54 protein-coding genes, 1 pseudogene and 1 riboswitch (2 of these 56 cut by a window edge) are annotated in these 55,838 nt (G+C 69.2%); of the genes and pseudogenes, 28 read left to right on the top strand and 27 right to left on the bottom strand.

Annotated elements, in window-relative coordinates; all coding sequences use genetic code 11:
• On the top strand, window positions 1–450 hold the 3' portion of the coding sequence (locus ACLJRL_RS21945) for an ABC transporter permease (RefSeq protein WP_410658111.1). 393 nt of this gene lie to the left of the window's left edge; 450 of the gene's 843 nt are visible here — the last part of the coding sequence; the start codon falls outside the window, past its left edge; it ends in the stop codon at window positions 448–450.
• Window positions 451–487: 37 nt separating this feature from the next.
• Here ACLJRL_RS21945 and ACLJRL_RS21940 read toward each other — a convergent pair whose 3' ends face one another.
• Window positions 488–1,924: a S8 family peptidase gene (locus ACLJRL_RS21940; protein ID WP_410658110.1), complete on the bottom strand. Its 1,437-nt coding sequence runs from the start codon at window positions 1,922–1,924 to the stop codon at window positions 488–490.
• Window positions 1,925–2,454: 530 nt separating this feature from the next.
• Between ACLJRL_RS21940 and ACLJRL_RS21935 the strand changes: the two genes are divergently transcribed.
• The 5 genes from ACLJRL_RS21935 to proB all read left to right on the top strand — a co-directional run bounded on the left by ACLJRL_RS21935 (window position 2,455) and on the right by proB (window position 9,071).
• Window positions 2,455–5,616 (top strand): translation initiation factor IF-2 N-terminal domain-containing protein, encoded by a 3,162-nt coding sequence (locus ACLJRL_RS21935; protein WP_410658109.1) that lies wholly within the window; start codon window positions 2,455–2,457, stop codon window positions 5,614–5,616.
• 169 nt (window positions 5,617–5,785) lie between these two features.
• Complete coding sequence (gene rplU, locus ACLJRL_RS21930; RefSeq protein WP_005158538.1) at window positions 5,786–6,100, top strand: 50S ribosomal protein L21; 315 nt, start codon at window positions 5,786–5,788, stop codon at window positions 6,098–6,100.
• A gap of 27 nt (window positions 6,101–6,127) precedes the next feature.
• Window positions 6,128–6,385: a 50S ribosomal protein L27 gene (gene rpmA, locus ACLJRL_RS21925; protein WP_103348781.1), complete on the top strand. Its 258-nt coding sequence runs from the start codon at window positions 6,128–6,130 to the stop codon at window positions 6,383–6,385.
• Window positions 6,386–6,510: 125 nt separating this feature from the next.
• Window positions 6,511–7,965 (top strand): GTPase ObgE, encoded by a 1,455-nt coding sequence (gene obgE, locus ACLJRL_RS21920; protein WP_410658108.1) that lies wholly within the window; start codon window positions 6,511–6,513, stop codon window positions 7,963–7,965.
• Entirely contained in the window at window positions 7,962–9,071 is a 1,110-nt protein-coding gene (gene proB, locus ACLJRL_RS21915; protein ID WP_410658107.1) for a glutamate 5-kinase, read from the top strand. Before obgE ends, proB begins: the two co-directional genes overlap by 4 nt.
• A 131-nt stretch (window positions 9,072–9,202) precedes the next feature.
• On the opposite strand, the gene ACLJRL_RS21910 is transcribed toward proB, so the two are convergent.
• Window positions 9,203–9,844, bottom strand: coding sequence for a TetR/AcrR family transcriptional regulator (locus ACLJRL_RS21910; RefSeq protein WP_410658106.1), 642 nt, complete (start codon window positions 9,842–9,844; stop codon window positions 9,203–9,205).
• A gap of 89 nt (window positions 9,845–9,933) precedes the next feature.
• On the opposite strand from ACLJRL_RS21910, the gene ACLJRL_RS21905 reads away from it, so the two are divergent.
• Window positions 9,934–11,208, top strand: a complete 1,275-nt coding sequence (locus ACLJRL_RS21905; protein ID WP_410658105.1) for an FAD-dependent oxidoreductase — start codon at window positions 9,934–9,936, stop codon at window positions 11,206–11,208.
• A 51-nt stretch (window positions 11,209–11,259) separates the two neighbouring features.
• On the opposite strand, the gene ACLJRL_RS21900 is transcribed toward ACLJRL_RS21905, so the two are convergent.
• Together ACLJRL_RS21900 and ACLJRL_RS21895 are read right to left on the bottom strand one after the other, a co-directional pair.
• Window positions 11,260–12,546 (bottom strand): MFS transporter, encoded by a 1,287-nt coding sequence (locus ACLJRL_RS21900; RefSeq protein WP_410658104.1) that lies wholly within the window; start codon window positions 12,544–12,546, stop codon window positions 11,260–11,262.
• Window positions 12,547–12,640: 94 nt separating this feature from the next.
• Window positions 12,641–14,746 (bottom strand): RecQ family ATP-dependent DNA helicase, encoded by a 2,106-nt coding sequence (locus ACLJRL_RS21895; RefSeq protein WP_410658103.1) that lies wholly within the window; start codon window positions 14,744–14,746, stop codon window positions 12,641–12,643.
• Window positions 14,747–14,907: 161 nt separating this feature from the next.
• On the opposite strand from ACLJRL_RS21895, the gene nadD reads away from it, so the two are divergent.
• The 7 genes from nadD (at window position 14,908) to ACLJRL_RS21860 (ending at window position 21,435) form a co-directional block, all read left to right on the top strand.
• Window positions 14,908–15,507 (top strand): nicotinate-nucleotide adenylyltransferase, encoded by a 600-nt coding sequence (gene nadD / locus ACLJRL_RS21890; RefSeq protein ID WP_410658102.1) that lies wholly within the window; start codon window positions 14,908–14,910, stop codon window positions 15,505–15,507.
• A 55-nt stretch (window positions 15,508–15,562) separates the two neighbouring features.
• Window positions 15,563–15,967 (top strand): ribosome silencing factor, encoded by a 405-nt coding sequence (rsfS, locus tag ACLJRL_RS21885; protein WP_410658101.1) that lies wholly within the window; start codon window positions 15,563–15,565, stop codon window positions 15,965–15,967.
• Window positions 15,964–16,578: a histidine phosphatase family protein gene (locus ACLJRL_RS21880; RefSeq protein WP_410658100.1), complete on the top strand. Its 615-nt coding sequence runs from the start codon at window positions 15,964–15,966 to the stop codon at window positions 16,576–16,578. Before rsfS ends, ACLJRL_RS21880 begins: the two co-directional genes overlap by 4 nt.
• 3 nt (window positions 16,579–16,581) lie before the next feature.
• A complete protein-coding gene (gene octT / locus ACLJRL_RS21875; RefSeq protein ID WP_410658099.1) occupies window positions 16,582–17,307 on the top strand; it encodes a diglucosylglycerate octanoyltransferase in 726 nt (241 codons plus the stop codon).
• Between the two features lie 10 nt (window positions 17,308–17,317).
• Window positions 17,318–18,163, top strand: a complete 846-nt coding sequence (locus ACLJRL_RS21870) for a DegV family protein (RefSeq protein ID WP_410658098.1) — start codon at window positions 17,318–17,320, stop codon at window positions 18,161–18,163.
• A 147-nt stretch (window positions 18,164–18,310) separates the two neighbouring features.
• Window positions 18,311–19,033, top strand: a complete 723-nt coding sequence (locus tag ACLJRL_RS21865; RefSeq protein ID WP_410658097.1) for a helix-hairpin-helix domain-containing protein — start codon at window positions 18,311–18,313, stop codon at window positions 19,031–19,033.
• Entirely contained in the window at window positions 19,030–21,435 is a 2,406-nt protein-coding gene (locus tag ACLJRL_RS21860) for a ComEC/Rec2 family competence protein (protein ID WP_410658096.1), read from the top strand. The genes ACLJRL_RS21865 and ACLJRL_RS21860 overlap by 4 nt, the downstream gene beginning before the upstream one ends.
• 16 nt (window positions 21,436–21,451) lie before the next feature.
• Here the strand turns inward: ACLJRL_RS21860 and thrC are convergent, their stop codons facing one another.
• Window positions 21,452–22,717, bottom strand: a complete 1,266-nt coding sequence (thrC, locus tag ACLJRL_RS21855; protein ID WP_410658095.1) for a threonine synthase — start codon at window positions 22,715–22,717, stop codon at window positions 21,452–21,454.
• A gap of 11 nt (window positions 22,718–22,728) precedes the next feature.
• Window positions 22,729–22,861, bottom strand: a riboswitch (SAM riboswitch).
• Between the two features lie 135 nt (window positions 22,862–22,996).
• Between thrC and holA the strand changes: the two genes are divergently transcribed.
• Complete coding sequence (gene holA, locus ACLJRL_RS21850; protein ID WP_410658094.1) at window positions 22,997–23,980, top strand: DNA polymerase III subunit delta; 984 nt, start codon at window positions 22,997–22,999, stop codon at window positions 23,978–23,980.
• A gap of 240 nt (window positions 23,981–24,220) precedes the next feature.
• Here holA and rpsT read toward each other — a convergent pair whose 3' ends face one another.
• A complete protein-coding gene (gene rpsT / locus ACLJRL_RS21845; protein ID WP_410658093.1) occupies window positions 24,221–24,481 on the bottom strand; it encodes a 30S ribosomal protein S20 in 261 nt (86 codons plus the stop codon).
• 355 nt (window positions 24,482–24,836) lie between these two features.
• On the opposite strand from rpsT, the pseudogene ACLJRL_RS21840 reads away from it, so the two are divergent.
• Together ACLJRL_RS21840 and ACLJRL_RS21835 are read left to right on the top strand one after the other, a co-directional pair.
• A pseudogene (locus ACLJRL_RS21840) lies at window positions 24,837–25,714 on the top strand (DMT family transporter).
• 23 nt (window positions 25,715–25,737) lie between these two features.
• Window positions 25,738–26,112 carry a VOC family protein gene (locus ACLJRL_RS21835; protein WP_410658092.1) on the top strand — a complete coding sequence of 125 codons (375 nt, stop codon included), beginning with the start codon at window positions 25,738–25,740 and terminating at the stop codon, window positions 26,110–26,112.
• Here the strand turns inward: ACLJRL_RS21835 and ACLJRL_RS21830 are convergent.
• A complete protein-coding gene (locus tag ACLJRL_RS21830) occupies window positions 26,109–26,696 on the bottom strand; it encodes a class I SAM-dependent methyltransferase (RefSeq protein ID WP_410658091.1) in 588 nt (195 codons plus the stop codon). The genes ACLJRL_RS21835 and ACLJRL_RS21830 overlap by 4 nt on opposite strands.
• A 113-nt stretch (window positions 26,697–26,809) precedes the next feature.
• On the opposite strand from ACLJRL_RS21830, the gene lepA reads away from it, so the two are divergent.
• Window positions 26,810–28,651 carry a translation elongation factor 4 gene (gene lepA, locus ACLJRL_RS21825; protein WP_410658090.1) on the top strand — a complete coding sequence of 614 codons (1,842 nt, stop codon included), beginning with the start codon at window positions 26,810–26,812 and terminating at the stop codon, window positions 28,649–28,651.
• A gap of 129 nt (window positions 28,652–28,780) precedes the next feature.
• Window positions 28,781–29,341: a Uma2 family endonuclease gene (locus ACLJRL_RS21820; protein ID WP_410658089.1), complete on the top strand. Its 561-nt coding sequence runs from the start codon at window positions 28,781–28,783 to the stop codon at window positions 29,339–29,341.
• On the opposite strand, the gene ACLJRL_RS21815 is transcribed toward ACLJRL_RS21820, so the two are convergent.
• Both ACLJRL_RS21815 and ACLJRL_RS21810 read right to left on the bottom strand, forming a co-directional pair.
• Window positions 29,338–29,784, bottom strand: coding sequence for a pyridoxamine 5'-phosphate oxidase (locus ACLJRL_RS21815; RefSeq protein WP_410658088.1), 447 nt, complete (start codon window positions 29,782–29,784; stop codon window positions 29,338–29,340). The two genes, ACLJRL_RS21820 and ACLJRL_RS21815, sit on opposite strands and share 4 nt — an antisense overlap.
• A 60-nt stretch (window positions 29,785–29,844) precedes the next feature.
• The gene (locus tag ACLJRL_RS21810) at window positions 29,845–31,608 is read right to left on the bottom strand and encodes a family 20 glycosylhydrolase (RefSeq protein WP_410658087.1); all 1,764 of its coding nucleotides are present in this window, start codon (window positions 31,606–31,608) and stop codon (window positions 29,845–29,847) included.
• Window positions 31,609–31,763: 155 nt separating this feature from the next.
• On the opposite strand from ACLJRL_RS21810, the gene ACLJRL_RS21805 reads away from it, so the two are divergent.
• Complete coding sequence (locus ACLJRL_RS21805) at window positions 31,764–32,813, top strand: NAD(P)H-dependent flavin oxidoreductase (RefSeq protein WP_410658086.1); 1,050 nt, start codon at window positions 31,764–31,766, stop codon at window positions 32,811–32,813.
• On the opposite strand, the gene ACLJRL_RS21800 is transcribed toward ACLJRL_RS21805, so the two are convergent.
• The 3 genes from ACLJRL_RS21800 to ACLJRL_RS21790 form a co-directional block, all read right to left on the bottom strand.
• Window positions 32,788–34,263: an amino acid permease gene (locus ACLJRL_RS21800; protein WP_410658085.1), complete on the bottom strand. Its 1,476-nt coding sequence runs from the start codon at window positions 34,261–34,263 to the stop codon at window positions 32,788–32,790. The genes ACLJRL_RS21805 and ACLJRL_RS21800 overlap by 26 nt on opposite strands.
• 79 nt (window positions 34,264–34,342) lie before the next feature.
• Window positions 34,343–35,386 carry an alpha/beta fold hydrolase gene (locus ACLJRL_RS21795; RefSeq protein WP_410658084.1) on the bottom strand — a complete coding sequence of 348 codons (1,044 nt, stop codon included), beginning with the start codon at window positions 35,384–35,386 and terminating at the stop codon, window positions 34,343–34,345.
• 183 nt (window positions 35,387–35,569) lie between these two features.
• Window positions 35,570–36,535, bottom strand: coding sequence for a zinc-binding dehydrogenase (locus ACLJRL_RS21790; protein ID WP_410658083.1), 966 nt, complete (start codon window positions 36,533–36,535; stop codon window positions 35,570–35,572).
• A gap of 60 nt (window positions 36,536–36,595) precedes the next feature.
• Between ACLJRL_RS21790 and ACLJRL_RS21785 the strand changes: the two genes are divergently transcribed.
• Genes ACLJRL_RS21785 through ACLJRL_RS21775 form a run of 3 tightly spaced genes read left to right on the top strand, consistent with a single transcriptional unit; the run spans window position 36,596 to window position 37,664 of the window.
• Window positions 36,596–36,799 carry a hypothetical protein gene (locus ACLJRL_RS21785; RefSeq protein ID WP_410658082.1) on the top strand — a complete coding sequence of 68 codons (204 nt, stop codon included), beginning with the start codon at window positions 36,596–36,598 and terminating at the stop codon, window positions 36,797–36,799.
• Window positions 36,800–36,810: 11 nt separating this feature from the next.
• Window positions 36,811–37,296, top strand: coding sequence for a ribonuclease domain-containing protein (locus ACLJRL_RS21780; protein ID WP_410658081.1), 486 nt, complete (start codon window positions 36,811–36,813; stop codon window positions 37,294–37,296).
• Entirely contained in the window at window positions 37,293–37,664 is a 372-nt protein-coding gene (locus tag ACLJRL_RS21775) for a barstar family protein (protein ID WP_410658080.1), read from the top strand. The genes ACLJRL_RS21780 and ACLJRL_RS21775 overlap by 4 nt, the downstream gene beginning before the upstream one ends.
• Here the strand turns inward: ACLJRL_RS21775 and ACLJRL_RS21770 are convergent.
• From ACLJRL_RS21770 to ACLJRL_RS21720, 11 genes are all read right to left on the bottom strand, one after another.
• Window positions 37,661–38,434: an enoyl-CoA hydratase family protein gene (locus tag ACLJRL_RS21770; RefSeq protein ID WP_410658079.1), complete on the bottom strand. Its 774-nt coding sequence runs from the start codon at window positions 38,432–38,434 to the stop codon at window positions 37,661–37,663. The genes ACLJRL_RS21775 and ACLJRL_RS21770 overlap by 4 nt on opposite strands.
• Window positions 38,435–38,475: 41 nt before the next feature.
• Window positions 38,476–38,988 (bottom strand): DUF3291 domain-containing protein, encoded by a 513-nt coding sequence (locus ACLJRL_RS21765; RefSeq protein WP_410658078.1) that lies wholly within the window; start codon window positions 38,986–38,988, stop codon window positions 38,476–38,478.
• 85 nt (window positions 38,989–39,073) lie between these two features.
• Window positions 39,074–39,697, bottom strand: coding sequence for a cyclase (locus ACLJRL_RS21760; protein WP_410658077.1), 624 nt, complete (start codon window positions 39,695–39,697; stop codon window positions 39,074–39,076).
• Window positions 39,698–39,892: 195 nt separating this feature from the next.
• Window positions 39,893–40,642 (bottom strand): sirohydrochlorin chelatase, encoded by a 750-nt coding sequence (locus tag ACLJRL_RS21755; RefSeq protein ID WP_410658076.1) that lies wholly within the window; start codon window positions 40,640–40,642, stop codon window positions 39,893–39,895.
• Window positions 40,639–41,901: a sulfate adenylyltransferase subunit 1 gene (locus tag ACLJRL_RS21750; protein ID WP_410658075.1), complete on the bottom strand. Its 1,263-nt coding sequence runs from the start codon at window positions 41,899–41,901 to the stop codon at window positions 40,639–40,641. The genes ACLJRL_RS21755 and ACLJRL_RS21750 overlap by 4 nt, the downstream gene beginning before the upstream one ends.
• Entirely contained in the window at window positions 41,901–42,821 is a 921-nt protein-coding gene (cysD, locus tag ACLJRL_RS21745) for a sulfate adenylyltransferase subunit CysD (RefSeq protein ID WP_410658074.1), read from the bottom strand. The genes ACLJRL_RS21750 and cysD overlap by 1 nt, the downstream gene beginning before the upstream one ends.
• Before the next feature lie 11 nt (window positions 42,822–42,832).
• Window positions 42,833–43,528, bottom strand: a complete 696-nt coding sequence (locus ACLJRL_RS21740) for a phosphoadenylyl-sulfate reductase (RefSeq protein ID WP_410658073.1) — start codon at window positions 43,526–43,528, stop codon at window positions 42,833–42,835.
• Complete coding sequence (locus tag ACLJRL_RS21735; protein WP_410658072.1) at window positions 43,525–43,677, bottom strand: Insertion element protein; 153 nt, start codon at window positions 43,675–43,677, stop codon at window positions 43,525–43,527. The genes ACLJRL_RS21740 and ACLJRL_RS21735 overlap by 4 nt, the downstream gene beginning before the upstream one ends.
• Complete coding sequence (locus ACLJRL_RS21730) at window positions 43,674–45,368, bottom strand: nitrite/sulfite reductase (RefSeq protein WP_410658071.1); 1,695 nt, start codon at window positions 45,366–45,368, stop codon at window positions 43,674–43,676. Before ACLJRL_RS21730 ends, ACLJRL_RS21735 begins: the two co-directional genes overlap by 4 nt.
• A 36-nt stretch (window positions 45,369–45,404) precedes the next feature.
• Entirely contained in the window at window positions 45,405–45,491 is an 87-nt protein-coding gene (locus tag ACLJRL_RS21725) for a putative leader peptide (RefSeq protein ID WP_360907593.1), read from the bottom strand.
• Window positions 45,492–45,643: 152 nt separating this feature from the next.
• Window positions 45,644–46,216, bottom strand: coding sequence for a TetR/AcrR family transcriptional regulator (locus ACLJRL_RS21720; RefSeq protein ID WP_410658070.1), 573 nt, complete (start codon window positions 46,214–46,216; stop codon window positions 45,644–45,646).
• 79 nt (window positions 46,217–46,295) lie between these two features.
• Here ACLJRL_RS21720 and ACLJRL_RS21715 point away from each other — a divergent pair, with 79 nt between their 5' ends.
• The 3 genes from ACLJRL_RS21715 (at window position 46,296) to hemW (ending at window position 48,443) form a co-directional block, all read left to right on the top strand.
• Entirely contained in the window at window positions 46,296–46,709 is a 414-nt protein-coding gene (locus tag ACLJRL_RS21715; protein WP_410658069.1) for a VOC family protein, read from the top strand.
• Between the two features lie 86 nt (window positions 46,710–46,795).
• Window positions 46,796–47,152: a hypothetical protein gene (locus ACLJRL_RS21710; RefSeq protein ID WP_410658068.1), complete on the top strand. Its 357-nt coding sequence runs from the start codon at window positions 46,796–46,798 to the stop codon at window positions 47,150–47,152.
• A gap of 76 nt (window positions 47,153–47,228) precedes the next feature.
• The gene (gene hemW, locus ACLJRL_RS21705; protein WP_410658067.1) at window positions 47,229–48,443 is read left to right on the top strand and encodes a radical SAM family heme chaperone HemW; all 1,215 of its coding nucleotides are present in this window, start codon (window positions 47,229–47,231) and stop codon (window positions 48,441–48,443) included.
• Here hemW and ACLJRL_RS21700 read toward each other — a convergent pair.
• Genes ACLJRL_RS21700 through ACLJRL_RS21685 form a run of 4 tightly spaced genes read right to left on the bottom strand, consistent with a single transcriptional unit; the run spans window position 48,436 to window position 54,463 of the window.
• Window positions 48,436–49,128 (bottom strand): hypothetical protein, encoded by a 693-nt coding sequence (locus tag ACLJRL_RS21700; RefSeq protein ID WP_410658066.1) that lies wholly within the window; start codon window positions 49,126–49,128, stop codon window positions 48,436–48,438. The two genes, hemW and ACLJRL_RS21700, sit on opposite strands and share 8 nt — an antisense overlap.
• A complete protein-coding gene (locus ACLJRL_RS21695; protein WP_410658065.1) occupies window positions 49,125–50,927 on the bottom strand; it encodes a carbamoyltransferase in 1,803 nt (600 codons plus the stop codon). Before ACLJRL_RS21695 ends, ACLJRL_RS21700 begins: the two co-directional genes overlap by 4 nt.
• A gap of 21 nt (window positions 50,928–50,948) precedes the next feature.
• Window positions 50,949–52,226: a hypothetical protein gene (locus ACLJRL_RS21690; RefSeq protein WP_410658064.1), complete on the bottom strand. Its 1,278-nt coding sequence runs from the start codon at window positions 52,224–52,226 to the stop codon at window positions 50,949–50,951.
• On the bottom strand, window positions 52,223–54,463 hold the full coding sequence (locus tag ACLJRL_RS21685; RefSeq protein ID WP_410658063.1) for a glycosyltransferase: 2,241 nt from the start codon (window positions 54,461–54,463) through the stop codon (window positions 52,223–52,225). Before ACLJRL_RS21685 ends, ACLJRL_RS21690 begins: the two co-directional genes overlap by 4 nt.
• A 323-nt stretch (window positions 54,464–54,786) precedes the next feature.
• Here ACLJRL_RS21685 and ACLJRL_RS21680 point away from each other — a divergent pair, with 323 nt between their 5' ends.
• Together ACLJRL_RS21680 and ACLJRL_RS21675 are read left to right on the top strand one after the other, a co-directional pair.
• Window positions 54,787–55,512, top strand: a complete 726-nt coding sequence (locus ACLJRL_RS21680; RefSeq protein WP_410658291.1) for a hypothetical protein — start codon at window positions 54,787–54,789, stop codon at window positions 55,510–55,512.
• Window positions 55,509–55,838, top strand: partial view of a GNAT family N-acetyltransferase gene (locus ACLJRL_RS21675; protein WP_410658062.1) — the 5' end (the start) only. Its footprint extends 708 nt past the window's final position; 330 of the gene's 1,038 nt are visible here — the first part of the coding sequence; the start codon lies at window positions 55,509–55,511; its stop codon lies off the right edge, out of view. The genes ACLJRL_RS21680 and ACLJRL_RS21675 overlap by 4 nt, the downstream gene beginning before the upstream one ends.

Here is a 55,838-nt window from a genome sequence, read left to right as displayed (position 1 = left end):
ATCGCGCTCGGCGAGGTCGGCTGGTCGGTGCTGCGCGGCGGGATCTACTCGGTGACCTTCCTCGGCGTGATGACCGCGATGGGGCTGCCGGAGTCCTGGTGGGCCGTGCTGATGATCCCGGCGGCGCTGCTGATCGCGATGGCCTTCTCGGCGATCGGCATCGTGCTGGTGACCTTCCTGCGGTCGGTGTCCCAGTTCGACTACATCAACCTCGTCCTGATGCCGCTGTTCCTGTTCTCCACGACCTTCTACCCGCTCTCGGTGTACCCGGAGGCGATCCAGTGGATCGTGAAGATCTTCCCGCTCTACCACGGGATCGAGCTGATGCGCGGGCTCTCGGTCGGCGTGCTGTCGTGGGGCATGCTCGGGAACGTGGCGTACCTGCTGGCACTGGCCGCGGTCGGGATCTACGCGTCGTCACGGCGCTTCGGCAAACTGCTCTTGCGCTGACCACCCCGCGTTTAGTCCTCTAAATGCGTTCGCAGCGCTACCGGGCGGGGTTCGAAGCCGCCCTGGGCGCCACCGCGGCCAGCGCGTCCACCAGCCCGTGCCCATGGAAACCGTTGAATCCCGCGTACCCCGTGCAGTACGCGTCCTGCGTGCCGTCACCGGTCAGGTCGTAGTCGGCCGGGCAGGCGATCGGCGTCGCCTGCGCGCCCAGCGTCCGCCGGAGCTGCCGGGGGCCGTAGCCGGGGTGTTCCGAAGCGAGCAGAGCCGCTACACCGGCGACGTGCGGCGCCGCCATCGATGTCCCGCACAACGGCGCGTACCCGCCGGGAACGGTCGAAAGCACGCATTGGCCCTCTTCGCCGCCGGGCGCTGTAACGTCGATCACACCCAGGCCGTACGAGCTGTAACCCGCCTTGCGCCGCTCCTCGGTCACCGACGACACGGCGACGACGTCGGGCAGGCCGGCGGGCAGCGCCTGGCAACCTTCGGCCTGGGCACGGACGCCGGAACGTGGCGACGGCACCAGCCCGACGGCCTCGTTGGTGGCCGCCGCGACGTTGAGCGTGCCGGACGAGGTCGCGTACTCGACCGCGCGGGCCATGACCTCGTTCACCACGCCCCGCGCGTCGTCGTGGGCGCAGGAGAGCGACCACGGATCGACGAAGTAGCTGCTGTTCGTCACGGCCATGTCCTGGTCGGCGGCCCACATCAGCCCGCACACCGCGGCCTCGGGGTCGGCGTACCCGCGGTCGTCGATCACCTTCACCGAGGCGATCCGCACGCCGGGCGCGACGCCGGTGACGCCCTTGCCGTCGTCGGCCGCGGCGATCACGCCCGCGACGTGGGTGCCGTGCACCGAGGTCGTCGCGGCCCACTTCCGGTCGGGCGCGCCGGTCAGGCAGCCCGCGGACCTGGCCGGGTCGAGAGCGGCCGTGAGTTCGGGGTGCGTCCCGTCGACGCCGGAGTCCAGGACGCCGACCACGACGTCGTCGCTGCCCTGCTCGATCCGGTGGGCCTTGTCGGCGCCGATCGCGCGCATGTCCCACTGCTCGTCGGTGCGGTCGGCGGAGGGCACCTTCGCCGGGTCGGTCGGTTCGAGCTCGGCACGCGCCGGCGTGGACCTGGCAGACGGCGTGCCGGTGGCCCGCTTGACGGCCAGTCGTTCCGCCTGAGCGCTGAACGCCGCGGCGGGCCGGACCAGCTCGGCGAAGTCCCGGTCGGCCGAGGTGGCGACGGCCACCGCGATCTGGGAGTAGTAGATCGTCGTGGTCCCACAGCCGCCGGTGATGGCGGCCCTGGCCTCGGTCTCCGTGGTGCCCCGGTCGAATGCGACGACGTAGCGGAGGGCCCGGCCATCGGGACGGCACGAAGCCTCGTCGGCCTCCGCGGTGGTGTACCCGGAGTGCACGACGAAGCCGGAGAGCACCATGAAGGCGCACACGGCCGTTCGCAGGGACCGTCCCAGCAGGGACACCGGACCTCCCACCGGAGAACAGGGGGACTACGGGGATGGCCTCGGCCTGGGCTTCGGTACCCCCGAGCGGCACGCTAGCCACCCTCGGCCTGGTCGACAAGCTCTGCCGCGAAGTTCGCCCGGCCGGTGGTCGCGGCGCGCCCGGGAGTCAGGCCTGTGGCACCGAGTACACCGCAGTGGAGCCGGGGTGTGGGATACTCGCGTTGGCCGCTGGCCGACGGGCACACGTGAGAGGTGGCGCTCGCGGTCTGGTGGCCCGGTGGTGTGCTGCACATCCTCCATACGCGTCGCCGCCTTTCCAGGCGGCTCGACGACGTGGCGGGCGGCCCGATGTCGCGAACGTGGCCAGCGCTCCGCCGAGTAGACCTTCAGCCGTATGCGGCGCCCGGACAACCCCGGCGCCGTCGCGGTGCGGGGCAAGGATTCCCGCCGCTGGTGACCACCACGGCGGAACGAACAGAAAGGGGCCCCTGCGCGGCCGCGTCGAGCCGGTGTAAGCCAGTCGACGCGCCCGGGGGCGGAGGAGATATATGTCGAACGCGGACTCACCCGCCGTCACCGGCGGGAATACCGCCACACCCATCGCAGGCCAGCTGGCCGAACTGCCTCCTCGGATCCGGGTGCACGCCCTGGCGAAGCTCCTGGGATCCAACAGCCGTGAACTGATGGCCAAGCTCGGTGAGCTCGGCGAGACCGTCCGCAGCGCGCAGTCCAGTGTCACCCGCGATGTGGCCATCAAGCTCGCCGAAGCCCTCACCGGCGGCGAGCCCGAGACCCCTGAAGCGGTCGCGGCTCCTGCTGTCGCCGAGGTCACGGAGACCACCACCGAGACCCCCAAGGCCGCCGAGGTCGCCGACGTCACCGAAGCTCCCGCCGAGGTGAAGCCCGCCACCAGGTCCAGGTCCAGGGGCAAGGCCAGGGCCAAGGCCGAAGCCGCTCCGCAGGCGGAGGCGGAGGCGCCTTCGCGCGCCGTTCCGCCCGCGCTGGCCGCGCCGGTGACCCCGGAGCCGCCGCAGCGGACGACCCGGGCGAAGGCCACCGTGCACGTGCCGGTTTTCGCGGCGCCGTCGCCGGTGTTCCTGCCGCCGGAGCCCGCCACGTCGAAGCCCGTCCGCAAGCCTGAGCCCGCCTTCACCGAGACGGTCGAAAACGACGACGACGAGGACGAGACGCAGAGCGAGCAGTCCGAGCAGTCCGATCAGGGCATCGACGAGGACGGTGACGACGCCAACAGCCGTCGCCGCCGTCGTCGTGGCCGCCGTGGCCGTGGCCGCGGCAAGGGTGGCGACGAGAACTCGTCCGACGTCGAGAACGACGACGAGCAGCCCGAGCCTCCGCGCGGCCGTCAGCAGCGCGGCAAGGCCGCGAAGGCCAACGACAAGGACGCCGAGGCCGAAGAGACTGAGGCGAGCGACGCCGACGAGGCCGCCGCCGACGCCGATCCGGACAATGACGCCGATTCCGACAACGGCAACAAGCGTCGCCGTCGCCGTCGTCGCCGCAAGGGCGGGGACGGCGAGGACAACGCCGACGCCACCAGCGACGACCCGCCCAACACGGTCGTCCACGTCCGGCAGGCCAAGGCCGCCGAGACCGAGCGCCCCGCCCGTGACGAGGTGCGCAGCGTGCGCGGCTCGACCCGGCTCGAGGCCAAGCGCCAGCGCCGCCGGGATGGCCGCGAGGCGGGCCGCCGCCGTGCGCCGATCCTGTCCGAGGCCGAGTTCCTCGCCCGCCGCGAGTCGGTCGAGCGCGCCATGGTCGTCGCCGAGAAGGGCGATTCCACGCAGATCGGCGTGCTCGAGGACGGCGTCCTGTGCGAGCACTTCGTGACCTCGTCGGGCACCGGCTCGATCGTCGGCAACGTCTACCTCGGCCGCGTGCAGAACGTGCTGCCGTCGATGGAGGCCGCCTTCATCGACATCGGCCGCGGCCGCAACGCCGTGCTCTACGCCGGTGAGGTCGACTGGGACGCCGCCGGTCTCGAGGGCAAGGCCCGCAAGATCGAGCAGGCGCTCTCCAGCGGCGACTCCGTGCTGGTCCAGGTCACCAAGGACCCGGTCGGGCACAAGGGCGCCCGGCTGACCACGCAGATCTCGCTGCCAGGCCGCTTCCTGGTGTACGTGCCCGCAGGTGGCGCCACCGGCATCTCGCGGAAGCTCCCGGAGAACGAGCGCCGCCGCCTGAAGGACATCCTCAAGCGCATCGTCCCCGAGGACGCCGGTGTGATCATCCGCACCGCGTCCGAGGGCATCGCCGAGGAGGAGCTGGACCGCGACGTCCGCCGCCTCAAGGCGCAGTGGGACGTCATCAAGGAGAAGGCCGAAGCGGGTGGCGCCGGCAAGAAGAGCGGTGCGCCGGTCATGCTCTACGAAGAGCCGGACCTGCTGGTCAAGGTCGTCCGCGACCTGTTCACCGAGGACTTCGCCAAGCTGGAGATCCAGGGCAACAAGGCCTGGGACACCATCTACGACTACGTGCAGCACGTGGCGCCGGACCTGGCCGACCGCGTCAAGCGGTACACCGGCACCGGTTCGGCCTTCGCCGACCACCGCATCGACGAGCAGATCACCAAGGCCCTGGACCGCAAGGTCTGGCTGCCCTCGGGCGGTTACCTGGTCATCGACCGCACCGAAGCCATGACGGTCATCGACGTCAACACCGGCAAGTTCACCGGATCGGGCGGAAACCTCGAAGAGACGGTGACCAGGAACAACCTGGAGTCGGCGGAGGAGATCGTCCGCCAGCTCCGGCTCCGGGACATCGGCGGCATCATCGTCATCGACTTCATCGACATGGTGCTCGAATCCAACCGTGAGCTGGTGCTGCGGCGCCTGACCGAATGCCTGGGCCGGGACCGCACCCGCCACCAGGTCGCCGAGGTCACCTCGCTCGGCCTGGTGCAGATGACCCGCAAGAAGATCGGCACCGGCCTGATCGAGGCGTTCTCGACGCCTTGTGAGCACTGCAAGGGCCGCGGCGTGGTCGTCTCGACCGAGCCGCAGCGCACCGCTGGGGCCGGCGGCGGACACAGCCACGGTGGAAGCGGCAGCGGTGGCAGTGGGGGTGGCGGCAAGGAGCAGGGCTCCCGCCGGTCCCGCGGCCGCGGCAAGAGCGAAGAGCAGGCAGCGCCTGAGCCCGCCGCGCCCAAGGCCGACGCCCCGCAGACCTCCGGCCAGCGGGAATCGGTGGTCTCGGCCGTCCAGGCCATGGCCAACGCCGCCAAGGTGGTCAAGGGTGAGCACGGTCACGAGGTCACCGAGAACGTCGAGGGTGCCGCGCTCAACGGGCACGCGCCGCAGGCGGCTGAGGAGTCGTCTGAGCCGGTGAAGGCCACTTCGGAGACCGTTTCCGAGGCGACCGTCGAACAGGCGGCCGAAGCGGCCGCTGAGCCGGTTTCGGAACCGGTCGCCGAGGCGCCCGCGACCGAACTCGCCGGTGAACCGGTGACGACCTCGGACGACGAGGCTCCGGCCGCGCGTGCGGAAGAGATCTCGGTCGTCGGGGAATCGGGCCCGGAGCCCGAGGCTCCCGAGGTGCCGGTGACTCAGGCGGCTCAGGCCGCCCAGGAGGAGACCGAACCCGAGGTGGAGGTCCCGGCCCCGGCCGGACGTTCCGCCACCACCCGCCGTCGTCCGCGCCGGACGGCCTCACGGCCGGCCGGACCGCCGGTCGAGGCGTCGGAAAAGAGCTAGTGAACACCTAGGGGCACCCCGGTGTGATCGCACCGGGGAGGCCCCCGTAACCTGTAGAACGGCCCGCCACCTAGAGGCGGGCACCTTGCGCAGACCTTGGACCGCTGAGAGAAATCCGGCGGGCCGGTCGTGCAAGCCCCACCCGTTGTCGAGTAAGCAGGAGACTTCCGTGTCGGCGTACGCGATCGTCAAGACCGGCGGCAAGCAGTACAAGGTGGCCGTCGGCGACGTCGTCGAGGTCGAGAAGCTCGAAGGCGAGCCCGGTACCGAGCACACCTTCCCGGCAGTCCTTTTCGTGGACGGTGGCGACGTCACCACTGACGCCGACGCGCTGGCGAAGGTTTCGGTCACCGGCAAGGTCGTCGAGCAGACCAAGGGTCCGAAGATCCGGATCCACAAGTTCAAGAACAAGACTGGCTACCACAAGCGTCAGGGTCACCGGCAGAAGCTGACCCGCGTCGAGGTCACCGGCATCAGCAAGTAATTCGGATCTTCAGGGAGAGGCTGAGCGATGGCTCACAAGAAGGGTGCGTCCAGCTCCCGCAACGGTCGCGATTCGAACGCGCAGCGACTGGGCGTCAAGCGATACGGCGGCCAGGAAGTCAACGCCGGTGAGATCCTCATCCGCCAGCGTGGCACCAAGTTCCACCCCGGCGTGAACGTCGGCCGTGGCGGCGACGACACGCTGTTCGCCCTGGCCGCCGGTGCGGTCCAGTTCGGCGAGAAGCGTGGCCGCAAGACGGTCAACATCGTGCCGTCCGAAGTCTGAACTTCGGCTTCGAGTTAGACCTCTGACGAGGGGTGGGCCGGGAATATCCGGGCCCACCCCTCGTTTGTTTTGTGCAGTGTCGTTGTTCGTGCAGAAGTTCTTTTCGCGAGTGAAAGAGGCAAGTCATGGCGTCCCGTTTCGTGGACCGTGCGGTGATCCATCTGACCGCCGGTGACGGTGGGAACGGCTGCGCCTCGGTGCACCGCGAGAAGTTCAAGCCCCTCGGCGGCCCGGACGGTGGCAACGGCGGCAACGGCGGCGACGTGCTGCTGATCGTCGACGGAGGCGTCCACACGCTCCTCGACTTCCACTTCCGCCCGCACGCCAAAGCCGGCAGCGGCAAGATGGGCCAGGGCGGTAACCGCGCCGGTGCGGCGGGGGAAACGCTGGAGATGCGCGTGCCGTCCGGCACCGTCGTGATGACCGAGGACGGCGAGATCCTCGCTGACCTCGTCGGCACCGGGGCCACCTTCGTCGCCGCTCAGGGCGGCCGTGGGGGGCTCGGCAACGCGTCGCTGGCCTCCAACGCGCGCAAGGCGCCCGGATTCGCGCTGCTGGGCGAGCCGGGGGAGACCCGGAACCTCGTCCTGGAACTGCGTTCGGTCGCCGACGTCGGCCTGCTCGGCTTCCCGTCGGCGGGCAAGTCCTCGCTGATCTCGGTGCTGTCCGCGGCCAAGCCGAAGATCGCCGACTACCCGTTCACCACCCTGGTGCCGAACCTGGGCGTGATCACCGCCGGTTCGACCGTGTTCACCATGGCCGACGTCCCGGGCCTGATCCCGGGCGCGAGCGAGGGCAAGGGCCTCGGCCTGGACTTCCTGCGCCACATCGAACGGTGCGCCGTCCTGGTGCACGTCATCGACTGCGCCACCTTCGAGCCCGGCCGCGACCCACTGTCCGATATGGACGCCCTCGAAGAGGAACTCGCCCGCTACACCCCGAGTCTCGGCGGCGACCTCGCCGACCGGCCGCGTGTGGTCGTGCTCAACAAGATCGACGTCCCGGACGCCGCCGAACTCGCCGAGCTCGTCCGCCCGGAACTGGAAGCCCGCGGGCTCAGTGTGTTCGAGATCTCCACGGCTTCCCGCCAGGGGCTGAAGGAACTGACCTACGCGCTCGCCGCCGTGGTCGAGAAGTACCGCGCCGAGCAGCCGGAACCGGAGCCGGAGAAGGTCGTGCTGCGGCCGATGGCCGTCAACGACGCGGGCTTCACCGTCGAGATCGACCCGGAGGAAGAAGGCGCCTTCATCGTCCGCGGCGTCCGTCCGGAGCGGTGGATCCGCCAGACGACCTTCGGCAACGACGAGGCCGTCGGCTACCTCGCGGATCGGTTGCAGCGACTCGGTGTCGAAGAAGCGCTGGCCAGGAAGGGTGCCGTACCGGGCAGCCCGGTCACCATCGGCGACGTGCAGTTCGAATGGGAGCCGTCGACGCCCGGGGTCGCCGTGCACTTGTCCGGCCGTGGCACGGACGTCCGGCTGGAGAACAACGACCGCATCGGTGCATCCGACCGTAAGGAAGCCCGCCGGATCCGCCGTGACGGCCCGGACGGGGTCGAAGCCGGGACGGATGGCGAGTGAGTTCGACCCGGGGGACGATCGCCGACGCCAAACGTGTGGTCGTCAAGGTCGGTTCGTCCGCGCTGACCACGGCGGGCGACGGTCTCGACGTCGTACGCCTGGACGCACTGGTCGACGCGATCGCCGAGCGAGTCTCCCGGGGCACGCAGATCGTGCTCGTGTCTTCGGGAGCGATCGGCGCCGGGCTCGCGCCGCTCGCACTCGGCAAGCGTCCGCGTGACCTCGCCACCCAGCAGGCCGCCGCCAGCGTCGGCCAGCTCGCGCTGGCCCACGCCTACGCCGAGTCGTTCGGCCGGTTTTCCCTTACCGTGGGCCAGGTTCTGCTCACTTCGGACGACGTCGTGCGCCGGTCGCACTACCGCAACGCGCAGAACACCTTCACCCGGCTGCTGGCCCTCGGCGCGGTTCCCGTGGTCAACGAGAACGACACCGTGGCCACCGAAGAGATCCGCTTCGGTGACAACGACCGCCTGGCCGCCTTGGTGGCCCACCTGATCGGCGCCGACGCGCTCGTACTCTTGTCCGATGTGGACGGTCTGTACGACGGGGATCCCCGCGACGGCGCCACTCGCAAGATCGCCGAAGTCGTCGGAGAGTCCGATGTGGACGGAATCTCGGTGGGGATGTCGAGCTCCGGGCTCGGCACCGGTGGCATGGTCTCGAAACTGGCCGCGGCCCGCACGGCCGCCGGCGCCGGTATCCCGGTGCTGCTCGCCGCCGCGTCCGAGGCCGCCCGCGCGCTCACCACGGCCGAGGTCGGCACAGCCTTCGCCGCCGCGGATTCCCGCCTGTCGGCTCGCCGGTTCTGGCTCGGCTACGCCGCGGGCGCGTCCGGCAAGCTGCACCTCGACGACGGCGCCGTGGCGGCCGTCGTCCGCCGCCGCCGTTCCCTGCTCGCCGCCGGGATCACCGGCGTCGACGGTGACTTCCAGGCAGGCGACGTCGTCGACCTCGTCGACCTCCGGCAGCGCACCGTCGCCCGCGGTGTCGTCGCCTTCGACGCGGGCGAACTGCCCGACCTCATCGGCCGCTCCAGCCACGACCTGCCCGCCGAACAGCGGCGCGAGGTCGTCCACGCCGACGACCTCGTCCCCCTGCGCCCCTGAAAGTCAAGCTTCAACCCCGGGGGAGCAAGGGACCTTTGCTATCGCCTAAAGCATCATCTGGGGGTGCGGTGGGGGCGCTGGGGCGACATGTGGTGGCGAAATCAACCCAGGTTGACGCGTGAGGTGACCGGTCACGCGTCGCGATCGCGACCGTTCGCGAGGTGGCCGACGAGTCTGGCCAGCTGGTCGCCGTAGGCCTCGGCGAACTCGGCCGAGTTCGGGTCCTGCCCGGAAACCGCTCGCACCACCCGGGGCAGCGCCAGTGCCGCGCTGGACGCGGCCATGAAGATCATCAGCAGGAACGCGGGATCGAGGTCGGCGGGAAGGTCTCCTGCGGCCTGGCGGGCGCGGACGTACTCCACCTGCTCCTGGAGAAACTTCCGTTGCCCCTCGACGCCGACCGCGTCGGGCGCGCCGTCGGTCAGGTTCTCCCAGAGGAACAGCCTCGCGAGATCGTGGTCCCGAACCCCCGACTGGACGAAGTAGCGGACCACGTCGGCGAACGGCCTGTCGTGGTCGGAGGTCGTGACGTAGTCCCGGTACATCGTCGCGGTGAGCGCGTTGTACAGACCTTCCTTGCCGCCGAAATAGTACGAGATCAGCTGCTTGTTCACCCCCGCCTTCGCGGCGATCTCGCCGACGCGCGCCGCGGCGTAGCCCTTCGCGCCGAATTCGGCCTTCGCCGCCTCCAGGAGTTGCGCCTTGGTGCGTTCGGGATCGCGCTGACGCTCGACGGGGGCGCGGCGGGGGCTGCGCGGGGCGGCTTCGGACATGGGATCACCTTAGCCGTTGACTCTTTCAAACATTCGGTTGACTTTATTATCCGTACGGTTGATAGTGGAAGTCGGAGAAGGGAGATCGAATGACCACCAGGATCGCGATCATCGGCGGCGGTACCGGCGGGCTCTGCCTGGCGCAGGGGCTGCGGAAGGCAGGGCTCGACATCGCCGTCTACGAACGCAGCCGTACGCGGACAGAGCGGCTGCAGGGCTATCGCGTGCACATCAATCCGCACGGGGCGGCGGCGTTGCACGAATGCCTGCCGCCCGGACTCTGGCAACGGTTCTTGGCCACCACCGGCGCCACGGGCGGGAACTTCACCTTCGTCACCGAGCAGTTGAGAGACCTCATGGTGATCGACAGCGAGCTGACCTACAGCCCGGATCCGGCGTCGAATCACCACTCGGTCAGCCGGATCAGCCTGCACCAGGTGCTGTCCGACGGGCTCGACGGAATTCTGCACCACGGCAAGGAGTTCGTCGGCTACCGGCGGGAGGGTGACGTGGTCGTCTGCGAATTCGCCGACGGGAGCACCGTCGAGGCCGACCTCGTGATCGGCGCCGACGGGGCCAATTCGCGGATCCGCAAGCAGTTCCTGCCCGGGGCCGCCAGGGTGGACACCGGGATCATCGCGATCGCGGGCAAGTATCCGCTGGACGAGGAGACCCGCAAGCGTTTGCCCGCACGCCTCACCGACGGGCCGAGCATGGTGATGCCGCGTACCGGTGCCGGCCTCTTCAGCGCGCCGCATGAGCTGAACGGTGCTTCGTCGGTCAACGACGAGACCGCTGAACACGACCCCGTCCTGTTCGACAACACCTCGAGTTACGTCATGTGGGCTTTCGCCGCCGACAACCGCCGCTATCCGGCCGGCATATCGTCATTGGACGGTGAAGCGCTACGGAAACTCGTGCTGGACCTGATCGACGGCTGGGATCCCGCGTTCAAAGAGCTGGTCTCCGGTTCCCCCGCGGAATCGGTGTCACGGCTGCCGATCTTCACGTCGACGCCTGTCGACCCGTGGCCGACGAGCAACGTCACCCTGCTCGGTGACGCGATCCACAGCATGACACCGTTCCGCGGCATCGGCGCGAACACCGCGCTCCGGGACGCGCAACTGTTGTGCCGCAATCTCATCGCCGCCCGGAAGACCGGCGACGTCCGCACCGCGGTCGCTGACTACGAGCAGAGGATGCGGGAGTACGGCTTCGCGGCGGTGCGTGACTCGGAGCGCAGTGCGCGTCAGTTCGTATCGGAGAACCGGGTGGGCCGCACCATGGCGCGGGGGATGTTCCGGTTCTTTCAGGCGGTCCCTCCGTTGAAGCGCAAGGCCTTCAGCGACCACGGCGACTCCTGAGCGATCAGCGCCTTCGAGGTGAGATCGGCGAGTCCGCCTTCGCGCCGGACTTCAGCGCAGATCGCTGCCCTTGGTCTCCGGCAGGGTCCGGATGACGAAGAACGCGATCGCGGCTCCGACGGCCACGTACCAGAAGAACAGCGTCGACACCCCGGCGTCGGACAGCGCGGTGAGCACCAGGGGAGCGGTGCCGCCGAAGAGTGCGACGGTCAGGTTGTACCAGGCGCCGATGCCCAGCCCGCGCAGTTCCGTCGGGAACAGTTCGCTCATGATCGCCGGTGCGATCGACGTCATCGCCGTGTACAGGCAGAGCCCCACGCAGAAGACGACCATCAACCCGGGTAGTCCCGGCCGGACCAAGGTGGACAGTGGAACGATGAGCACCGCTGTCGCGGCCGACCAGAAGAGCAACTGTGGCTTGCGGCCGAAGCGATCGGACAGCGCGCCCATCGGGTACTGCAGGGCCACGAACAGCGCCGTCGCGATCGACAGCGCGAGGAACACGTCGACGTCGTCGGCCTTGCGGGTCTTGACCGCGAAGGACGGCAGAGCGCTGAAGAACGTGTAGTAGCAGAAGGTCGACAGCATCGAGAAGCCCACGAGCTGCATCACCGCGCGTGGGTGTTCACGCAACGTGGTGAGCAGCGGCCGTTCGACCCGGCGAGCGGTCGCCTTCTTCTCTTCGAAGATCTCGGTCTCGACGAGACTGCGCCGCAGCCACAGCCCGATGATGCCGAGGACCCCGCCGAGCAGGAACGGGATCCGCCAGCCGTACGCCGTCAAATCCGCTTTGGACATCGTCCGCGCGAGCACGAAACCGAGAACCGAGGCAAGCAGGACGGCGGAACCGGTCGAGATGTAGAAGAAGGCGGAGTACCGGCCTCGGCGGGCCGGCGGCGCGATCTCGCCCAAGTACGCCGAAGCGTTGGAGACCTCGCCGCCGAGCGAGAGTCCCTGCGCCACCCTCGCCAGCAGCAACAGGCCCGGAGCCAGCCAGCCGACCTGCTCGAAGGTCGGCAGGAGGCCGATGGCCACCGAACCGCCCGCCATCAGCACGATGGTCAGGATCATCGCGGGTTTGCGGCCCCTGGTATCGGCGAAGCGGCCGAGCAGCATCCCGCCGAGAGGCCGGAAGAAGAAGGCCAGTGCGTACGTCGCGAAGGTGTTGATCAACGCCAGGGTCTCGTTGCCCTTGGGGAAGAACTCGCTGGCGAAGTAGATGCTGAAGGTCGCGTAGATGGTCCAGTCGAACCACTCCAGCGCGTTCCCGACGCTGGCCGCGAACAGCTTCCGCACCGGAAGCCGATGTCCGAGCCGTTCCGTCGTTGAATCCGCCATCGGGGCCTCCGTCGTCGCGCGTGGACGGAACCTTGCCAGAAAGTTCTCGCGTGGGAAAGAACCTGTCGAATGCGGGGATCGGTTCGGCGCCGGGTCAGGAAGTGCTGGCGAGGGCGAACGGCAGGACGCTCCGCGCACCGGCTTGGCGCAACAGGCGCGTCGACAGCGTCATCGTCCATCCGGTGTCGATCAGGTCGTCGACCAGCAGTACCGGTCCTTCGGCCGCGGCCACCCGGGCGGCGACGTCGTCCGGGAGACTGAGCCGTCGCCACAGATCGGCCAGCCGCTGGGCACTGTTCGCCTGGCGCGGGGGCGGGCCCGCGGAGGCGATGGCGCCCAGGTATTCGAGCCGTCCGATCGAGGCGAGTTTCGTCGCCAGGCCGTGCACGAGTTCCGGCCGGGTGGCGGACGGGATCTCGACGACCGCGACCGGCCGCTCGGTCCACTGCCAGCCCTTGAGTACCTCGATGCAGGCCTGGAAGACCGGGTCCGGAAGCTCGGCGTCCCCCGCGGACTGTCCGACGAGTTCTCGCAGCCGCGTGCCCCAGCCGACGTCGGTCACCCGGCCGACGACCTGGCCGGTGTCGGCCTGCTCGCCCGCCGGCAGCCGCCCGGAGAGCGGGACGTCCAGGCCCGCCATCCCGGTCGGCCACATCTTCCGGGGTGCGACCTCGACCCCCGGCCGGCGCAGCCGTTGCCGGGTGGCATCGACGACGTCGTCGGAAATCGTGGTGTCCCAATACTTTCCGGTGCAGTTGTCGCACCGGCCGCACGGCACCGCCTCGGGATCGTCCAGCTGCTGCCGCAGGTACTCCATCCGGCAGCCGCTGGTCGCGAGGTAGTCGATCATCGCGTTCTGCTCGTTGGTTCGCGCCGCGCTCACCCGCGCGTAGCGTTCCTTGTCGTAGCGCCATTCCTCGCCGGTGCCCTCCCAGCCGCCCTTCACCCGGCGGACGGCGCCGTCGACGTCCAGCACCTTGAGGACCATTTCGAGCCGGGACCGGGAAAGCTCGACGAACGGTTCGAGCGCGGGTGTCGACAGTGGACGGTCCGCGTAGGCGAGCGCGTTGAGCACCTGGGTGACCCGCAGTTCGTCCGGGAAAGCCAGCGAACCGAAGTACGCCCAGATGTCCTTGTCCTCGCGTCCGGGCAGCAGGATCACCTCGGCGCGGTCGACACCACGCCCGGCACGGCCGACCTGCTGGTAGTAGGCGATCGGCGAGGACGGCGCACCGAGGTGGATCACGAATCCGAGGTCCGGTTTGTCGAACCCCATGCCCAGCGCCGAGGTGGCCACCAGTGCCTTGACCCTGTTCCCCAGCAGATCGTCTTCGGCCGCTTGACGGTCGGCAGGGTCGGTCTTGCCGGTGTAGGCGGCGACCGGATAGCCGCGTTCGGTCAGCAGCCCGGCGACGTCGTGCGCCGCCGCGACGGTGAGCGTGTAGATGATCCCGGACCCGGGCAGTTCCGCGAGATGTTCGGCCAGCCACGCGAGCCGGGCCTGCGACGTCGGCAGCTCGGCCACCGACAGGTGGAGGCTTTCGCGATCCAGGCTGCCGCGCAGGACGAGGGTGTCTCCGCCGTTGCCGATGCCGAGCTGCTCGGCGACGTCGGTGGCCACCCGGTCGTTCGCGGTCGCGGTGGTGGCGAGCACCGGGACGCCCTCGGGCAGATCCTTCAGCAGTGTGCGCAGCCGCCGGTAGTCCGGCCGGAAGTCGTGGCCCCAGTCCGAGATGCAGTGCGCCTCGTCGACCACGAGCAGGCCGGCGCTCGAGGTCAGTTTCGGCAGGACGGTGTCCCGGAAGTCCGGGTTGTTGAGCCGTTCCGGGCTGACCAGGAGCACGTCGACCTCGCCCGCCGCGATCGCGGCCTGGACCTGATCCCACTCCTGGGGGTTCGCGGAGTTCATCGTCGCGGCGTGGATACCCGCCCTCGCCGCCGCGGAGATCTGGTTGCGCATCAACGCGAGCAACGGCGAGATGATCACCGTCGGGCCTTCGCCGCGTTCCCGCAGCAGGGCGGTGGCCAGGAAGTACACCGCCGACTTCCCCCAGCCGGTGCGCTGCACGACGAGCGCGCGACGGCGGTGGGCGACCAGCGCCTCGATGGCCGTCCACTGGTCGTCGCGCAGCTGGGCGCCATCGCCCGCCAGTGCCCGGAGGAGGGTCTCGGCGCGGTCCCGGAGAGTTGAGGTGTCCACGTCCCCACCTCTACCCCATGCCACCGACGAACGGGCGATCGGCATGTCGTGAACGGACCGTTCATCCATGGAACAGACTGTAATGTGATCCAGATCACGCCCGGTCGGTGGGTCCGGCGACCCGAGCGGGGCCACCTGGCCGGTGTATAGGCTCACGACCCATGTCACCACGCAGGATCGGGGTCATGGGCGGCACCTTCGACCCCGTGCACCACGGGCACCTCGTCGCGGCCAGCGAGGTTCAGGCCCGGTTCGCGCTCGACGAGGTCATCTTCGTGCCCACCGGTCAGCCGTGGCAGAAGTCCGACCGGGTGGTCACCCGGTCCGAGGACCGCTACCTGATGACGGTGATCGCGACGGCGTCCAACCCGGTCTTCTCGGTCAGCCGCGTCGACATCGACCGCAGCGGGCAGACCTACACCGTCGACACCCTGCGCGATCTGCACGCGGAATACCCGGACGATCAGCTGTTCTTCATCACCGGTGCCGACGCGCTCGAACAGATCCTCACCTGGCGCAACGCCGACGAGCTGTTCGACCTGGCGCATTTCATCGGCGTCACCAGGCCGGGCTACCGGCTCAATTCGCAGCACCTGCCGAGCGGGAAGGTGAGCCTGGTCGAGGTGACCGCGATGGCGATCTCCTCCACCGCCTGCCGCGAGCGGGTCGAAGGCGGGGAACCCGTCTGGTACCTCGTGCCCGACGGTGTGGTGCGCTACATCGCCAAAAAGGACCTCTATCGCAAAGGCCGGAGTTCCTGACCGGGTACCCTCGTCGGGCGCACCCGCAAGTGAAGACATCTGTTTGAGGAGAACTGTGACAGCCACGTCCCAGGCACGAGAGCTGGCCATAGCAGCCGCCCATGCGGCGGCGGACAAGAAGGCGAGCGACGTGGTCGTGCTGGACGTGTCCGACCAGCTGGTGATCACCGACGCCTTCGTGATCGCGTCCGCGCCCAACGAGCGCCAGGTCGGCGCGATCGTCGACAACGTCGAGGAGCAGCTGCGCCTCGGCGGTCACAAGCCCGTCCGCCGCGAAGGCGCCCGCGAGGGCCGCTGGGTCCTGCTGGACTACGTCGACGTCGTCATCCACGTCCAGCATCAGGAGGAGCGCTCCTTCTACGGTCTCGAGCGGCTCTGGAAGGACTGCCCGCGGATCGAGGTCGCTGGTCTGGAGACACCCGCCGAGGAGGACTCCGCCGACGCGCAAGGGGCGTCGTGAGTCCGCGGCGGCTGGTGCTCTGGCGCCACGGTGAGACCGACTACAACGCGGCGGGCCGGATGCAAGGGCATCTGGACTCCGCGTTGACGCCGGTCGGCTGGAACCAGGCCCGGTTCGCCGTCCCCGCGCTCGCCCGGTTCTCCCCGGATCTGGTGATCGCCTCGGATCTGCGCCGCGCGACCGACACGGCCACCGTGCTCACCGAGGCCATCGGTGTCCCGCTGCGCATCGACAAGCGCCTGCGGGAAACCCATCTGGGTGAATGGCAGGGCTTCACCGGCCAGCAGGTCGACGAGGCGTACCCCGGCGAGCGCGCCCGCTGGCGGGTCGACGCGACCTGGGCGCCGCCCGGCGGCGAGTCGCGGGTGGACGTCGCCGGACGCGCGACGGAGGTCGTCGCGGACCTGGACCAGCCCAATTCCGGCGCCGGCGACACCGTGTTCCTGGCCACGCACGGCGGGCTGATCATCGCGCTGACCGCGAAGCTGCTGGGCCTGCCGGTCCCGTCCTGGCCGGTGCTGGGCGGGATCGCGAACTGTCACTGGGTCGAGCTGACCCGGCGTGACGGGACCTGGCGACTGGCCGCCTACAACGCGGGAATCACCGGCTGATCCATGGCTCCGCGCCTGCTGGTTTTCGGCGATTCCCTCAGCTTCCACGGCCCCGACGGCCCGCTCGCGGCCGACGACGCGCGCCTGTGGCCCAACATCGCGGCCGAAGCACTCGGCGGCAGTGCCGACCTGGTCGCCGGGTTCGGCTGGAACGCCCGTGACGCCTGGTGGTCCCTGACCGGGGATCCGCGCGTATGGGCCGATCTGCACCACGTCGACGCCGTCGTGCTGGCCGTGGGGAGCATGGACACGCTGCCTTCGCCGTTGCCCACTTACCTGCGCACCGGCATGCGCTACCTGCGGCCCGATTCGCTGCGGCGGGTGGTGCGGAAGACCTACCTGGCCGCGCAACCCCGGCTCGCGGTCGCTTTCCGAGGGCGTCCGGTGGTGCTTCCGGCGAAACTGACCGTGCACTACCTCGAAACCGCTGTCGAAGCACTTCGGGTGCTTCGCCCGGAACTCCCGATCTTCAGCATGCTGCCGTCCGTGCACCGCGCGGCCGCCTACGGGCACGTGCACACCGCCCGGCCCGGCGCCGCGGCCGCGATCGCCGCCTGGGGGCGTCGCGCGGACGTCCCGCTCCTGGATCTCGAAGCCGTCGTCGGCGAGCACGTGCTGAGCGGCCGGGGAAATCCGGACGGAATGCACTGGGGTTGGGAAGGACATGCCTCCGTAGGCGAGGAAATGGCCCGCCTTATGGCTCCGGTGCTGCGCCCCGCGGCAACGTAGGCTGACTGCCGTGTCGGTCGCCGTAGTCACGGATTCCACCGCCCACCTGCCGGAAGGCTTCGCCGAACGGAACGGGATCCGGGTGGTCCCGTTGCACGTCCTCGTGGACGGCGTCGTGTTCCTCGACGGCGTCGAGATGGGGCCCGCCGCGCTGGCCGAAGCGCTCGGCAAACGACGCATGGTGACGACGTCCCGGCCGACTCCCGCCGAGTTCGTCAAGGAGTTCCGCGCGGCGCTGGCCGAGGGCGCGGACGCCATCGTTTCCGTCCACCTCTCCCGTGAGCTGTCCGGGACCTGGGAGGCGGCGGTGCTCGCCGCGCAGGAGGTCGGGCCGGATAAGGTGCGGGTCGTCGATTCGCGGAGCACGGCGATGGGTCTCGGGTTCGCCGCCCTGCGCGCCGCCGCGGCGGCGGCGGACGGTGCGGATCCTGTCGAAGTCGAGGCGGCCGCGGTCGACGCGGTGAGCCGCTCGGAGACCTTGTTCGCCGTCGAGACACTGGAATACCTGCGCCGCGGCGGGCGAATCGGCCCCGCGGCCGCCTTGCTCGGGACGGCGCTCGCGGTGAAACCCGTGCTCCACATGTCCGAAGGCAAGATCCAGCCGCTGGAAAAGGTCCGGACGATGAACCGCGCGGTGGCGCGACTGGTCGAACTCGCCGTGCGGGCGGCGGACGACGGAATCGCCGACGTCGCGGTGCATCACCTGGCTTCGCCCGAGCGTGCCGTCGAACTGGCCAACCGCCTCGAGGAGTCCATCCGCTGCCCGGAGGGCTGTGTGGTGTCGGAGCTCGGTGCCGTCATCGGTGCCCACACCGGCCCCGGTGTCCTCGGCGTCGTGATCCAGCGGGCGGGCTAGGGAAACCCGCCAGCGTCCCACACGGCCACGACGAAAACCGGCGATCCCCGCCCCGGCCGGGCCGGGTTGTCCACAACACCCCACTTGTCCACAGGTTCGGAATTCGCCACTGTCGCCCGCCTGCCACCGCTCCGTAGCGTCGCTCACGTGTTCGACCAAACCGCCCGGCCACCGGGCTCCTCCGCCAACGCCAGGCTGGCGTGGCTGGCCGCGCAGCTGGCGCCACCCACCCAGGGCCTGCCCGCGGGCAGGCTGGTGCGCCGCTGGGTGCCCGCCCGGTTCACGGCGGACGGGATACCGGTGAAACGGCGGTGGTTCGCCGTGGGAGCCGTGCTGATCGCGGTGGCCGTGATCGTGACCGGCGCGGTCACTTTGTTCGGACACAGGCCAGGGGCGGAGATCCCGCCGCCCCTGCCGTCGGCCAAGGCCGTCGGAGACGCCCCCGCCGCGGCGGCCAAGGCGCCTCTGGTGATCAGCGTCGTCGGCCGGGTGCACAACCCGGGCCTGGTCACGATCCCTCCGGGCGCACGGGTCGCCGATGCCCTCACGGCGGCCGGTGGGGCACAGCCGGGAACGGATCTGACCGGGCTGAACCTGGCCAGGCGGCTCACCGACGGCGAGCAGGTGGCCGTCGGGGTGCCCGGACCCGCCGCGGCCGGTCCGGGCACCCCGCCCGGGAAGCTCGACCTGAACGCGGCCACGGCCGAGCAACTCGACACGCTGCCCGGGGTCGGCGAGGTGATGGCGAAGCGCATCGCCGACTGGCGGTCCGGGCACGGCGGTTTCGCCACCGTCGAACAACTCCGTGAGGTGGAAGGGATCGGTGAAAGCAAGTTCAAGAAACTCCGTGATCTGGTGACCGTCGGATGAGGCTGTTCGCCGAACAGTCCGAGGTGGACACGGCGTCGTGGCGAGGTCAGGATCTGCGGCTGGTACCGGCCGCGGCGACTGCCTGGCTCGGCACGCTCTTCGGGCTGCTCGGCGGATGGTGGATCACGATGCTCTGCGGTGCGGCCGCCGCGGTGCTCGCGATCGCCGTCGGAGTCCGCGCCCGCCGGACGGCGCCCCGGTGGGTGGCGGGCTTGGGCGCACTGGTGGTCCTCGGCGTGCTCACGGCCGGGCCGGTGGCGTTGCGCATCCGGGCAGCCGAGCACGACGACCTCCGCGCCGCCGCCGCGCGGGGGAGCGAGGCCACGATGAGGGTGGTGGTCACCGAGCGGCCACGTCCGGTCCGCGGCGCCGGATACGCCGATCGCCGGGCAGGCACCCGCTTGGTGGTCATCGCCGCGACAGTGGACGCCGTGGAAACCGGTGAGCGGGCGGTGGATTCGGCCGGCCGGATCCTTCTGCTCGCTCCCGCCGAAGGGTGGACCGACCTGCTGCCCGGGCAGCAGGTCACCGCCGCCGGACGGCTCGCACCGGCCAAGGGGGCCGAACTGACGGTCGCGGTCCTCTCGGTGCGAGGCCCGCCGGTGAGCCTCGGGCCGGTGCCCTGGTGGCAGCGAGCCGCGGAATCGCTGCGCGCCGGCCTCCGGGAGCTGTGTGCCGTGCTCCCGGAGGAGGAGGCCGGTCTGGTGCCCGGACTGGTCGTGGGGGACACGAGCACGCTGTCCCCGAGGGTCGAGCGTGAGTTCACCGACTCCGGCATGTCCCACCTGATGGCCGTGAGCGGTGGGAACGTGGCGATCGTCTGCGGCTCGATCCTTCTCCTGCTGAGGGTGCTGCGGGTCGGGCCGCGGACGTCCGCCGCGGCCGCCGCGGCGGGGCTCGCCGGGTTCGTGGTCCTCGCCGGGCCCGCACCCAGCGTGCTCCGTGCCGGGGTGATGGGGGCCGTCGGGCTGCTGGCGCTCGCACTCGGCCGCCGGGGTTCGGCGCTGCCCGCCCTCGCCTTCGCGGTGGCCGGGCTGGTGGTCGTCGATCCCGCGATGGCCGCCGACTTCGGTTTCGCCCTGTCGGTGCTGGCCACCGCCGGGCTGGTGCTGCTGGCCCCGCGGTGGGCCGAGTGGCTGGTCGGCCGCGGTGTGCCGTCCGGCTACGCGGAGGGACTGGCCGTCCCGCTGGCCGCGTTCGTGATGACGGCGCCGGTCATCGCGGGCATGGCGGGGACGGTCAGCCTCGTCTCGATCGTGACCAACGTGCTCGCCGCGCCGGTGGTCGCTCCGGCCACGGTGTTCGGCGTGCTCGCCACCGTCATCGGGCCGTGGTGGCCGTCGGCGGGCCGGTTGCTGGTCCGCCTGACCGAGCCCGAAGCGAGCTGGCTGATCACCGTGGCCCGTCACGGCGCCCGGGCACCGGGAGCGGTCGTGGACTGGCCCGGTGGCTGGTGGGGCGGGCTGCTGGCGGCCGGGCTGCTCGCGGTGCTTCTGGTCGCCATCCGGCTTCGTCACGCGCGGATCCTGCTGGCGATCGCACTGGCCGGTGGCCTTCTCGTCTTCGTCCCGGTGCGGGTGCTGGCCCCGGCGTGGCCACCGGCGGCGTGGAGCGCCGTCGCCTGCGACGTCGGGCAAGGCGACGCCGTCGTCCTCGCCACGGCCGAGCGGGGGAGGGCGGTGGTGGTCGACACCGGACCGGAACCCGGGCCGGTGGATGAGTGCTTGAGCAGGCTCGGTGTGGACCGGGTCCCGCTGGTCGTCCTGAGTCACCTGCACGCCGACCACGTCGGCGGTCTCGAATCGGTCTTCGAGGGCCGTTCGGTCGGAGCGGTCGCCGTCGGGCCCGGCCGGGCCCCCGCGTGGGCGTGGCAGCAGGTCGCCGACGAGACGGCGCGTCGGGGGATTCCCTTGCTGGAACTGGGGATCGGGCAGCGGCTCGAATGGCCGGGGCTGTCACTGGACGTACTGGGGCCCCACTACGTCACGCGGCGATCGGCCGTCGAGCAGGACGGGACGGTGATCAACAACGGCTCGGTCGTCCTGCGGGCCGCGACTCCGGCGGGCCGGGTGTTGCTGACCGGCGACGTCGAACTGGCCGCGCAGGCAGACCTGCTGGCCGAAGGGAGGGACCTGCATGCCGAGATCCTGAAGGTTCCGCACCACGGAAGCCGTTACACGGCACCGGATTTCCTCAACGCCGTCGCGCCACGAGTGGCGCTGGTGAGTGTCGGTGCCGGGAACACGTACGGCCACCCGAACAAGTCCACTTTGGACAACCTGACGGCCGTCGGTGCCACGATCGCGAGGACGGACACGGACGGCGACACCGCGGTCGTCGCCGACACGCGAGGTCTCGCCCTGGTGCGCCGGGGTGAGCCCCGTGGCCCGCCTCGTTCCTGAGGCGGGCCGACGGAACTCAGATGCCGAGTGCCTCGCGGACCGCGTCGGCGGAGGCCGAGACGGTGGCCTTCGGGCCGACCTTGTCCTCGATGGCGTCGAGCGTCTTGAGGCCGTCACCGGTGATCAGCAGCACGATCTCGGTGTCCGGGTCGAGCTTGCCCGCCGCGAGGAGCTTCTTGGCCGTCGCCACGGTGACTCCACCGGCGGTTTCGGTGAAGATGCCTTCGGTGCGGGCCAGCAGCCGGATGCCTTCGACGACCTCTTCGTCGGTGACGTCTTCGATCGCGCCGCCGGTGCGGTTGACCACGTCGAGGACGTAGGGGCCGTCGGCCGGGTTGCCGATCGCCAGCGACCGGGCGATCGTGTCCGGCTTGACCGGCTGGACCACGTCGTGGCCCGCGCGGAACGCGGCCGAGACGGGGGAGCAGCCGGTGGCCTGCGCGCCGAACACCTTGTACGGCGTCTCTTCGACGAGGCCGAGCTGGCCGAACTCGCGGAAACCCTTGTCCACCTTGGTGAGCTGGGAACCGGAGGCGATCGGCACCACGATCTGCGGGGGAATCCGCCAGCCGAGCTGCTCGGCGACCTCGAAGGCCAGCGTCTTGGAGCCTTCCGAGTAGTAGGGCCGGACGTTCACGTTGACGAACGCCCAGCTCTCCTGCTCGGAGGCGAGCTGAGTGGCGAGCCGGTTCACGTCGTCGTAGTTGCCGTCGACGGCAATCAGGTCACCGTCGTACACGGCGGTGGTGAGGATCTTGGCGCGCTCGAGGCTCTTCGGGATCAGCACGACCGACCGCCAGCCGGCGCGGGCCGCGGCGGAGGCGACCGCGTTGGCCAGGTTTCCTGTCGACGGACAGGCGAGCACTTCGAATCCGAACTCGCGGGCGGCCGCCAGCGCGACCGCGACCACGCGGTCCTTGAACGAGTGCGTGGGGTTGCCGGTGTCGTCCTTCACCCAGACCTTCTTGACGCCCAACGCCTTCGCCAGCCTGTCGGCCTGGACGAGCCGCGTTGCACCGGGCTCGGTGTTGGGGATCTCTTCGACGTTCGAAGGCACCGGGAGGAGCTTCTTGTAGCGCCAGATGTTGTTCGGTCCGGCTTCGATGTCCTCACGGCGCACACGGCCGAAGTCGTAGGCGACCTCGAGCGGCGAGAAGTCTTCGGCGGAAACGAATTCGGGGGCGAGCGGCTGCCGGTGTCCCTCTTCCTTCGACACCAGTTCGACGGCCGGTCCGAGGTCCGGGGTCTTGGTGGTGGAGGTCGTTCCGAGGGTTGCGGTCATCACGAGGTCCTTCCTCATCTGCCCCGCCGAGGCGGGCCGGAATTGGCACCGTGATCGTCAGCTACCCCGCGATCGCGGGATGACAGGCTGACGCCGGTTGCCGGGGCTTCATCGGGCCGTTCCCTCTGCCCCTCTGGATGAGCGGTATTCGATTGTCGGCACGCACAAGATCGCGTCGCCTCGGTTACACCGTACGACATGGTGCCGGGGTCGGGCCACCGTGCCCGGAACACGTCACCGGACAAAGCACGCGAGAAGAGGAGTGGCAGGATCGTCACCGTGACGACGCAAGCTTCCGCCCCATCGCCGCTGGTCCTGGTCCTCGGCGAGGAAGAGCTGCTGATCGAACGCGCTGTCCGCGGCGCTTCGGACGCGGCCAAAGCGGCCGATCCGACCGCGGACCTCACCCGGATCCGGGTGTCCGACCTCACAGTCCCCGCCCTCGCGGAGATGGTCAGCCCCTCGCTGTTCGCCGAAGGCCGGGTCATCGTCATCGAGTCCGCGCACGACATCTCGCAGGAGCTCTCCGACGGGGTGATGGCCTACGTCAAGTCGCCCGCCGAAGGCATCGTTCTCGTCGTCGTGCACAGCGGAGGCGGCCGAAGCAAGGCCGCGAAGGCGTTGCCGGGTGCCCTGAAGAAGGCCGGGGCGGAGATCGTCGAATGCGCGAAGCTGACCAAAGCCGCTGAGCGGGAATCCTTTGTCCGCAACGAAGTTCGCCGGGTGGGCGGGAAGATCGACGGCGCGGCCGTGCTGGCGTTGATCGACGCCGTCGGCTCGGATCTGCGCGAGCTGTCCTCGGCCGCGACCCAGCTTGTCGCGGACGCCGGGGGCACGGTCGACGAGCAGGCCGTGCGCCGCTATCACCGGGGCCGCGCGGACGTGAACGGGTTCGCCGTCGCCGAGAAGGCCGTCGGCGGAGACATGGCGGCCGCGCTGGAGGCGCTGCGCTGGGCGATGCAACTGGGTGTCCCGTACGTGCTGGTCGCGGACGCTCTCGCCGACGCCGTCCGCACGATCGCGCGGGTGTCCGGGGCCGGGCGCGGGAACCCGAACCAGATGGCCGGTGAGCTGGGGATGCCGCCGTGGAAGGTGCGCAAGGCGCAGGGGCAGGCCCGAGGCTGGGGGCAGGACGGCCTCGCCACCGCCATGCGGGTCGTCGCCCGCCTGAACGCCGAGGTCAAGGGAGCGGCGGCGGACCCCGAATACGCCATCGAGCGCGCCGTCCTGGAAATCATCGCCGCCCACGGCACCCCACGCTGACGCCGCCCGACGGTACCGAGTCACACCACTCGCCGGACCGAGCCCGACACGCAACGCACTCCACATCTGGACCGGCGGACTGTCTCACCGGAAGCGCGCCAGCGCGACGGTGAGACTTCACCCGTCGCGCGCCTCTTTCGGGCCGAAGGCCCACGTAAACGCGATGAAGGGGCGCCTCCCCGCGCCACGTGAGTGACAAGCGGTTCGACGCCCCTTCGGCGCGTTTACGTCAGCGCGCGATTAAAGAGAATTCACGCGCTTCGCGATCGCGGACTTCTTGTTGGCGGCCTGGTTGGCGTGGAGAACGCCCTTGGTCACGGCCTTGTCCAGCTTCTGGGCCGCGTCCTTCTGCGCCTCCAGGGCCTTGGCCTTGTCACCGGAGTCGGTGGCTTCGCGGACCTTGCGGACCGCGGTCTTCACCGAGGACCGGATCGCCTGGTTGCGCTGACGCGCCTTCTCGTTGGTCGTGATGCGCTTGATCTGCGACTTGATGTTGGCCACGGGGGCGCTCCTCTTGGTATCTCGGTGGTTCACCGCCGCGTTGTGAACGGCCCTGCGCGCTCGGAAGCGGCGCGGGTTTCCTCCATTGCGGAATGCCACACGACGGTGAACGGCCAGCTTAACAGCCGTCCCGGTAGTGATCGCGGCCGCCTCGGGAGGGTGGCTGCGGTACGGTGAAGATCGTAGTGCCTAGGGTTCCGCCGCCGGTCCGCGTTCAGCGATCCACACAATCAGGGCAGGCGGGACAGGTCCGAGCGGCACCATCGGCGGGGCCGGAAGCGCCGCCGTTCATCTGACGGGACAAAAGCCTGGAGGACCCGGCTTTCCGCATGCGTGGAAAGTGGAAAGGTCCGCAGTGAACGCCACCGCCCTGTCGTTGGTCCTCATCGCCGCCGTCATCCACGCGGCCTGGAATCTGGCCGCCAAACGGATCCGCCGCGGTGGTGCCCGGTTCGTCTGGGCGTATTACAGCCTGTCCGCCGTAGTGCTCGTTCCCGTCATGGCGGTCTCGCTCGCCATCGAGCCCCAGCGTCCACAGTGGACCTGGCTGTTCGCCGCCGCGGTCACCGCGGTGCTGCACATCACCTATGGGGTCGTCCTCCAGCGCGGTTACGCCGTCGGTGATCTGTCCGTCGTGTATCCCCTCGCCCGCGGCACCGGCCCGTTGATCTCGGTGCTCGCGGCCGTCGTGCTGCTCGGTGAGCGGCCGGGGCCGCTCGGTCTGCTGGGGGCGTTCCTCGTGATCGCCGGGGTACTGGTCATCGGTACCGGGCGGGCACCGGCGGATGCCGACGCCGCCGACCGCACGGCCCGCCGGAAAGGGGTGGCGTACGGATTGCTGACCGGGCTGACGATCGCCGCCTACACGCTGTGGGACGCGCATTCGGTCACCGGGCTCGGGGTGCCGCCATCGTCTACTTCGGGACCGGGGCGATCGTGCAGAGCCTGCTTCTGGCGCCGTACGCGCTGAAGGACCGCGAAGAGGTCTCGTGGCTTTGGCGGGAGCACAAGCGCGAAGTCCTGATCGTCGGTCTTCTGTCGCCGGTCGCCTACCTGCTGGTCCTCTACGCCCTCCAGATCGCCCCGGTGAGCTTGGTCGCACCCGCTCGGGAGCTGAGCATCGTCCTCGGCGGGCTGGCCGCCTGGCTGGTGCTGGGGGAGGCGAACGCCGTCCGCAGGCTGGCCGGGTCGGTGGTCGTGCTCGCGGGCATCGCCGCGATTGCGATCGCCTGAACGCATCCGGTAAGGATTGAGCCATGGACGTGCTGAGCAGCAGGGTGCTGATCCACCCGAAGGACCTCGACGTGACGACGGCGTTCTATCGGGACACCCTGGGGCTGGCGATCGACAAGGAGTTCCCCGGCGGCACGGTCTTCTTCGCCGGGAACGGATCACTCGAGATCGTCGGGACCGGGAAGACCGGTCCGACCCCCGACGTGGCCCTGTGGCTGCAGGTCCGCGACCTGTCCGCGGCGATCGAGGAACTCGCGGCCAAGGGTGTGGAGCCGGTCCGCGAGGCGCGGCGTGAGCCGTGGGGGCTGGACGAGGCGTGGATCGCCGACCCGGACGGCACCCGGATCGTGCTGGTCGAGGTGCCGCGGGAGCATCCGCTGCGCACCGACCCGCGCTAAGTGGCGGGTTTGACCGCACGCAGCTGAGCGGCGAGGGAGGCGCCGAAGCCCGGTGGCTCCCAGGTCCAGGTCTGCAGGTCGGTGAAGCCGGCGGCGGCCGCTTCGTCGGCCAGCTCGTGGCGGGACACCGGCAGCCACTTCTCGTGTGACGACAGCAGCAGCCTGCCGCCCGGCCGCAGTACGCGGTACAGCTCGGCGAACCCGGCCGCCCGGTCCTCCCACAGCTGCACGTTGTTGACGCTCAGGACCACGTCCACGCTCTCGTCGTCCTCGCCCGTGGAGTCCGCGGTCCCGCTGCGCAGTTCCACCTCGTCGCCGCACCGGCGGCGGGAGCGGGCCAGCATCTCCGGGGAGGGATCGACGCCGATGGCGCGACCGGCGCGCTCGGCGGCGGCTTGCAGGCCGATCCCTGGGCCCGGGCCCACCACGAGGGCGGTTTCGCCGGATTCGATCGACGCCAGTTCGACGACTCTGAGTTCGGTGGCGGCGTTGCCGTGCGCCATCGCCAGGCCACCGAACCGGCCGAGCAGTCCTCTGGGATGGCCGAACGTGCGGTCGAGCATTTGGATCAGTGAAGTACTCATACTTCGAGGGCACCACAGCTCACCGGAGGCCGCATCGGGGATGACCCCCACTCGCACCCGGAGCGGCATGGGACCATAGAGGTGGCACACCCCGACCTTCGCGAGGAAACCCGTTGACGACGTTCGCCGACACGACCTTCACGCCGCCGGAATTGATCCGGAACTTCTGCATCATCGCGCACATCGACCACGGCAAGTCGACCCTGGCCGACCGGATGCTGCAGCTCACCGGCGTGGTCGAAGAACGGGCCATGCGGGCGCAGTACCTCGACCGGATGGACATCGAGCGAGAGCGCGGGATCACCATCAAGGCGCAGAACGTGCGCCTGCCCTGGAAGGTCGCCGGGCAAGATCATGTGTTGCACATGATCGACACCCCGGGCCACGTCGACTTCACCTACGAGGTCTCCCGCGCGCTCGAAGCGTGCGAAGGGGCCGTCCTGCTGGTCGACGCCGCACAGGGAATCGAGGCGCAGACGCTCGCGAACCTGTACCTCGCGCTGGAGAACAACCTCCAGATCATCCCGGTGCTCAACAAGATCGACCTGCCGTCCGCCGACCCGGACAAGTACGCCGGCGAGCTCGCGCACATCATCGGCTGTGAGCCGTCGGACGTGCTGCGTGTGTCCGCGAAGACCGGCGTCGGGGTCGGTGACCTCCTCGACGCGGTCGTGAAGCAGGTGCCCGCCCCGGAGGGTGACGCGGACGCTCCGGCACGGGCGATGATCTTCGACTCGGTTTACGACACCTACCGGGGCGTCGTGACCTACATCAGGGTCATCGACGGCAAGATCACCCCGCGCGAGCGCATCAAGATGATGTCCACCGGCGCCACGCACGAGCTGCTGGAAGTCGGGATCATCTCGCCGGAGCCCAAGCCCAGCAAGGGGCTCGGCGTCGGCGAGGTCGGCTACCTGATCACCGGCGTGAAAGACGTCCGTCAGTCCAAGGTCGGCGACACCGTGACGTCCGAGCGCCACGGCGCGAAGGAGGCCCTCGCGGGTTACCGCGAGCCGAAACCGATGGTCTACTCCGGACTGTATCCGGTGGACGGTTCGGATTACCCCGACCTGCGCGAGGCCCTGGACAAACTTCAGCTCAACGACGCCGCGCTGGACTATGAGCCCGAGACGTCAGTGGCGCTCGGCTTCGGCTTCCGCTGCGGCTTCCTCGGTCTGCTGCATCTGGAGATCACCCGCGACCGCCTCGAGCGTGAGTTCGGCCTCGACCTCATCTCCACCGCGCCGAACGTGGTCTACGACGTCGTGCTGGACGACGGCAAGGAAATCCACGTCACCAATCCCTCGGACTGGCCGACCGGGAACAAGATCGACAAGGTCCTCGAGCCGGTCAGCAAGGTGAGCATCCTGGCGCCGTCGGAGTTCATCGGCACCGTCATGGAGCTGTGCCAGAACAAACGCGGCCAGCTGCTCGGCATGGATTACCTGTCCGAGGACCGGGTCGAGCTGCGGTACAACATGCCGCTGGGTGAAATCATCTTCGACTTCTTCGACACGCTGAAGTCGCGTACGCGCGGCTACGCGTCGCTGGACTACGAAGAGGCCGGCTCGCAGGCGGCCGATCTGGTCAAGGTGGACATCCTGCTTCAGGGCGAGGGTGTCGACGCGTTCTCCGCGATCGTGCACAAGGACGACGCCTACAACTACGGCAACCGCATGGTGAACCGGCTTCGCGAGCTGATCCCGCGGCAGAACTTCGAGGTGCCGATCCAGGCCGCCATCGGTGCCCGCATCATCGCCCGCGAGACCATTCGCGCGATCCGCAAGGACGTGCTCGCGAAGTGCTACGGCGGTGACATCTCGCGTAAGCGCAAGCTGCTGGAAAAGCAGAAGGAAGGCAAGAAGCGGATGAAGACCGTCGGCCGGGTCGAGGTCCCGCAAGAGGCCTTCGTCGCGGCACTGTCCACAGACGACACCGGCACTAAGAAGAAGTAAGAACACTTCGCGAAAAGGTCGCCCGAGTAACGCTTTCGGGCGACCTTTTCGCGTCTCCGGACCCCGAAGCCTCAGTTCTTGTCGGTGCCTTGTGGTGCGCTCTGGTCTCACGGACGAAAGGAGAGCACCATGACTGTCATGACGGAGAGCCTCTTCCCGCGGGCCGGGTCGGCGCCTTTGACGGTGCGCGATCTGGAGGGACTGCCGGAGGATGGCCGCCGTTACGAACTCGTCGACGGAACACTCATCGTGAGCCCGGCACCCGGGCGAAGACATCAGAAGATCGGCCTCGCGCTGTACGGGATCCTCGAAGAGGCTTGCCCGCCGCAGTTCGACGTGCTGGCGGCTCCCTTCGCCGTGCACATCGGGGACAGCGTGGAACTCCAGCCCGATGTCCTGGTGGGCTGGGAACAGGACTTCACCGAGAAGGATCTGCCCGAGCCGCCGGTTCTCGCGGTGGAGGTGCTCTCGCCGAGCACCGCCCTCTACGACCTCAATACGAAAAAGGCGATCTACCAGCGGGTGGGTGTGCCGTACTACTGGGTGATCGACCCGGACGGCCCGGAGCTGACCGTGTTCGAGCTGGACGCCGGCGGTGAGTACCGGCAGGTGCTGAAGGCCGCCGGTGACGAACCGTGCGAACTCGTCCGGCCCTTTCCGGTCAGCTTCCTGCCGTCCGAGCTGGGTTAGCGGTTCCCGCTGACGCGGTTCGCCGTAACGAAGACGGCGACCCGGCGTTCGGCGGCCATCGCGCGGTCGTACTCGTCCCAGTCGTCATGGGTCCCGGTCGCGGCGACGAACACGTCGCGCAGCAGCCGGGGGAGACCGGCGGGATCGAAGGCCGCATCCGGGTCGTCCGGGCCGATGAGGTGGGTGGCGCCCTGGACGGCCGCCCATTCCCAGCCGCGGCGGAAGGTGATCGTGGCGTGGCCCGCCCGGCGGAAGAGGTCGAGTTTCTTCACCCCGCCCATGGCGACGAAACCGACGCCTGCCGCTTGGGTGACGGGATCTTCGATCACCCCGGCGTTGACCACCGAGGAGTGGACGGTGCCGTCCGCGCGGACCGTCGAAACGGTCGCGAGTCCGTGCTCCTGGAGGGAAAGGCGGCGAACGACTTCGAGATCAGCGGCCATGCCTCCACCGTAGCCTGCCCGGCCCGGTGAGAGGCCGGGCAGGCGAACGGGAAAGGAGGATCAGCAGGCGCCGTCGTCGCGCCAGACGCCCCATTGACCGGTGGTGCCGGGCTCTTCGCCCTGCGTCCACCACTTCGCGTACCACTTGTGCCCGTTGTGGGAGACGTTCGTGCTGCCGCCGTATGGCGACGTGCTGGTCCACGCGGGGAGCGAACAGGTGCCCGGGTTGCCGGAACCGGTCTCCCACGGGATCTGGCTCGAGGCGTAGTAGGCGATGCCCTGCGCCTGCCAGCGCGGAGCCTGCGCGCCCAGCCGGACCCGGAAGGTGTTCCAGTCGTGCGTCGACCACGGCGACCAGCCGAGTTCGGCGTGCGCCGGGAGCCTCGGGAAGGCGAGGTAGTCGATGTTCGCCGGGGTCGCCACGGTTTCGGTCCACAGCGGGGATTCGACACCGCGGACGGCGGATTCGGGGACACCGGAGAGGTAGGCGCCCGGGTTCCAGTTGTAGGCGTCCTGCACTTCGATGTAGCCCGCCCACGAGAGCCCGATAGGCGTGCTGGAGTTGTACTTCATGTCCAGGTAAGCCTTGTTCGCCGGCGAGAGGATCACCTTGCTGCCGCGGGCGACGGCGTTCGAGACCTCCGTGCTCGACGTCGTGGTGCCCCAGAACTGCGGGGTCGCCGTGGCGGGCAGGGTGGCCTTGCCGATCTCGTGCCAGCCGACGACCTGCTTGCCGTTGGCGGCCACCAGCGGCAGGACGCGGTTCATGAAGGTGCGGTAGTCCGCGTCGGTGGTGGCCTGGGCCTCGTCACCACCGAGGTGGAAGTACGGGCCGGGCGTCAGCGCGGCGATCTCCCGGATCACATCCGAGACGAAGGTGTAGGTGATCTCTTTCGAGATGCACAGCGAGCTGTAGCCGACTGCGGTGTCGGTGCGCAGCGGGGGAGCGGTGTTGTTGCAGTTCAGCTCCGCGTACGACGCCTGGGCGGCGTTGGTGTGCCCGGGCATGTCGATCTCCGGGATGACCGTGATGAACCGCGAAGCCGCGTAGTTCACGATCTCGGTGTACTGCGCCTTGGTGTAGTAGCCGCCGGCGCCGCCGCCGACCTGGGTGCTGCCGCCGTAGGTGGTCAGGCGCGGCCAGCTGTCGATCTGGATCCGCCAGCCCTGGTCGTCGGCGAGATGCAGGTGCAGATTGTTGATCTTGTACTGCGCCAGCTGGTCGATGTACCGCTTGACCGACGCGACCGGGTGGAAGTGCCGGGCGACGTCGAGCATCGCGCCGCGGTAGCCGAAGCGCGGGTAGTCGAGGACGTTGGCGCCCGGGACCGTCCAGGGGCCTGCCTGCACGGTCGCGCTCTCGACCTTGCCGGGCAGCAACTGCCGAAGCGTCTGCACGCCGCCGAAGAGGCCCTGGGCCGTCGTCGCGCGCAGGATGACCGAGGCGGTCGTGGAGTTCAGCTGGTAGCCCTGGTCGCCGACACGCGAGTCGGCGCCGGACAGCAGGAGCGAGATGCCGTCGGCGGGCGTGCCGGACGGCGCGTCGGAGACCGGCAGGGCGAAGCCGGTGGACTTGCGCAGGACACCGGCGAGGTAGTCGCCGACGGCCTTGGCCGGTGCCGAACCGGCCTGGGTGTAGATCTTCGTGGTCGCGGTCAGGGTGTGGTCGGCGCCGGTGACGGCTTGGGCCGAGACGGGGACGGGGACGATCGCCTGCAGTGGTGGGGTCGCCGCGTCGGCGACGGGGGCGGCTGCGGTGGTGACGCCGGCGAGCAGCGTCACCCCGACGACGGCGCGGCTCAGCCGCGCTCTCAAGGTCTTCACCAGGGGCCTCCTGGGGCAGGGGGAGACGTGACCCGCGTCACGACAGGTCCGATCGTCGCATTTTCGACGACAAAGGTCTAGACCACCAAGGGGGAACCTGGGAGTGACTCGAAGGTCACATTCCGTATTTCCGAAGGAGGACTATCGTCGGATTCGTGTTCGAGAACCTGCGTTTTCCCGTGATCGCGGCCCCGATGGCGGGCGGGCCGACCACTCCCGAGCTGGTGGCCGCGGTGACCGCGGCGGGCGGGTTCGGCTTCCTGGCCGGCGGTTATCTGAGCGCCGAAGCCCTCGACGAGCGGATCGCGAAGACGGCCGAGCTGACCGGCGACCCGTTCGGCGTGAACCTGTTCGTCCCGGGCGGTGCCGCCGGAGCGGACCTCGGCGGGCACGTCGAGCGCTGGCGCGCGGAGGCTGACCGTTACGGCGTCGAGCCCGGCGAGCCACGCTGGGACGACGACGCGTACGCCGCGAAGCTGGAGGTCGTCCTGGACCGGAAGGTGCCGGTCGTCTCCTTCACCTTCGGCAGCCCGTCGCCCGAGGACGTCGAACGCCTGCACGCCAACGGAAGCAAGGTGGCCGTCACGGTCACCAGCCCGGCGGAGGCCGATCAGGCCGTCGCGGTCGGCGCGGACGCGCTCGTCGTTCAGGGATTCGAAGCCGGGGCGCATCGAGGGCTCTTCGCCGATGAACCCGGAACCGAAGGCGGGGGCGCCCAGTACGGGGTGCTCAGCCTGCTTCGCCTGGTCTCGGCGAGGACTGATCTTCCGCTCATCGCGACCGGCGGCCTGGTGCACGGCGCGGACATCGCGGCGGTGCTCGCGGCGGGTGCCGTCGCGGCCGCGCTGGGTACCGCGTTCCTGCGTGCGGACGAGGCCGGGACTCAGCCGGCGCACCGCCAGGCGCTGGCGGACGGGGGCAGGACGACCGCGTTCACAAGGGCGTTCAGTGGGCGCCCGGCCCGCGCCCTGGTCAACCGTGCGGTCGCCGAGTTCTCGGCCACCGCGCCGTCGGCGTACCCGGAGGTCAACAACCTGACGAAGCCGATCCGTGCGGCGGCGGGGAAGGCCGGCGACCCGGAGATCATGTCGCTCTACGCGGGGCAGACCTACGAACTCGCGGGCTCCGGCCCGGCGGCGGCGATCGTCGACCGCCTCCAGACCGAAGCCCGCGAAGCCGCTACGCGCTTGAGTCGTCTCCGCTGATCTTCTTCGCTTCGTCGTTGTTCGTGTTCATCGCGGAGTGACGACGGCTGTAGGCGAAGTAGATGATCAGGCCGATGGCGAACCAGGCCGCGAAGCGCAGCCAGGTCTCCGGGTTCAGGAACGTGATCAGCCAGATCGAGAAGACGATGCCGATGATCGGCACCACCGGCATGCCCGGGGTCTTGAACGTCCGAGGCAGATCCGGCTGCTTGTAGCGCAGCACGATCACCGCGATGCAGACGACCACGAACGCGAGCAGGATGCCGATATTCGTCAGTTCGGCGGCTTCACCGATGGGCAGCAGACCCGCGATGAGCGCCGACGCTCCGCCGAGCACCCAGGTCATCCGGTTCGGCACCTTCCGCACCGGGTGGGTCTTGCCGAACCACTTGGGCAGCAGGCCGTCGCGGCTCATCGAGTAGCCGACCCGGCTCGCGCCCATGAGGAAGGTGAACAGCACCGTGGTGATACCGATGATCGCGCCGACCGCGATGATGATGCCGAGCCACTTCATCCCGAGACCGGCGAAGGCACTGGAGAAGGCGGCTTCACTGTCGATGTCCTTGAAGTTGACCATCCCGGTCAGGACCAGGCAGGCCAGCACGTAGAGCACCATCGAAATGGCGAGCGAGTAGAGGATCGCTTTCGGCATGTGCTTCTGGGAGTCGGTCGATTCCTCGGCCGCGGTGGACATGGCGTCGTAGCCGAAGACCGCGAAGAACACCGTCGCCGCACCCGTGAACGCGCCGCTGAGGCCGAACGGGAAGAAGTTCGAGTAGTTGTCGGTGTTGATGTGGAAGACGCCGACGACGACCACCAGCAGGACCAGGCCGACCTTCAGGTAGACCAGCAGCGTCTCGAACCGGGCCGCGTTCTTCATGCCCTGGTTGAGGATGAAGGCGATCAGCAGGCACAGCAGCACGGCGAACAGGTTGATCTTGTAGGACCCCGGTTCGATCCCGGCCTTTTCGGTGCCCGGAGCGCCCAGCATCCACGTCGGCAGTTCGATGTTCAGGTAACCCAGCAGCTCGTTGAAGTAGCCGGAGATACCGATCGCGACCACCGCCACGATCGCCGTGTACTCCAGCAACAGGTCCCAGCCGATGAACCACCCGACGATCTCGCCCAGCACGGTGTAGCCATAGGTGTAGGCGGATCCGGCACGGGGGATGAGCCCGGCGAACTCGGCGTAGGAGAACGCCGCGGCCGCGCTCGCGATACCGGCGATGAGGAACGAGATGAGCACGGCGGGTCCGGCCGTCTCGTGCGCGACCGCTCCGGCCAGGGAGAAGATCCCCGCGCCGATGATCCCGCCGACCCCGATCGCGGTCAGCTGCCGCAGGCCCAGCGTGCGCTGGAGCCCACCGCCTTCACTGGTTTCTTCGATCTGCTCGATCGGCTTGCGGCGGAATACCCCGGATCCCGAGCCCAGGCTGCGCGGTGCGGACATCGTCGTCTCCCAACAGGTTGTGCCCTTCGGACTGGGTCACAGTCCGAAGGGCACCGTACTGGCAGACGGGACATCGCACCTATCCGGCGACGGTGTCCTCGCTCACTTCGGCAGCCACACGAGAAGCGATCTTCGCGGGCCTGGCCGCGCTGGCCGCGAAGTAGGTCAGCAGCTCCGAGATTTCGACCGGGTCGTCCAGCTGGGGACAGTGGCCCCAGTCCTCGCGGACCATCAGCCTGCTGTGCGGGACCAGCGCGTGCAGCTGCCGCCCCGAGGCGGCGCTGACCAGCTTGTCCTTGCCGCAGACGACCACCAGCAGCGGGATGTGGACCTCTTCGAGCCGGTAGGCGTCCACCAGTTCCTCGACGAGTTGCCTCGCCTGCTCGAGCCGGGTGGTGGTGGAGCGGTAGTCCGGGAACAGGGCCGTGAAGCGCCGGACCTGGGCGACGTCCGCCGCGGTGGCGTCGGCGTACAGGAGCCGGGGCACGACCTGCTCGGCGACCGCTCGGACGAGGAAGCCGGGGATCGGCAGCGGCAGGGCCGAGTACATCCGCAGCGGCAGCGGATAGCGGGCCACGGTGCGGATGAGCCAGCTGTCCACGAAACCGGGTGCGGCGATCGACACCACGCCCGCGACCGGAAGCCGGTGGTTCTCGGCGGCGCGCAGGCTCATCGTGCCCCCGAGCGAGTTTCCGGCGAGCACCACGGTGCCGAGTACGGCCTGCTCCTTGATCACGGCCGCGGCGAAGGCGTCGAGCTGCGGCAGCATCGGGCCGGGGCGCAGTGGCTGAGCGTCACCGAAGCCGGGCAGATCGACCGCGACCGCCGGAATACCGGCGGCCGCGAGCAGCTCCAGAACGGGGCGCCAGGTGTCGGCGCTGTCGCAGTAGCCGTGCAGCAGCACCAGCCTCGGTGCCGTCGGTTTGGCGTGCCCGCGTGCCGTCGTCCGCTTGCCGAGCACCCTGCGGGGCGTGCGGTCGGTGGACACAGGCGGCTGCGGCCCGACTTCGAGCACTCTGGTGCGTACACCTGCGTAGCGTCGAAAGGAGACGCGGATCGGGTCGGTTTCGGTGGTGTTCCGGCCCCCCGGGTCCGCCGGTTCGGGCCGCTGCGATGCGGTCATGATTCAAGGTTAGCGGCGAGAGGTCGGATTTTGGTCGAACTTTGGTAGTGAGAAAGCGGCTTAGTCATAACATTCTTGACACTTGACAAGACCGCAAAATACCTGCTTGACCTGCGTGGAACGCCGCGACGTGCGCTGATGTGCGCCCTTGACCGCATCAAGGGGGACACTGCACCCCTCCGATCAATGTCGGAAGACGACCTTGCCTGAAGTTTCCCCATCGAGCATGTTCTTAAACCCGGTTTCGGCATCTGCGAACGGCAATTCGGCACCGATCTGCGGACGGACGCCGGTGAGCTCCAGATAGGCCAGGAGATCGGTCAGTTCGTCCCTGGTGCCCATGGTCGAACCCGCGATGCGCAGTTGCAGAAAGAACACGCGCTGCAACTCCGCGTGAGCATCCGGTCCGCTGGTGGAGCCTGAGACGACGATGATCCCGCCGGGTTTGAGCGACTTCACCGAGTGGGACCAGGTCGCCTTGCCGACGGTCTCGAAGACCGCGTCGACCCGCTCGGGCAGCCTCGCGCCGGACTCAAAGGTCTGATGTGCGCCCAGATTCTCGGCCAGCGCGCGCTTCTCCTCGCTACGGCCTGTCACCCAGACACGGAAGCCCGCTGCCCGCCCGAGCTGCACGAGGGCGGTCGAAACGCCGCCGGAGGCGCCCTGGACGAGCATCGTCTGTCCTGGCCGTAGCCCGGACTTCACGAACAGCATCCGGTACGCCGTCAGCCAGGCCGTGCCCATGGTCGCGGCTTCGGCGAAGCTCAGGCCCGCCGGTTTCGGCACGACGTTGCGTGCCGGCACGACGACCTGCTCGGCGAAGGAGCCCTGGTGCTTCTCGGTCAGCAGGGTCCGCTTCGGGTCGAGGGTGTCGTCGCCCTGCCAGCCGGGGGCGTTGATCACCGAGTGGAGGACGACCTCGGTGCCGTCGTCGAGGGTGCCCGCGCCGTCGCAGCCCAGGATCATCGGGAACTGCTCGGGTTTGATGCCGACCCCGCGCAGCGTCCACAGATCGTGCATGTTCAGGCTCGCGGCCTTGACGTTGACCCGCACCCAGCCTTCGGGCACGTCAGGCTCGGGACGCTCGCCGATCACGAGCGAGTCCAGCGGCTTTTCGGCGTTGGGTTCGGATGCGTAGACGGCGAACATGTCAGCAACCTACCCCTGCCTGCCCATCGCGCGCAGATGCCACGAGCGTAGGCTCACCCCGTGTTCAACGGGCTTGCTGACTGGTGGGACGGCGTCGAGCTTTGGCTTGCGCAGGCCGGGTTCCCGGTCCAGTTCGTGCTGGTCATGGTGGTCGTGGTGCCGCTGTGCCTGGTCGCGGCGTGGGCACTCGACACGCTGTTCGGCAAGGTCGCCCGGCTCTTCGGCACGGCCCGCGATGCCGACCGCTCCGACCGGCCCTCCTAAGCTGGCCAACCATGTTCAACCGTAGGCGGATCACCGCCGCCCTGATCGGCCTCATCGTGCTGGTGCTCGCCGGCTGGCTGGTCAAGGACGGCATCAGCGGCGACGACACGAAGAGCACTTCGGCTCCGGCGAGTTCGTCCGCTTCGGCAGGCCCGACGGGCGAGGCCGGGGCGAGCCGGGTCAAGGGCAAGGTCGCGGGCGAAGAGTCAGGGCTCCCGGTCAAGCCGCTGTCCGGGCTGCCCCCGCAGGCGTCCGAGACGTGGCGGCTCATCAAGGCGGGCGGGCCGTACCCGTATCCGCGCAACGACGACGTCCTCTTCCAGAACCGGGAGAAGATCCTGCCCGCCAAGGACTCCGGCTACTACCGCGAATACACGGTCAAGACACCGGGGAGCCCGGATCGCGGGGCGAAGCGGCTGGTGACCGGCTCCGGCAAAGAGCTGTTCTTCACCGACGACCACTACAAGTCCTTCGTCGTAGTGGACATCACTCGATGAGCGCCGCGGAAGAGCCCGTGGCGAAGGCCGCGGCGGAGAAGGCGTTCGCCCGGGGTGCGTATCCGCACTTCATCGACGGGAGCCGGACGGTCGACAAGGCGTCCATCCTGGACGCGATCGCGGAGGCGCTGTCGTTCCCCGACTACTTCGGGAAGAACCTCGACGCGCTCTACGACTGCCTCACCGACCTGGCCTGGCTTCCGCCCGGCGAGCACGTGCTGATCTGGTCCGGGTCCACGGTGCTCAAGGACCGCGACCCCAAGGCTTACCTGGCCGTCCGCAGCGTGCTTTCCGACGCGCAGCGGGCGCTGGGGCCGTCCGGTGACCGGTCGGACTCCAGGCGCCTCACCGTCGTCCTGCCCGACTAGCCCTCGGGAACCCAGTTCGGCGTGCGCTTTTGCGCGAAGGCCGTGATGCCCTCTTGGCCCTCTTCGCTCGCGAAGAACCCTGCGGACAGTTTGTTCATGGCCTCGAAGCCCTCGCCCGGGGTAGCCGGACGCGGCCTGCTGAGCAGTTCCTTCGTCGCCGCGAGCGCCTTCGGCCCGCCGAGGGCGAGCGCGTCGACGTACCGGGCGACCTCACCGTCGAGTTCGTCGGCGGAGACGGCGGAGTTCAGCAGGCCGATCTCGACCGCCCGCTTCGCGTCGAACTTGTCGCCGGTCAGGAACAGCTCGTGCGCCGCGCGGGCGTTGAGCCGGGGCAGCACGGTGAGCGAGATGACGGCCGGTACGACACCGATCCGCACCTCGGAGAAGGCGAAGGTCGCTTCGTGCACCGCGACGGCGATGTCGGTCGCGGCGACCATGCCGATACCCCCGGCCCGCGCGGGGCCGGCCAGCTTCGCCACCACGGGCTTGGGGCTGGTCCACAGCTGCTCGAGGATCTTCGGGAACTCGTTGACGCCCTGGTCGCCCGCACCGGCGCCGCGGGCCTCCTTGAGGTCCATCCCGGCGCAGAACACCGGCCCGGTGTGGGTGAGCACGATGACCCGTACCGCGTCGTCCGCCTGCGCCTTGTCCAGCGAATCGCTCAGTTCCCGCCGCAGCTGGGCGGAGAGCGCGTTGCGGTTGTGCGGGGAGTCCAAGGTGATCGTGGCGGTGCCGCCCGCCACGTCGTAATGCACCAGTTCGTCAGCCATGGCCACACCCTCGCACAAGGGCTCGCCAGGCTGCGACAGAACTAGGCCGCGACAGAGCTGTCCGGGTCGCCGTCGCGAGGTCCGGCCGCGACGTCCGGCCTCGGGAACTGCGTCCGCAGCGTGAAGACCTCCGGTATCGGGCCGTTCTCTCGCAGGTGGCGGACCTTGGCCACGCACTCGTCGACCGTCGGCTGGTGCCCGGACGGGACCCACCACAGCGCGGTCATCATGTCCTTGACCGGCAGGAACCATTCGCGGCGCCGTTTGAGATAAGCGAGGTGTTCACCGGAGAACACGAAGTCGGAGAGTGCTTCCACCGACGTCCACACGGATATGTTGGGCAGTACGCCGAAGCTGTCTCCCATGTCCCAGTCGAACGCGCGCACAGCGCTCATGTCGCCGTCTTCGACCTGCAGCCGCCAGATGAAGCCGGGTGCGACGTCGGCGCTGGCGTTGACCAGGGCCAGACCGGTCACGAAATCCTGCATCGAGGGATCTTTGAACGGCGCCAGCATTCGGGCGATGGTCACCTGTGCCAGTTCGAAGGCAGTCATGTCGCGATCGTGCCCGGGACGGGCCCCTGAAGGCCACTTCAATCCTGCCGAAATGGCCTTCAGGGACTTTGGGTCCTTCGGGCGGTCAGCCGATCGTCGTCGTGGAGAACGTGGGGCTCGGGTTCGGGAAACAGGACGTCGGCGCCGACACGTCGAAGCCCGCGCTGACCACCGCGGTGAAGGTCAGGCCCGGGTCGCCATAGCTGGTGCCGCCCAGTTTCGTTTCGATGGTGCCGGACGAGCCGGCGGTGAGATGCGCGGTCACGGTCGGCAGTTCGAACGTCGAGCCACCGGCGATCGGGCCGGGGAAGCTCAACGTCGCGACGCTGCCGGAGACGGTGATCTTCGGCGGGGTCGTGCCGATGCCGGAGCCACCGCTGAGGTCGGCGCTCACCCAGGTGGAGTTCGCCGGGATCGGGATCTTCAGGGCGAAGTCCTTGATGTGCTTGACCTGGTAGCCGCTGACCTCGGCCGGGACCGTGTTGGCCGCCGGGTCGATGACGATGTCGAGGGCGGCGCCGGGCGCGACCGTGGCCGGCGCGGTGACGTCGGCGTCCTGGTTCAGCTTGAGGTACTGGTTGCCGACGAGCGGGGGCTTGGCCTCGCAGTCGAAGACGACGGTGGTCGCCGCCGAAGCGGGGACGGCGAGACCGATGAGCGGGACGATCGCGGCCGAAGCGCAGACGAGGGCACGGAGGGCAGCCTTCATGTTCCACCTACCTTGGGGGTTCGATGGGGAGAGAAACCGAGCCGCGCGGCGTTTAGATAGTTACCGGCAAGTTAACTAACTCGTCAAGAAAGGGCCGTTCCCATACGCGAGGCGTCACGGAACTGGCAACAAGACCCACCGAATATCGGCATCAAGCGCCCGAATGGGACACGCCGTCTCTACCGTGACGATGAATCAGGCGGCGAGCCGGGCAGCGGCGACGTCGTAGCGTTCGAGGACGAGCCCGGCGATCCGCGGATCCGGACCCAGCGGCCCGGCGACGAGCACCGAGGGGTCGGCTTCCCGGGCGAGACGCGCGATCCGGTCCGGCAGCAATCCCGGCGCGAGGAACCAGCCCGCGACGGCGAGGCGTTCGGCGCCCTGGAGCCTCAACCGCGCGATGGCGGCCGGCACGTCCGGCTGAGCGGCGCTAGCGAAGGCCGGGGTCGCGAGCAGTCCGCGCCGCAGGTGCCAGCGGGTGGTGATCCCGGCGACGGCGTCGTTCGCGGCGACGTTCGACGAGCCGACGCCGGCCAGCAGGACACCCAGTGCCGGGTCGTCGAGGTCGGCGCCCGCCTCGGTGAGCCTGTCCAGCGCGACCGTCTCGATGAGCGGGTCGATGCCCAGGACCCCGGACACGCGCACCTCGAGCCCCGGGCAGTCCGCGGTCGCCTCGGCGACGAGCGCCGGCAGGTCCACCCGGGCGTGGTAGGCCACGCCGAGCAGCAGGGGCACCACGACGACCTCGCGGTGCCCCTCGGCGTACAGGCCACGCAGAGCATCCGTCAGCAAGGGCTCCGAGAGGTCCAAAAAGGACTCACGGATGTCGAGACCCGGTGCCAGGCCACGGGAAACGTCGAGCAGCGCGCGGATGGTCGCAGCGGACCGCGGGTCGCGGCTGCCGTGGGCGACGGCGACCAGTGGCGGAGTGAGGCTTGAGGTCATGCGAACCTTTCGCCGACGAGCCCGGCGGCGAGGGTGTCGCCGTCCTTCGGGTCGATGACCAGGAACGCGCCGGTCCGCGGGCTGACGCCGTAGTCGTCCACCCCGATCGCCTCGGCGAGCCGCAGTGTGACCCGGCCGATATCGTTGAGCTCCAACGTATCCGGGCTGTCCACACTGGACAGTGTTTGCTCGTCGAAGCGTGCGTGGATTTCGTCGACGAGGGCCTGGACCGTCCGCGCACCGTGCTTCACCAGCACTCGCGCGCCCGGCTTGAGCGCCTTGGCCGAGAGCCAGCACAACGTCGCGGTGATCTCGTCGGTCACGGTGGGTTGCCGGTCCGCCGCGGCGATCAGATCCCCGCGGGAGATGTCGAGATCGTCGGCGAGCAACAGGGTCACCGAGGTTCCCGACCCGGCTTCGGCGAGGGGCCCGTCGGCGGTGTCGATGCCTTCGACCCGGCTGCGAATCCCTTGGGGGAGCACGACGATCTCGTCACCCGGCCGGATGGTGCCCGCCGCGATCTGTCCGGCGTAGCCCCGGTAGTCGGGGTGATCGGCCGTGCGCGGCCGGATCACGTACTGCACCGGGAAGCGGAACGCCGAATCGTGCGGATCCGGTGCCACGGGCACGGTTTCCAGGTGCTCCAGCAAGGTCGGGCCGGAGTACCACGGGGTCTTGTCCGACTTCTCCGCGACGTTGTCGCCCTCCAGCGCCGAAACCGGCACCGCGAGCACGGAACCACGCTCGTAACCGAGCGACGCGGCGTGCTCGGCGAACTCCTCGGCGATCACGGTGAAGGTCGCTTCGTCGTAGCCGACGAGGTCGATCTTGTTCACCGCCAGCACCAGATGCGGCACGCCGAGCAGTGCGAGCACCGCGGCGTGACGGCGGGTCTGCTCGATGACGCCCTTGCGCGCGTCGACCAGCAGCACGGCCAGTTGCGCGGTGGACGCCCCGGTCACCGTGTTCCGCGTGTACTGCACGTGGCCCGGGGTGTCCGCGAGGACGAAGCTGCGCCTCGGCGTCGCGAAATACCGGTACGCCACGTCGATCGTGATGCCCTGCTCGCGTTCCGAGCGCAGGCCGTCGACGAGCAGCGACAAGTCCGGAGTGGACAGTCCTTTGTCGACACTGGCGCGGGTCACCGCGTCCAGCTGGTCGGCGAGCACCGACTTGGTGTCGTAGAGGAGCCGCCCGACCAGGGTCGACTTCCCGTCGTCCACACTGCCCGCGGTCGCGAGCCTCAGGAGGCTGGACATCAGAAGTACCCCTCACGTTTGCGGTCTTCCATCGCCGCCTCCGACATCCGGTCGTCGGCACGGGTGGCGCCGCGTTCGGTGAGCCGGGAGGCCGAGACCTCGGCGATGACCTCGTCCACCGTGGCGGCGGCCGATTCGATGGCGCCGGTGCACGAACCGTCGCCGACGGTCCGGTAGCGCACGGTCAGTTCCTTCACGACCTCGTCCGGCCGCGGCCCGCCCCAAGGGCCTTCGGTCAGCCACATCCCGTCGCGCTGGTAGACCTCGCGCCGGTGCGCGTAGTAGATCGACGGCAGTTCGATCTTCTCCCGCGCGATGTAGTTCCAGACGTCCGCCTCGGTCCAGTTGGACAGCGGGAAGACGCGGACCTGCTCGCCGGGGCGGTGACGGCCGTTGTAGAGGTTCCACAGTTCGGGGCGCTGACGCCGCGGCTCCCACTGCCCGAAGGAGTTGCGCAGGCTGAAGATCCGCTCCTTGGCGCGGGCTCGCTCTTCGTCACGACGCCCACCGCCGAAGACCGCGTCGAACTTGTTCTCGGAGATCGTGTCGAGCAGCGGCGTGGTCTGCAGCGGGTTCCGCATCCCGTCGGCGCGCTCCTCGAGCCTGCCGTCGTCGATCCAGTCCTGCACCTTCGCCACGTGCAGCCGCAGCCCGTGCTGCTCGACCACGCGGTCGCGGAAGTCGATGACCTCGTCGAGGTTGTGCCCGGTGTCCACGTGCAGCAACGGGAACGGCACCGGCGCGGGCCAGAAAGCCTTGATCGCCAGGTGCAGCAGCAGCGTCGAGTCCTTGCCTCCGGAGAACAGGATCACCGGCCGGTCGAACTCGCCCGCCACCTCGCGGAAGATGTGGATGGCCTCGGACTCCAGCGCCGCGAGGTTGTCTTGCGCGGCATCGGTCGCCGGTTCGAGCGTGGTCATGTCGTCCCTTCTCACCCGTGCAAACCGCACTCGGTCTTGCCCTGCCCGGCCCAGCGGCCACTGCGGGCGTCCTGCCCCGGAGCGACCTTCGCGGTGCACGGAGCGCAGCCGATCGACAGATAACCGATGGACACCAACGGGTTCTCGAGGATCCCGTGCTCGGCGATGTAACCGTTGAACTCGTCGTCGGACCACGGTGCGATCGGGTTGATCTTCACCAGCCCGTTGCGGTCGTCCCAGGTGACGATGGGCGTGTTCGCACGGGTGGGGGCGTCGACGCGGCGGACACCGGTCACCCACGCCGAGTACTTCGCCAGGGTGTCGCGCAGCGGCACGACCTTGCGGAGCTGGCAGCACTGGTTCGGGTCGCGTTCGTGCAGCTTCGGGCCGTACTCGGCGTCCTGCTCGGCGACACTCTGCGCGGCTTGGGCGTTGACGATCCGCACGCCCGGGTAGACCGCCTGCACCGCGTCCCGGGTGCCGATGGTCTCCGGGAAGTGGTAGCCGGTCTGCAGGAACAGCACGTCGACGTCGGGTTTGACCTGCGTGGCCAGATCGATGAGGACGGCGTCCTGCATGTTCGACGCGACGATGAAGTCGTCGCCGAAGGTCTCGGCGGTCCAGCGCAGGGCCTCGGTCGGGGTCGCTTCCGCGAGTTCCTGAGACGCCCGTTCGGCGAGCGTCTTGTAGTCGGCAGTGGCGGTCATCCTTGCGACACCTCCGGAAAGGACAGTCCGAGGAACTTCACGGTGAAGACCCGTCGGCAGCCCGAGCACAGCCACGACCCGTTCTCTTCCGGGCGCAGGTCCTCGTCGCCGCAGTAAGGGCAGTAGTACGGGGCCGCTCGTTCGGTCACTGCAGAACGCCCTCTTCTGCCCGCAGGACCCACTGGGCGAACCGCTCGCCCGGTTCGCGGCCGGTGACGTACGCCCGGACGACCCGCTCGACGTAGGAGGTCAGGTCCGACGCGGTCACCTTGTGCCCGCGCAGTTTCCGGCCGAACCCGGCGTCGAGGCCGAGCCCGCCGCCGAGGTGCACCTGGAAGCCTTCGACCTGCTTGCCGTCCTCGTCGGTGACGATCTGGCCCTTGAGCCCGATGTCGGCGGTCTGGATCCGGGCGCAGGAGTTGGGGCAGCCGTTGAGGTGCACGGTGACCGGGTTCTCGATCTCGGCCTGGATGTCGGCCAGCCGCTTCTCCAGCTCGTCGACCAGCTGGATCGCGCGGGCCTTCGTCTCGACGATGGCGAGTTTGCAGAACTCCAGGCCGGTGCAGGCCATCACGCCGCGCCGGAACGGGGACGGCTCGGTCTGCAGGCCCAGGTCGGCCAGTTCGGTCTTCAGCCCGCCGACCTCGGCCTCGGGGACGTCGAGGACCACGAGCTTCTGCTGCGGCGTAAGCCTGACGCGGTTCGAGCCCGCGCGTTCGGCGGCCTTGGCGATCGCCAGCAGGGTGGCGCCGGAGACGCGGCCCGCGATCGGCGCGGCGCCGACGTAGAACTTCCCGTCGGTCTGCGGGTGCACGCCGACGTGGTCGATCTGCGTGGCCGGCACCTCGGGCGCCGGGCCGTCGGTCAGCTTCCGCTTGAGGTACTCGTCCTCGAGGATCTGGCGGAACTTCGCGGCGCCCCAGTCCTTCACGAGGAACTTGATGCGGGCACGGGCACGCAGGCGCCGGTAGCCGTAGTCCCGGAAGACGCTGATCACGCCTTCCCAGACGTCGGGGACCTCGTCGAGCGAGACCCAGGTGCCCAGCCGCTGCCCGAGCATCGGGTTGGTGGACAGGCCACCGCCGACCCAGACGTCGAAACCGGGGCCGTGCTCGGGGTGCTCCACACCGACGAAGGCGACATCGTGGATCTCGTGGGCGACGTCCTGCTGGCCCGAGATCGCGGTCTTGAACTTGCGCGGCAGGTTCGCGTAGCGCGGGTCGCCGATGTAGCGGCGTTTGATCTCGTCGATCGCGGGCGTGCCGTCGATGACCTCGTCCGCGGCGATGCCTGCCACGGGGGAGCCGAGGATGACCCGCGGGCTGTCGCCGCAGGCCTCCATCGTGGTCATCCCGGCGTTCTCCAGCTTCTCCCAGATCGTCGGGACGTCCTCGATCTGGATCCAGTGGTACTGGATGTTCTGCCGGTCGGTGATGTCGGCGGTGTCGCGTGCGTGGGTCTGCGAGATCTCGGCGAGCACGGCGAGCTGGCCGGTGGTCAGCGTGCCGCCGTCGAGCCGGACCCGCAGCATGAAGTAGCGGTCGTCGAGCTCTTCGGGTTCGAGCGTGGCCGTGCGGCCGCCGTCGATCCCGGGCTTGCGCTGGGTGTACAGGCCGAACCAGCGGAACCGGCCGCGGAGGTCACCGGGGTCGATCGCGTCGAAACCGCGGTGGGCGTAGACGTTCTCGATGCGAGACCGGACGTTGAGCGGGTTGTCGTCCTTCTTCGACCGCTCGTTGGGGTTCAGCGGCTCGCGGTACCCCAAAGCCCACTGGCCCTCGCCGCGCTTCTGTTTGACCCGGGGCGTTCGGGCAGGGGTCTCGCGCGTGGGCGACGACATGGGAATCCTCCGGCAGATCGTGGTGGTGGCGGGGAGTCAGCGGTTCGTCGCACAGAGCGCGCTCGCCACACGACGGAGATCCACGTGGCGGCGTGCCACAAGCGTGATTCCGGCGCGGGTCATTCGTTCAGCGTGCCACGCGCCCACTATGTGGTCTAGGCCGGTCCGAATGCTGGGAACAGTGTCCGGGTGCGACTATTTTCGCTGGTCAAAGGCCTGATTTGCGGTCAAGTTCGAGTCCGCGGCTCGCCATTGTGACGGAGAACGCGTACGTCTCAGGACGGGAGGAGCCGGTCCACGAGGGTCCGGATGACGTCGTCGTCGGTGACGTCCGCGAACACCTCGGGCAGGGTGAGCCGTTCGACGGTGAGCCCGGTCAGCGCGAGGTACATCAGCAGCACCTCCGGGCGGCCTCCCGGCATTCCCGCGGCGACGTGCCAGCCGACGCTCGCTTCGATGCTTTCCTTGATCGTCGCGGTGAGCATCGAGGCCAGTTCCGGGCGGCGGGTGGCTTCGAGCCGGAGTTCGAGCAGGGCGAGGTAGGGCTCGCGGCGCTGGGTGAGCCGCCCCATGAGTTCGCCGAGCAGGCCGGCGACGCGGTCCCGGGACGGCGTCGCCGCCTGCGGGTTCTCCATGACGTCCGCCGGCGCCGAAACGCGTTCGTGCACGCGCACACCGACCTCGCCGAGTAGCTGGTCCCGGTTGCGGAAGTAGTTGGACGTCGTACCCGGCGGCACGTCCGCCTCGACGTCCACCGCCCGGTAGGTGAGGCCACGCGCGCCCTCGCGGGCGAGGACGGCGATGGCCGCGTCGGTCAAAGCCGTCCGGCGCTCCGGGTTCTGCCGCATCACGAAATCTCCTTGCGTCGTTCAAACCACTACACTTAGAGTACTACGTATCAAGTGGTTAACCGAGGAGGAACACCAGATGCGAATCAACGGTTTCGGCGCCTGTGCGCTCGTCGACGACATCGCCGAGACCACCGCCTGGTGGAAGCGGCACCTGCAGCTGACGGTGACGATCGAGCTGGAATGGTTCTCCAGCCTCAACGTCGGCGTGCCGGGGTATGAAATGAGCTTCGTGAAACGCGGTCACGAGTCCACACCGGAGCCCTGGCGGACGCAGGCGACCGCCGGGTCGATGGTCGGGCTGATGGTCGCCGACGCGGCAGCCGAGTACGAGCGGCTGCGCGGGGAGGGGGTCAAGATCGTCAAGGAACTCGTGGACGAGGAGTTCGGACAGCGGCACTTCTACATCGAGGACCTGAACGGGTTCCTGATCGACATCATCGAGCAGATCCCGCCGTCCCCGGAGTGGCTGGCCGCTAACGGGTTGGCGTAGGCACCACATCGGGTGAGAGTGGCCCCGCAAGGCCGTTGCCGCCGCTAGCTTCGGTCTCCGATCCACAGAGGACGGAGGAGTTGCGCATGCGCCGATGGGTGGTCGCCGCGATGGTACTGGCGTCCCTGCTGATCCCGGGTACGGCTTCCGGGGCCGAGCAGGGCTGCAGACTGGTCGCACCCGAGGAGAGTGCGGTGCTGCACAAGGGCAGCTCGTACCGGTTCGAGGCGGTCGGCTGCTCGCCGGACACCCGGGGGCATCTGGCCAACGTGGTGCTGGTCGAGGTGAACATGAGCCGTGACGTCCGTTCGGATGAGTACGGCGACTGGTCGCTCGACTACGTGGTCAACGACTACTCGATGAACATGGAGACGCTCGTCTGGGTGCGCTTCGAGGACGGCACTCGCTCCACCTCGGTCAAGGTGCGGATCGCCGACCGGTAGGCACGTTCCGTGAAGGCCTCCTTCACTACCTTCAGGGTAGGGAAGGAGGCCTTCACGGCGTGGGGGAGACTGGGGTGTGCCCGCACTGTCACTCGAGACCACCACGCCCGTCGAGTCCGCGCTCCCCGAGAGCGCGCTGGAAGGGCTCGGCACCCGGCCGTTCGGGGTCTACGTGCACGTGCCGTTCTGCGCGACCCGGTGCGGCTACTGCGACTTCAACACCTACACCGCCGGTGAGCTGGACAGCGATTCCTCGCCACAGTCCTGGCTCGAAGGCCTCAAGCGCGAGTTCGACCTCGCCGCCCGAGTGCTCGGGAAGCCGCCCGCCGTCGACACCGTCTTCGTCGGCGGAGGCACGCCGTCCCTGCTCGGCGCCGACGGGCTGCGCAGTGTCCTGGACGCCGTCCGCGACACCTTCGGCCTCGCCCCCGGCGCGGAAGTGACGACGGAGTCCAACCCGGAGTCCACCTCGCCGGAGTTCTTCGCGGGCATTCGTGACGCGGGCTACAACCGGATCTCGCTCGGCATGCAGTCGGCCGCCCAGCACGTGCTGCAGATCCTCGACCGCGTGCACACGGTCGGACGTCCGGTCGCCGCGGCCGAAGAGGCCCGCGCCGCCGGGTTCGAGCACGTCAACCTCGACGTCATCTACGGCACGCCGGGGGAGCGGATCGAGGACCTCCAGGCCTCGCTGGACGCGGTACTGGCCGCCGGGGTCGACCACGTCTCGGCGTACGCCCTGATCGTCGAAGAGGGCACCGCGCTCGCCCGCCGCATCCGCCGCGGCGAACTGCCCGCACCGGACGACGACGTGCTCGCCGCCGACTACGAACTCATCGACCGCGTCCTCGCTTCGGCCGGTTTGCACTGGTACGAGGTGTCGAACTGGGCGACGTCCGAGGAAGCCCGCTGCCGGCACAACATCGGCTACTGGCGCGGCGGCGACTGGTGGGGCGCCGGTCCCGGCGCGCACAGCCACGTCGGCGGCGTCCGCTGGTGGAACGTCAAGCACCCCGCCCGCTACGCCGCCTCGCTCGCCGCCGGGGACTCACCGGCGGCGGGTCGCGAACTGCTCACCGACGAAGACCGGCACCTGGAACGCGTGATGCTGGAACTCCGGCTGTCGGAAGGACTTCCGCTCGACGCCCTCGACGGCGACGGCGTGACCGAAGCCCGCGCCGCCGCCGCCGAAGGCCTGCTCGTGCAGTCCGCTTTGGACACTCAGGGCCGTGCTGTGCTGACCGACCGGGGGCGGTTGCTGGCCGACGGCCTGGTGCGCCGGCTCACCTGACGCCGAGCGCGCGGTCCACCCATCGCCCGACCGGCAGCGCCACGATCACCGCCGCCAGCACCAGGTGCACCAGCATGAACGCGACCGCGACCGGCACGCTCGGCGGTCCGCCGAGGAACACGATCATATGCGAGGCCCACTTCAGCTCGGTCGGTTTCGTTCCCGCCGACCAGACGTCGTTGAGCGCCCAGAAAGTCAGGTCGTTCGCGCCCGAGATCACCACCAGGATCGACGCGATCCCGGTCTTGAGCACGTTCGCCGTCCGGCCGCCGCCGAGCCGGTAGGCCATCAGTCCGAACAGGACGATGAAGGTCACGACGAACAGTTCGAACTGGTAGACAGGCTGGAAGGCGTTCTCGTCGGTGGCGGCGTTGCGGGCGAACGCCTGGATCCGCATGATCAGCTCGGTGTCCAAATAGGACATGTAGACGAAGACCGCGAGCACGATCAGCGCCGGCCCCCACTTGGTGCGCGGGAAGAGCGCCACCGTGGCGACCGCGAACACGAACGGGCACAGCTTGAACGCCCAGTCCGCGACGCTCTCCAGCGTCTGGTCCGGCGGCAGGACCACCATGATCAGCAGGGCGGTGACCACGGCCGGGACGGCGGCCACCAGCCACAGCCACTTGCGGTGCCGGTAAAGCGTGGGCACCCAACCGGTCGTTTCAGGCAGGGTGGCGGTCATTCGGTCTCCTTCTCCGCCCAGAACGGCCCGAGGGCGAGAGCGTCGACGTCGGTCTTGAGATAGCAGGCCACGGCGTCGGCCGGGCTGGCGACGATCGGCTCGTTGTTGTCGTTGAATGAGGTATTGACCACCATCGGCACGCCGGTGATCTTCTCGAACTCGCTGATCAGCCGGTAGTAGAGCGGATTGTCCGTCTTGCTCACCGTCTGCACGCGGGCGGTTCCGTCGACGTGGGTGATCGCCGGGACCTCGTCGCGTTTGTCCGGCAGGACGTCGAACACCAGCAGCATGACCGGCGACGGATAGTCGCTGACGAAGTAGTCGCCCGCGCGTTCTTCCAGGCACGACGGCGCGAACGGCCGGAACGCCTCGCGGTGCTTGACCTTTTCGTTCATCCGCGTCTTCGAATCGGGGTCGCGCGGGTCGGCCACCAGCGACCGGTTCCCGAGCGCGCGCGGCCCGCATTCCATCCGGCCCTGCACCCAGCCGACGATCTTGCCCTCGGCGATCTTCCCGGCCGTGTGCGCGGCGATGTCGTCGACCTTGGTGTAGCGGATCCCGGCGTCCTGCAACGCCAGTTCCATCTCCGCCTCGGTATAGTCCGGACCGGTGTAGGTGTAGCCGTCACGGGGACGCGGCTTGCCGTACTTGCCGACCGACACCTCCAGCGCCGAACCGAGCGCGCAGCCGTCGTCGGCGGCCGCGGGCTGGGCGAAGAAGTCCTCGAACGGCGTCTCCAGCAGGAGCCGTCCGTTCATCACGCTGTTCAGCGCGACACCGCCCGCGACGCAGAGCCGTTTCGACCCGGTCTCCCGCTGCAGCCAGCGCGCCAGGTGCAACCCGGCTTCTTCCAGGGTCACCTGCAGCGCGTAGGCGATGTCGCAATAGTGCTGCGGCACCGGGTTCTCCGCGGTGACCCTGGTCTTGGGCCGGGCGGGGCCGAAGGTGTCGGCGAACTTCTGCGACATCACGTGCTTGGCGGTGCGGTGGTGACCGAAGAAACTCAGATCGAGTTCGAAGCCGCCGTCGTCGTCCAGGTGAATCAGTTGCTTGAACGCGTCGACATAGGTGTCGTTGCCCAGCGGCGCCAGGCCCATGACCTTGCCTTCGTCCCGGGTGGGGTAGAAGCCGAGGTATCCGGTGACACCGGCGTACATCGCGCCGAGCGAGTGCGGGAACTTGATCCGCCGCAGGTCGATGATCCGGTTTCCCTTGCCGTGCCCCAGATACGTGCTGGTCCCGTCACTGCCGATACCGTCGAAGGTGAGCACCGCCGACTCTTCCCACGGCGAGATGAAGTACCCACTCGCCGCGTGCGCCTTGTGGTGGTCGACCAGATGTGTCTTGAACTTTGTCGGTCCGGTCCACTCCGCGGCTTCTTTCACGTCGCGTTCGAGAGTGTAGGACCGCTTGATGTGCGCGAGCACCGCGCCGCCGACGTGGTAGTCGTCGACCCCTTGGCCGCCACCGGTCTTGTAGGTGTCCACCAGGCTCGCCGAGCGGCCGCCGTCGTCGCCGTTGTCGTTGCGGAACACCTCCAGCGTCGCCGGGAAGTACCGCGCGAACACCTTCGCCGCGTGGATGCCCTCACGCCAGCGCTGCCAGTAGTAGGCGACGTGGTCGACGTCGGCGAGCGTGATCCCGGCGCGTTCGAGGCAGAACCTGATGGCGTGCGCGGGAAATCCGCCGTCGTGCTTCACCCGGGTGAAGCGTTCCTCTTCGGAGAACGCGATGATCTCGCCGTCGCGCACGAGCGCGGCCGCCGAATCGTGGACCCTGCTGATACCCAGTACGTACATGTTCCTTCTCCAGTGCGACATTCAGAGTTCGGGATGGTGGCGGCGCAGCAGCCGCCGGAGCACGGTCGCCCGCACGCCGATGGCGAAGACGAGCGCGGCGAACCCGCCGATCGGGCCCATCGCGGGGACCAGCGCCGCGGCGGCCAGCGGCGTGGCGAACAGGCCGGCGACCGACGCCGACGCGGTGAGGGTGAGGACCTTGCTGTTGGTGTTCTCGATCAGGAAGCCCGCGTACAGCCGGACGGCGAACAGCACCGTTTCGGCCACCACGAAAACGCCGAGGACCAGATACGCCCCGGTGGTCCCCTCCTCGGTCAGCATCGCGCGGCCCGCCGGGATCGCCAGCACGATCCCCACCAGCACGAGGAAGACCAGGGAACCCCGTTCGACCAGCTTCAGCAATTCGACCGCCCGGGCTCGGCCCGCGGCCGCCCCGCTGCCTCGCATCCGCGTCGAGATCGCGGGCTGGTGCAGCCGCAGCTGATAGAACAGCAGCGAGCAGAACGCGCTGCTGGCCAGCAAAGCGAGGTAGAAAGGTCCACTGTCGACGGTCCGGCCGGCGAGCGCGAGCACGCCGAACACCGTCGACGTCGCGAGGACGTCGAGCACCTCGGTCATCCCGAGCAGCGTCGTGGTCCGGCCGAAGGCGGGCATGAGCCGGTGCCCGTTCACCTTCCCCGGGCGCAACCACTCCTTCGGCAGCAGTGCCGCGGAGAACCCGAGGATGACCAGGATCCCGCCGAGCAGCAGGCCGAGATGGGTCAGCGGTGACCAGCGGACGAACCAGGTGCCCACGGTCACCACACCGACCACCAGCGCGCCCGCGGTGAACGCCAGCGCGTCCAAAGTGGACTTACCACGGAACCGGTGCAGCCCGGAGACGGTCATCAGCAGCCCTCCGGAGATCGACCAGCCCGCGGCCGTCAGGTACAGCGCGGCGTCCGATTCCGGGGCGGCGACAAGCGCGACCGCCATCGCCGCCAGGACCACGAGCACCGGGGCCACCGCGACGCGGACGGCCAGCGCCGCGACCGCGTCCCGGGTCTTTCGCAGCCGTGGCAGGCATTTCAGCGCCGACTTCTCCGCCGCGGACGGCACGAAGTTCAGCCACGTCATCAGCCCGAGCGCGGTGGCGAACCGGCCGTAGTCGTGTGCTCCCCACGCGGTGACCAGCACCAGGCCCATCGCCTGGATCGCCAGCCGGAAGACGCCCCGGCCGGCGAGCAACCGGAGCACCATCGACGGCCGAGGGGCGGCCGTCGAGGTGCCGGTGACACCGGTGAGCGAGGTGCCGGTCAAGGGAGCGGTACCGCCATGCCCTGCTCGTCGAGCAGGAATTTCAGGGTGCCACGCAACGCGTCTTCCGCCGTGAGTACCTCGGGCACCGTCGACGCGGAAAGCACCGCGTAGCCCATCTTGTAGCCGGCCTGCTCGTACGGTTTGACGAAGGAATCCTGTTCCGCGAACAGTTCCAGGCTGCTCACCTCGGGCATCGCGCGGACCTCGTCGGTGCCTTCGATCCGGACGATCCGGCCGCCGCGGTCGGAGGCGAGGATGTGCACCAGCGTCGGCCGGGGTGTGCGGGGCGAGAGCACGACCTCGCCGCCCGTCGCCGCGGCGATGCCCGCGGCGATCAGGTCGACGCCGGTGCTGAGTTCGATCGCTTCGGCCAGGCCGTTCCCGCCCATCCGGGCGCCCATCTCGATCAGGTAGAACTTCCCGTCGCGGCCGAGGACGGCGTCCAGGGTGAGCGGGCCGGTGCGGTAGCCGAGTTCGGCGCACAGCGCGGTCAGCATCAGGGGCAGCGCGCGGTCGATCGCCGGCGGCAGCCCGGCCGGCAGGAGATGTGACGACGTCACGAAGAACGGCGGCGGGGTGAGCGTGCGCCGGGTGACCGCGTGGAAGACGATCCGGCCGTCGACCGCGAGCGCTTCGATCGTGTAGTGCGAACCGTCGAGGTGTTCTTCGACGACGAGCCGCCCGGACGGCGAGAACGCCAGCGATTCGGTGAACGCCGTGCTCAGCCCGCCGGGACTCGCGCACGAGACCACGCCCCGGCTCCCGGAGGAGTCGACCGGTTTCACCAGAGCGGGGAACCGGAGTTGCTGGGCGGCGAGGACGAGGTCCGGCCCCGGTTTCCCGCCGACGCTGCGATAACTCGGCAGGCGCAGCCGATCGCAGAGGTCCCGGAAGACGGACTTGTCGACGGACGCGGCCACGGCGGCTTCGGGCAGCGGGTCCGGCAGGTTCCAGTGCCGGGTGAGCCAGGCGAGGGTGGGCAGCCCGACGTCGCTGGCCGGGCACAGCACGCCGGCGATGTCGTCGCGCCCTTCCAGCGCGGCCGCGATCTGTTCCGGCGCGCGCACACTGACCTGGACGAACTCGTCCGCGAGTTCCACCCCCGGCGCGCCGGCGCGGACGTCCACGCAGATGGTGCGGAACCCGAGGTCCCGCGCTCGGTGGTAGGTACTGACCGAACCGTCGGCCCCGCCCAGGATCACCAGGCTCTTGGGTGCCGCCGTGTCGTTGGTTCCGGGTTTCTTCACTCCCGCTTGCCTTTCCCCAGGTTGAAATTCGGCTTCCGCCGAGGTGTAGAGCCGGTCGTCCTCGTCGACCGGGAAACTCGCTTCCCTGATGTAGAACTGCCGTGGTCTCGGCTGACCCGCGCCGACCACGACGAGGTAGCGGACGGTCAGCGAAAGCACCGTCAGCACCACGGAGAGCAGGGCGAACGTCAGCGCCGACGTCGCGCTCAGGCCGAGCAGGCCGAACGCGGTCGCGACGCCCGCGAGCAGCGCGAGCCCGGCGCTCATCAGCGCGGTGGTCGACGCCGCCGTCGTCAGTCGCCGGGTGAACCCGACGAACAGTTCGATGGCGTGGGAGGACAGGAAACCGAAGCCCACTTTGGACTCTCCGCGTTCCCGGGCGCGGTGTGCCACTCCGACGGTGGTGTAGCGGCTGGTCAGCCGCGGGACGGTCGCCAGGAAGTACGGCGTGCCGAGACGGAGATCGACGATCTTGCGCGCCAGTTCGGTGCGCACCAGGCGGAAGGCCGTCGCGCCCGGCGGGATCTCGATGCGCAGCACCCGGCGGCCCAGGAAATGGAAGGCCGCGGTACCCCAGCGGCGCAGCAACGGGTCTTGCCGGTTGGTGCGGACACCGAAGACGGCGTCATTCCCGTCCTCCGCCGCGGCGATCAATTTCGCCGCTTCCGAAGCGGGAAACTGCTGGTCGGCGTCTATGTGCAAGATCCACGGTTTACCCGCGTACCGGTATCCCGCGGAAAAGGCCGCTTCGAACCCGAAATTGCGGGTGAAGGATACATAGCGCACGCGGGGATCCGCGTGCGCGAGAGCGCGGATGACGTCCAGTGAACCGTCTGTACTCCCATCGTCCACGTAGAGTAATTCGAGTGGGAGATTCCCCAACTCGGCGACGATCTCTTGGTAGGACGGCTCGATGTTGTCGACCTCGTTGAAGCACGGGATGACTACGGTGAGTCCACTTTGTACGGGGCCGGGCGCTGACCAGGTCATCTGGCGAGCCCTTGCGGTGAGTGCGATAGTGTGTTCGCAGTGTCACCGGTGGTGATTTCACGGTTCATGTGTTCCCTCGGCGCGGACCGGCCGGCAGATCGTGCCGACTCGAAAGTTCCCGGTGTTATAGGCAGGTTCACTTTGTTCCCGCCAGACATGTCGGAAAGTTCCTCCTTTCAGCTCAGTCGAAAAGGAGGGAATTTCACCGGGAATCGGATGAACTACGCATCGCCTGTTCCCAAGCGGGCGTCGATGACGCAGGCTTGCGCGCCATGTGGGAATTGGGGGTGAGTGCTGCCTGGCGGGCCGCTTACCGGCGTTCCGTGCGGTCGGCCTTCGCGACGGTGCCGTTCTACCGGGAGCGCTGGGCGCTCGACGGCAGAACGGATCCGGTGCTGGTGCCGGGTCGCACCGGGACGGACGCCGGCGCCGCGCCGCTGGCCGAGGCAGTGCACAAGATCGTCGACCTGGTCCCGCTCGCCGGTGGGGCACACCGGATCGAGCCGAACCGAGGCCTGGGTCCCGTGCTGCGTAAGGCACGTTTTCTCGAGCAAGGCGCACTGGTCGTCGTACTCGGTGACGAGGCGGTGCGTCCGCCGTCCGATCTGCCGCGCGGAGTCCGTTGCTGTGTGGTGGATCCCGACACCCCGGCGTCCGGTGTGGTCGCCGAACTGGCCGCCGCGCTCCGCCGTGGTCAACGGGTGCTCGCGGTCGGGGACGACAAGCAGCTCGCGGTTTTCGCCGCCGCACTGCCCGAAGACCGTGCGTATCGGGTCGAATCCGTACCGCGACGAGAACTGGACACAAGGGACACCGGACCGTACGGCGTCCTGCACGATCCGGCGTTGGGCTACCTGGGTGCGCTCGAATCCTGCGGCCGCTGGCATCTCGACTGGCCCCGTGTCTACGCGCGCTCGACCTCGGGTGGGCTCGCGTTCACTTTGCTGCGCCAGGATTCGCCGCGGTTCGTGGACGTGCTCCCGGCCGGCGGGGTCCGCGGGGAGATCGCGCCCTGTCCCCGGCACGGCACCCCGGTCGTGCTCAGGTGAAGATCCACTTCCACGATCCGCGCACCGATCCCGTTCCCGAGGGATGGCCGGAGTTCTTCCAGGCGGCGCGGCTGCATCCGGTGTGGGACTACGAGGTCATGGGTCTCGACGCCTGGATCGCGAGGAACCCGCCGGTACTGGTCACCGTCTCCGGCGACGCCGGGATCATCGCGGCGATGTCGGTCCTGGTGTGCCGCCCGCGGCTGCGTCACCGTTTCGCACCGACGCCGGGGCATCGGCTGCTGCGCCCGTTCTGGGCGGAAGTGTGCCAGCCGTGGCTCAGCGGCTATCCCGGCATCGTGTTCGCTCCGGGATTCCCCGCGGGC

The sequence above is a fragment of the Amycolatopsis sp. lyj-112 genome, assembly GCF_046549055.1.
Lineage (GTDB): Bacteria > Actinomycetota > Actinomycetes > Mycobacteriales > Pseudonocardiaceae > Amycolatopsis.
Note: the sequence above shows the minus strand (reverse complement) of the source record. Positions and strands in the feature narration are given on the sequence as shown.

Bases quoted from the DNA above. Each gene is read 5' to 3' on its own strand.
- ACLJRL_RS21730 (WP_410658071.1), bottom strand. From the start codon at position 45,368: ATGTCGTCGCCCACGCGCGAGACCCCTGCCCGAACGCCCCGGGTCAAA.
- ACLJRL_RS21710 (WP_410658068.1), top strand. From the start codon at position 46,796: ATGCGCCGATGGGTGGTCGCCGCGATGGTACTGGCGTCCCTGCTGATC.
- ACLJRL_RS21905 (WP_410658105.1), top strand. From the start codon at position 9,934: ATGACCACCAGGATCGCGATCATCGGCGGCGGTACCGGCGGGCTCTGC.
- octT (WP_410658099.1), top strand. From the start codon at position 16,582: ATGGCTCCGCGCCTGCTGGTTTTCGGCGATTCCCTCAGCTTCCACGGC.
- ACLJRL_RS21695 (WP_410658065.1), bottom strand. From the start codon at position 50,927: ATGTACGTACTGGGTATCAGCAGGGTCCACGATTCGGCGGCCGCGCTC.
- ACLJRL_RS21770 (WP_410658079.1), bottom strand. From the start codon at position 38,434: ATGGCTGACGAACTGGTGCATTACGACGTGGCGGGCGGCACCGCCACG.
- ACLJRL_RS21750 (WP_410658075.1), bottom strand. From the start codon at position 41,901: ATGTCCAGCCTCCTGAGGCTCGCGACCGCGGGCAGTGTGGACGACGGG.
- cysD (WP_410658074.1), bottom strand. From the start codon at position 42,821: ATGACCACGCTCGAACCGGCGACCGATGCCGCGCAAGACAACCTCGCG.
- ACLJRL_RS21720 (WP_410658070.1), bottom strand. From the start codon at position 46,216: ATGCGGCAGAACCCGGAGCGCCGGACGGCTTTGACCGACGCGGCCATC.
- ACLJRL_RS21725 (WP_360907593.1), bottom strand. From the start codon at position 45,491: ATGACCCGCGCCGGAATCACGCTTGTGGCACGCCGCCACGTGGATCTC.
- ACLJRL_RS21800 (WP_410658085.1), bottom strand. From the start codon at position 34,263: ATGTCCGCACCGCGCAGCCTGGGCTCGGGATCCGGGGTATTCCGCCGC.
- ACLJRL_RS21815 (WP_410658088.1), bottom strand. From the start codon at position 29,784: ATGGCCGCTGATCTCGAAGTCGTTCGCCGCCTTTCCCTCCAGGAGCAC.
- ACLJRL_RS21685 (WP_410658063.1), bottom strand. From the start codon at position 54,463: ATGACCTGGTCAGCGCCCGGCCCCGTACAAAGTGGACTCACCGTAGTC.
- ACLJRL_RS21775 (WP_410658080.1), top strand. From the start codon at position 37,293: ATGAGCGCCGCGGAAGAGCCCGTGGCGAAGGCCGCGGCGGAGAAGGCG.
- ACLJRL_RS21935 (WP_410658109.1), top strand. From the start codon at position 2,455: ATGTCGAACGCGGACTCACCCGCCGTCACCGGCGGGAATACCGCCACA.
- ACLJRL_RS21835 (WP_410658092.1), top strand. From the start codon at position 25,738: ATGGACGTGCTGAGCAGCAGGGTGCTGATCCACCCGAAGGACCTCGAC.
- ACLJRL_RS21740 (WP_410658073.1), bottom strand. From the start codon at position 43,528: ATGACCGCCACTGCCGACTACAAGACGCTCGCCGAACGGGCGTCTCAG.
- ACLJRL_RS21755 (WP_410658076.1), bottom strand. From the start codon at position 40,642: ATGACCTCAAGCCTCACTCCGCCACTGGTCGCCGTCGCCCACGGCAGC.
- obgE (WP_410658108.1), top strand. From the start codon at position 6,511: ATGGCGTCCCGTTTCGTGGACCGTGCGGTGATCCATCTGACCGCCGGT.
- ACLJRL_RS21790 (WP_410658083.1), bottom strand. From the start codon at position 36,535: ATGTTCGCCGTCTACGCATCCGAACCCAACGCCGAAAAGCCGCTGGAC.
- ACLJRL_RS21715 (WP_410658069.1), top strand. From the start codon at position 46,296: ATGCGAATCAACGGTTTCGGCGCCTGTGCGCTCGTCGACGACATCGCC.
- thrC (WP_410658095.1), bottom strand. From the start codon at position 22,717: ATGACCGCAACCCTCGGAACGACCTCCACCACCAAGACCCCGGACCTC.
- ACLJRL_RS21795 (WP_410658084.1), bottom strand. From the start codon at position 35,386: ATGACCGCATCGCAGCGGCCCGAACCGGCGGACCCGGGGGGCCGGAAC.
- ACLJRL_RS21700 (WP_410658066.1), bottom strand. From the start codon at position 49,128: ATGACCGCCACCCTGCCTGAAACGACCGGTTGGGTGCCCACGCTTTAC.
- nadD (WP_410658102.1), top strand. From the start codon at position 14,908: ATGTCACCACGCAGGATCGGGGTCATGGGCGGCACCTTCGACCCCGTG.
- ACLJRL_RS21780 (WP_410658081.1), top strand. From the start codon at position 36,811: ATGTTCAACCGTAGGCGGATCACCGCCGCCCTGATCGGCCTCATCGTG.
- rpmA (WP_103348781.1), top strand. From the start codon at position 6,128: ATGGCTCACAAGAAGGGTGCGTCCAGCTCCCGCAACGGTCGCGATTCG.
- ACLJRL_RS21820 (WP_410658089.1), top strand. From the start codon at position 28,781: ATGACTGTCATGACGGAGAGCCTCTTCCCGCGGGCCGGGTCGGCGCCT.
- ACLJRL_RS21760 (WP_410658077.1), bottom strand. From the start codon at position 39,697: ATGAAGGCTGCCCTCCGTGCCCTCGTCTGCGCTTCGGCCGCGATCGTC.
- ACLJRL_RS21765 (WP_410658078.1), bottom strand. From the start codon at position 38,988: ATGACTGCCTTCGAACTGGCACAGGTGACCATCGCCCGAATGCTGGCG.
- ACLJRL_RS21910 (WP_410658106.1), bottom strand. From the start codon at position 9,844: ATGTCCGAAGCCGCCCCGCGCAGCCCCCGCCGCGCCCCCGTCGAGCGT.
- ACLJRL_RS21900 (WP_410658104.1), bottom strand. From the start codon at position 12,546: ATGGCGGATTCAACGACGGAACGGCTCGGACATCGGCTTCCGGTGCGG.
- ACLJRL_RS21860 (WP_410658096.1), top strand. From the start codon at position 19,030: ATGAGGCTGTTCGCCGAACAGTCCGAGGTGGACACGGCGTCGTGGCGA.
- ACLJRL_RS21830 (WP_410658091.1), bottom strand. From the start codon at position 26,696: ATGAGTACTTCACTGATCCAAATGCTCGACCGCACGTTCGGCCATCCC.